Origin of the sequence: Bifidobacterium subtile, assembly GCF_000741775.1 — a bacterium.
Classification (GTDB): Bacteria; Actinomycetota; Actinomycetes; order Actinomycetales; family Bifidobacteriaceae; genus Bifidobacterium; species Bifidobacterium subtile.
The window spans coordinates 171,503-229,173 of sequence record NZ_JGZR01000001.1; the positions used below are offsets into that span (position 1 = coordinate 171,503).

Annotated in this window: 46 protein-coding genes, 2 tRNA genes, 3 pseudogenes and 1 riboswitch (2 of these 52 running past the window's edge); of the genes and pseudogenes, 27 read left to right on the forward strand and 24 right to left on the reverse strand. The window is 61.5% G+C overall.

The genetic code is table 11. The features are described from left to right. From rimM to ffh, 5 genes are all read right to left on the reverse strand, one after another. A protein-coding gene (gene rimM / locus BISU_RS00795; RefSeq protein WP_033502750.1) for a ribosome maturation factor RimM crosses the window boundary here: on the reverse strand, positions 1 to 26 show its 5' portion. Its footprint begins 577 nt before the window's first position; the window shows 26 of its 603 coding nt (coding positions 1–26); its start codon is at positions 24 to 26; its stop codon lies beyond the left edge, outside the window. Positions 27 to 34: 8 nt separating this feature from the next. Then, positions 35 to 271 (reverse strand): RNA-binding protein, encoded by a 237-nt coding sequence (locus BISU_RS00800; RefSeq protein ID WP_024464363.1) that lies wholly within the window; start codon positions 269 to 271, stop codon positions 35 to 37. 2 nt (positions 272 to 273) lie between these two features. Further along, the gene (gene rpsP, locus BISU_RS00805; protein WP_024464364.1) at positions 274 to 741 is read right to left on the reverse strand and encodes a 30S ribosomal protein S16; all 468 of its coding nucleotides are present in this window, start codon (positions 739 to 741) and stop codon (positions 274 to 276) included. 364 nt (positions 742 to 1,105) lie between these two features. Beyond that, complete coding sequence (locus BISU_RS00810; RefSeq protein ID WP_024464365.1) at positions 1,106 to 2,293, reverse strand: endonuclease/exonuclease/phosphatase family protein; 1,188 nt, start codon at positions 2,291 to 2,293, stop codon at positions 1,106 to 1,108. After that, positions 2,290 to 3,945 (reverse strand): signal recognition particle protein, encoded by a 1,656-nt coding sequence (ffh, locus tag BISU_RS00815; RefSeq protein WP_033502743.1) that lies wholly within the window; start codon positions 3,943 to 3,945, stop codon positions 2,290 to 2,292. The genes BISU_RS00810 and ffh overlap by 4 nt, the downstream gene beginning before the upstream one ends. Positions 3,946 to 4,565: 620 nt before the next feature. Between ffh and BISU_RS00820 the strand changes: the two genes are divergently transcribed. The 3 genes from BISU_RS00820 (at position 4,566) to spxB (ending at position 7,880) form a co-directional block, all read left to right on the forward strand. Beyond that, positions 4,566 to 5,408, forward strand: a complete 843-nt coding sequence (locus tag BISU_RS00820) for a hypothetical protein (protein WP_024464367.1) — start codon at positions 4,566 to 4,568, stop codon at positions 5,406 to 5,408. Between the two features lie 4 nt (positions 5,409 to 5,412). Then, positions 5,413 to 5,718 carry a winged helix-turn-helix domain-containing protein gene (locus BISU_RS00825; RefSeq protein ID WP_024464368.1) on the forward strand — a complete coding sequence of 102 codons (306 nt, stop codon included), beginning with the start codon at positions 5,413 to 5,415 and terminating at the stop codon, positions 5,716 to 5,718. A 314-nt stretch (positions 5,719 to 6,032) separates the two neighbouring features. After that, entirely contained in the window at positions 6,033 to 7,880 is a 1,848-nt protein-coding gene (gene spxB / locus BISU_RS00830) for a pyruvate oxidase (protein ID WP_024464369.1), read from the forward strand. 84 nt (positions 7,881 to 7,964) lie between these two features. Here the strand turns inward: spxB and cysS are convergent. Further along, positions 7,965 to 9,770 (reverse strand): annotated as a pseudogene (gene cysS / locus BISU_RS00835) (cysteine--tRNA ligase); the annotation flags it as partial. Positions 9,771 to 9,914: 144 nt separating this feature from the next. On the opposite strand from cysS, the gene BISU_RS00840 reads away from it, so the two are divergent. Both BISU_RS00840 and BISU_RS13630 read left to right on the forward strand, forming a co-directional pair. Beyond that, complete coding sequence (locus BISU_RS00840) at positions 9,915 to 10,637, forward strand: type 1 glutamine amidotransferase (protein WP_024464371.1); 723 nt, start codon at positions 9,915 to 9,917, stop codon at positions 10,635 to 10,637. 238 nt (positions 10,638 to 10,875) lie between these two features. Beyond that, a complete protein-coding gene (locus tag BISU_RS13630) occupies positions 10,876 to 13,140 on the forward strand; it encodes an ABC-F family ATP-binding cassette domain-containing protein (RefSeq protein ID WP_024464372.1) in 2,265 nt (754 codons plus the stop codon). A 137-nt stretch (positions 13,141 to 13,277) separates the two neighbouring features. On the opposite strand, the gene BISU_RS11845 is transcribed toward BISU_RS13630, so the two are convergent. The 9 genes from BISU_RS11845 to coaD all read right to left on the reverse strand — a co-directional run bounded on the left by BISU_RS11845 (position 13,278) and on the right by coaD (position 20,181). Continuing rightward, on the reverse strand, positions 13,278 to 13,676 hold the full coding sequence (locus BISU_RS11845) for a type II toxin-antitoxin system VapC family toxin (protein ID WP_202805531.1): 399 nt from the start codon (positions 13,674 to 13,676) through the stop codon (positions 13,278 to 13,280). Between the two features lie 10 nt (positions 13,677 to 13,686). Continuing rightward, a complete protein-coding gene (locus BISU_RS00855) occupies positions 13,687 to 13,977 on the reverse strand; it encodes a FitA-like ribbon-helix-helix domain-containing protein (RefSeq protein ID WP_024464374.1) in 291 nt (96 codons plus the stop codon). Between the two features lie 199 nt (positions 13,978 to 14,176). After that, on the reverse strand, positions 14,177 to 14,731 hold the full coding sequence (gene ilvN, locus BISU_RS00860) for an acetolactate synthase small subunit (RefSeq protein ID WP_024464375.1): 555 nt from the start codon (positions 14,729 to 14,731) through the stop codon (positions 14,177 to 14,179). A 30-nt stretch (positions 14,732 to 14,761) separates the two neighbouring features. Then, a complete protein-coding gene (locus tag BISU_RS00865) occupies positions 14,762 to 16,720 on the reverse strand; it encodes an acetolactate synthase large subunit (RefSeq protein WP_024464376.1) in 1,959 nt (652 codons plus the stop codon). A 275-nt stretch (positions 16,721 to 16,995) separates the two neighbouring features. After that, complete coding sequence (gene rnc, locus BISU_RS00870; RefSeq protein WP_226839127.1) at positions 16,996 to 17,844, reverse strand: ribonuclease III; 849 nt, start codon at positions 17,842 to 17,844, stop codon at positions 16,996 to 16,998. An 88-nt stretch (positions 17,845 to 17,932) separates the two neighbouring features. Beyond that, positions 17,933 to 18,121 carry a 50S ribosomal protein L32 gene (rpmF, locus tag BISU_RS11850; RefSeq protein ID WP_233419495.1) on the reverse strand — a complete coding sequence of 63 codons (189 nt, stop codon included), beginning with the start codon at positions 18,119 to 18,121 and terminating at the stop codon, positions 17,933 to 17,935. A gap of 106 nt (positions 18,122 to 18,227) precedes the next feature. After that, positions 18,228 to 18,878, reverse strand: coding sequence for a YceD family protein (locus tag BISU_RS00875; RefSeq protein ID WP_024464378.1), 651 nt, complete (start codon positions 18,876 to 18,878; stop codon positions 18,228 to 18,230). A gap of 11 nt (positions 18,879 to 18,889) precedes the next feature. After that, positions 18,890 to 19,687, reverse strand: a complete 798-nt coding sequence (locus BISU_RS00880) for an ATP synthase F0 subunit B (RefSeq protein ID WP_024464379.1) — start codon at positions 19,685 to 19,687, stop codon at positions 18,890 to 18,892. After that, positions 19,687 to 20,181: a pantetheine-phosphate adenylyltransferase gene (gene coaD / locus BISU_RS00885; RefSeq protein ID WP_024464380.1), complete on the reverse strand. Its 495-nt coding sequence runs from the start codon at positions 20,179 to 20,181 to the stop codon at positions 19,687 to 19,689. Before coaD ends, BISU_RS00880 begins: the two co-directional genes overlap by 1 nt. 514 nt (positions 20,182 to 20,695) lie before the next feature. Here coaD and BISU_RS13470 point away from each other — a divergent pair. Next, the gene (locus tag BISU_RS13470; protein ID WP_404801780.1) at positions 20,696 to 20,923 is read left to right on the forward strand and encodes a DUF3039 domain-containing protein; all 228 of its coding nucleotides are present in this window, start codon (positions 20,696 to 20,698) and stop codon (positions 20,921 to 20,923) included. A 288-nt stretch (positions 20,924 to 21,211) separates the two neighbouring features. Here the strand turns inward: BISU_RS13470 and BISU_RS00895 are convergent, their stop codons facing one another. Next, positions 21,212 to 22,579, reverse strand: coding sequence for a nicotinate phosphoribosyltransferase (locus BISU_RS00895; protein ID WP_024464382.1), 1,368 nt, complete (start codon positions 22,577 to 22,579; stop codon positions 21,212 to 21,214). A gap of 123 nt (positions 22,580 to 22,702) precedes the next feature. Here BISU_RS00895 and BISU_RS00900 point away from each other — a divergent pair, with 123 nt between their 5' ends. From BISU_RS00900 to BISU_RS13045, 3 genes are all read left to right on the forward strand, one after another. Further along, on the forward strand, positions 22,703 to 23,329 hold the full coding sequence (locus tag BISU_RS00900; protein ID WP_024464383.1) for a Pr6Pr family membrane protein: 627 nt from the start codon (positions 22,703 to 22,705) through the stop codon (positions 23,327 to 23,329). Positions 23,330 to 23,605: 276 nt separating this feature from the next. Further along, positions 23,606 to 24,370, forward strand: a complete 765-nt coding sequence (rph, locus tag BISU_RS00905; RefSeq protein ID WP_024464384.1) for a ribonuclease PH — start codon at positions 23,606 to 23,608, stop codon at positions 24,368 to 24,370. 160 nt (positions 24,371 to 24,530) lie between these two features. Then, the gene (locus BISU_RS13045) at positions 24,531 to 25,436 is read left to right on the forward strand and encodes a non-canonical purine NTP pyrophosphatase (protein ID WP_024464385.1); all 906 of its coding nucleotides are present in this window, start codon (positions 24,531 to 24,533) and stop codon (positions 25,434 to 25,436) included. Positions 25,437 to 25,636: 200 nt separating this feature from the next. On the opposite strand, the gene BISU_RS00915 is transcribed toward BISU_RS13045, so the two are convergent. After that, positions 25,637 to 26,638, reverse strand: a complete 1,002-nt coding sequence (locus BISU_RS00915; RefSeq protein WP_024464386.1) for an AEC family transporter — start codon at positions 26,636 to 26,638, stop codon at positions 25,637 to 25,639. A gap of 157 nt (positions 26,639 to 26,795) precedes the next feature. Between BISU_RS00915 and BISU_RS00920 the strand changes: the two genes are divergently transcribed. The 7 genes from BISU_RS00920 to cydC all read left to right on the forward strand — a co-directional run bounded on the left by BISU_RS00920 (position 26,796) and on the right by cydC (position 35,493). Next, positions 26,796 to 26,879, forward strand: a tRNA-Leu gene (locus BISU_RS00920). Between the two features lie 95 nt (positions 26,880 to 26,974). Continuing rightward, positions 26,975 to 27,115: a hypothetical protein gene (locus tag BISU_RS12355; protein WP_155803845.1), complete on the forward strand. Its 141-nt coding sequence runs from the start codon at positions 26,975 to 26,977 to the stop codon at positions 27,113 to 27,115. A gap of 215 nt (positions 27,116 to 27,330) precedes the next feature. Further along, a complete protein-coding gene (locus BISU_RS00925) occupies positions 27,331 to 28,506 on the forward strand; it encodes an NAD(P)/FAD-dependent oxidoreductase (RefSeq protein ID WP_024464387.1) in 1,176 nt (391 codons plus the stop codon). A 264-nt stretch (positions 28,507 to 28,770) separates the two neighbouring features. Then, positions 28,771 to 30,276 (forward strand): cytochrome ubiquinol oxidase subunit I, encoded by a 1,506-nt coding sequence (locus BISU_RS00930; RefSeq protein ID WP_226839129.1) that lies wholly within the window; start codon positions 28,771 to 28,773, stop codon positions 30,274 to 30,276. Further along, positions 30,273 to 31,304: a cytochrome d ubiquinol oxidase subunit II gene (gene cydB / locus BISU_RS00935; RefSeq protein WP_024464389.1), complete on the forward strand. Its 1,032-nt coding sequence runs from the start codon at positions 30,273 to 30,275 to the stop codon at positions 31,302 to 31,304. Before BISU_RS00930 ends, cydB begins: the two co-directional genes overlap by 4 nt. Positions 31,305 to 31,730: 426 nt before the next feature. Then, a complete protein-coding gene (locus BISU_RS00940) occupies positions 31,731 to 33,698 on the forward strand; it encodes an ABC transporter ATP-binding protein/permease (RefSeq protein WP_024464390.1) in 1,968 nt (655 codons plus the stop codon). After that, complete coding sequence (gene cydC, locus BISU_RS00945; protein ID WP_081672805.1) at positions 33,679 to 35,493, forward strand: thiol reductant ABC exporter subunit CydC; 1,815 nt, start codon at positions 33,679 to 33,681, stop codon at positions 35,491 to 35,493. Before BISU_RS00940 ends, cydC begins: the two co-directional genes overlap by 20 nt. On the opposite strand, the gene BISU_RS00950 is transcribed toward cydC, so the two are convergent. Further along, positions 35,494 to 36,459, reverse strand: coding sequence for a polyprenyl synthetase family protein (locus tag BISU_RS00950; protein ID WP_033502742.1), 966 nt, complete (start codon positions 36,457 to 36,459; stop codon positions 35,494 to 35,496). 221 nt (positions 36,460 to 36,680) lie between these two features. On the opposite strand from BISU_RS00950, the gene BISU_RS00955 reads away from it, so the two are divergent. Continuing rightward, the gene (locus BISU_RS00955) at positions 36,681 to 37,715 is read left to right on the forward strand and encodes a YdcF family protein (protein ID WP_024464393.1); all 1,035 of its coding nucleotides are present in this window, start codon (positions 36,681 to 36,683) and stop codon (positions 37,713 to 37,715) included. Between the two features lie 147 nt (positions 37,716 to 37,862). Here BISU_RS00955 and BISU_RS00960 read toward each other — a convergent pair. After that, positions 37,863 to 37,938 (reverse strand) — tRNA-Thr (locus BISU_RS00960). Positions 37,939 to 38,116: 178 nt separating this feature from the next. Between BISU_RS00960 and BISU_RS00965 the strand changes: the two genes are divergently transcribed. Together BISU_RS00965 and pgi are read left to right on the forward strand one after the other, a co-directional pair. Beyond that, positions 38,117 to 39,265, forward strand: coding sequence for a mannose-1-phosphate guanylyltransferase (locus tag BISU_RS00965; protein ID WP_024464394.1), 1,149 nt, complete (start codon positions 38,117 to 38,119; stop codon positions 39,263 to 39,265). 155 nt (positions 39,266 to 39,420) lie between these two features. After that, positions 39,421 to 41,118, forward strand: a complete 1,698-nt coding sequence (gene pgi / locus BISU_RS00970) for a glucose-6-phosphate isomerase (RefSeq protein WP_034532885.1) — start codon at positions 39,421 to 39,423, stop codon at positions 41,116 to 41,118. 394 nt (positions 41,119 to 41,512) lie between these two features. Here pgi and BISU_RS12875 read toward each other — a convergent pair. Both BISU_RS12875 and BISU_RS00980 read right to left on the reverse strand, forming a co-directional pair. Beyond that, positions 41,513 to 43,198 (reverse strand): annotated as a pseudogene (locus tag BISU_RS12875) (ABC transporter ATP-binding protein). Positions 43,199 to 43,426: 228 nt separating this feature from the next. Next, positions 43,427 to 44,050: pseudogene (locus BISU_RS00980) on the reverse strand (ABC transporter permease subunit); the annotation flags it as partial. Next, a riboswitch (M-box (ykoK) riboswitch) is annotated at positions 44,046 to 44,203 on the reverse strand. Its footprint overlaps the pseudogene before it by 5 nt. A gap of 524 nt (positions 44,204 to 44,727) precedes the next feature. Here BISU_RS00980 and rplS point away from each other — a divergent pair. From rplS to BISU_RS01005, 5 genes are all read left to right on the forward strand, one after another. Continuing rightward, on the forward strand, positions 44,728 to 45,093 hold the full coding sequence (gene rplS, locus BISU_RS00985) for a 50S ribosomal protein L19 (RefSeq protein WP_024464656.1): 366 nt from the start codon (positions 44,728 to 44,730) through the stop codon (positions 45,091 to 45,093). Positions 45,094 to 45,527: 434 nt separating this feature from the next. Next, complete coding sequence (gene lepB, locus BISU_RS00990; protein ID WP_024464655.1) at positions 45,528 to 46,280, forward strand: signal peptidase I; 753 nt, start codon at positions 45,528 to 45,530, stop codon at positions 46,278 to 46,280. A gap of 217 nt (positions 46,281 to 46,497) precedes the next feature. After that, entirely contained in the window at positions 46,498 to 47,244 is a 747-nt protein-coding gene (locus BISU_RS00995; RefSeq protein WP_024464654.1) for a ribonuclease HII, read from the forward strand. A gap of 191 nt (positions 47,245 to 47,435) precedes the next feature. Beyond that, on the forward strand, positions 47,436 to 48,551 hold the full coding sequence (locus BISU_RS01000) for a LacI family DNA-binding transcriptional regulator (protein ID WP_024464653.1): 1,116 nt from the start codon (positions 47,436 to 47,438) through the stop codon (positions 48,549 to 48,551). Between the two features lie 415 nt (positions 48,552 to 48,966). After that, complete coding sequence (locus BISU_RS01005; RefSeq protein WP_081672851.1) at positions 48,967 to 49,776, forward strand: HNH endonuclease family protein; 810 nt, start codon at positions 48,967 to 48,969, stop codon at positions 49,774 to 49,776. Positions 49,777 to 49,854: 78 nt separating this feature from the next. Here the strand turns inward: BISU_RS01005 and BISU_RS01010 are convergent, their stop codons facing one another. Continuing rightward, positions 49,855 to 51,576, reverse strand: a complete 1,722-nt coding sequence (locus BISU_RS01010; protein WP_081672848.1) for an MDR family MFS transporter — start codon at positions 51,574 to 51,576, stop codon at positions 49,855 to 49,857. 420 nt (positions 51,577 to 51,996) lie between these two features. Then, positions 51,997 to 53,709 (reverse strand): sugar transferase, encoded by a 1,713-nt coding sequence (locus tag BISU_RS01015; protein WP_024464650.1) that lies wholly within the window; start codon positions 53,707 to 53,709, stop codon positions 51,997 to 51,999. 427 nt (positions 53,710 to 54,136) lie between these two features. Here BISU_RS01015 and BISU_RS01020 point away from each other — a divergent pair, with 427 nt between their 5' ends. From BISU_RS01020 to BISU_RS13050, 3 genes are all read left to right on the forward strand, one after another. After that, positions 54,137 to 55,972, forward strand: coding sequence for a DUF4012 domain-containing protein (locus tag BISU_RS01020; protein ID WP_081672847.1), 1,836 nt, complete (start codon positions 54,137 to 54,139; stop codon positions 55,970 to 55,972). 4 nt (positions 55,973 to 55,976) lie between these two features. Continuing rightward, positions 55,977 to 56,597 (forward strand): arsenate reductase/protein-tyrosine-phosphatase family protein, encoded by a 621-nt coding sequence (locus tag BISU_RS01025; RefSeq protein WP_024464647.1) that lies wholly within the window; start codon positions 55,977 to 55,979, stop codon positions 56,595 to 56,597. A 516-nt stretch (positions 56,598 to 57,113) separates the two neighbouring features. Next, a complete protein-coding gene (locus tag BISU_RS13050; protein ID WP_404801783.1) occupies positions 57,114 to 57,332 on the forward strand; it encodes an IS3 family transposase in 219 nt (72 codons plus the stop codon). 139 nt (positions 57,333 to 57,471) lie between these two features. On the opposite strand, the gene BISU_RS01040 is transcribed toward BISU_RS13050, so the two are convergent. Beyond that, a protein-coding gene (locus tag BISU_RS01040; RefSeq protein ID WP_156100184.1) for an IS3 family transposase crosses the window boundary here: on the reverse strand, positions 57,472 to 57,671 show its end. The gene runs 517 nt beyond the window's last position; the window shows 200 of its 717 coding nt (coding positions 518–717); the start codon falls outside the window, past its right edge — the gene reads right to left on this strand; its stop codon occupies positions 57,472 to 57,474.

A 57,671-nucleotide genomic window follows, 5' to 3' on the forward strand; every position in this document is an offset into this window, starting at 1 on the left:
CGCTGCTGAGGGTCATTGCCATGCACTGAACGCGTCACTTCTTGCGGACATCCATGATGTCGACGCGCACCTTGTGGTCGGACAAAGCCTGCGCCACGGTGCGGATCGCGTTGGCGGTGCGGCCGTTGCGGCCGATCACGCGGCCGATATCCTCCGGGTTCACACGCACGCGAAGCAATTCGCCGCGAGGGTTCTCATGGGATTTGACGGACACATCGTCGGGAAAATCCACGATGTTGGTGATCAGATGTTCAACGGCTTGCGCGAGCATGATTACTCAGCCTGCGCTTCCGAAGCCTCGGCCTCTGCCGGCTCGGACTCAGCTGCTTCGTCGGCCTTGGCGGCTTCCGCTTCAGCTGCAGCCTTGGCCGCCGCTGCGGACTTCGCAGCCTTGACCTTCTGCGCCTGGGCTTCGACGGCCTCGACGCGAGCTGCCGCGTCCGGTCCGTCCTCGGCGACCTTCAGCGTGCCTTCGGCACCTTCGAGTCCCTTGAACTTCTGCCAGTCGCCAGTGATGTTCAGCAGCTTGAAGACTGCTTCGGACGGCTGTGCGCCCACGCCCAGCCAATACTGCGCACGCTCGGAATCAATCTGGATGAGCGACGGCTGCTTGTTCGGGTCGTAGATGCCGATCTCCTCGATGGACTGGCCGTCGCGCTTGTTGCGCGAATCGGTGATGACCACACGGTAGAAGGCATAGAACTTCTTGCCCAGTCGCTTCAGACGAATCTTGGTTGCCAAAATGGCTCTCCTTGTTACTTAGGTTGCCGGTTGCCGGTTTTCTGTGGGGGCACAAAAACCTGCGGCCAGCGTGTTCCTCGCGGCGTACGGGAATGAGAGGGCCCCGCATCCGTGAATAACTGGGACATTATACAACACAGGCATGGATAGCGCGACGCGTTGCCGAGTCGGACCGTGTTGGCTGTGCTGACTTAAGAGCGCGATGCCGGGCGCCGCCCGTTTCTTCGCCGCGGTTCGTTTCCCCGGAATTGCGTTGAAAACAGGATTCTGCGAAGTCTGAGTTCAACGCAATCCCGGGAAAACGTTGAAGGGATCCCGAAGGGCCTATTTTGCCTATGGCCCCGTGGAAGTATGGTTTGCATCGTCATGCAACGGTCAGCGTCGCCGCAAGCGCCAGATGATCGCTGCCGGGAATCACGAAGGATTCCGTGCCGGACGACTCGAGGCCGGCGCTGAAAAGAATATGGTCGAGTTCCAAGCGCGGCCAGCGCAGCTGCGTGGGGAAAGTCGTGATGCGGCGTCCTGATCCTTGACGCAGACTGGCATCGTGCATGCCGGAGCGCAGCAGCGCACGGAAGCTGGGATGATGCAGATTCGAGTTGAGATCGCCCATGACAACGGTGCTGCCGGGGCGAGCGGCGCCGTTGTCATGGGCGACGGCATCGTTTACGCCTGCGAGGCCGATAATCCCTTGCGACCATTGCGCGCTTCCGCGCATGGGCGACTTCGGATGGGCGGATGCGAACAGGATCGTGCGGGCCTGAGAAGCCTCGGATGTGGTTGGGCTGGTTAGGGCAGTTGGGTTGGGGGCGCTTGAATCGGCCGGGGCGGAGCCGGTTGAGTCAAGGGAGCCGACTACATCGTGGTCACGCTCGCTGACTGTCTGCTGCGGAACTGCCACTATCAGGCTGGGCACTGCGGCAGCTGGGATGTCGATCGTGTCGGCAGTGGCGTCGATGACACGCAGATTGGTCCAGATCCCATTGAATCCGCCATTGTCGGTGTCGCGTATCGTGCCGATCTGGTGGTGGGGAAGCAGCCGTCCAAGTCCTGCTTCGCCGAGATGCTGTAGCAAATCTCGGCTCATCTCCTGCAGCGCGAGCACAGCGATGTCTTTGCTGCGCACAGCCTCGACGATTGCCTGGGCATCCGCCCTGCCATAGCGGCAATTCAGAGTCATGACCTGTAGCTTGGTGCCTTGACCGGCCTCCGCCGTGGTCGCTGGAGTCGCTGGGGTGCCATCACTTGCTGCGGTGACGCCAGTGCCAGCGGCGGCGGCATTATTTTCGGTTGCGGTTGCGGGCGTGCACCGATAAGCATGCCGCTCAATAGCGATGACCAGCATCGCGATCGCCGCCCCCGCAACCGCAACCCACCATTGCCGCGCGAGCAGCGCATACGCGGCAATGGTGGCGGCGGGAATCCACGCGAAGGGCACGAGCGCAATAAGGTATGGCAGCACGCCATGCGCTTCGCCTCCTGAAGGAAGGAAGCACAACGATACCCATACTGCGACGATGAGAAGCGCGGCCGACAGCAGCCAGGAAATCATCCGAACAGGCCGGACAGTCCGCCACCCAGATTCGGCGGCAGCGTTGGTTCGCCGTTCTCTCCTGCGCCGCTTAGTGCCTCCTGCAGTCCGGCGGGAAGGGCTGGGTTCTGCGGCTTCTTGGCGAAGGCCGAGCCACCGGATTTGGTGCCGCCCTTGCCGGCAAGCCGCTCGCGCAACGCCTTCTCCTCGGCTTCGCGTTTCATCGGATTGCCGGATTTGGAGCTCTTCTTCTTGCCCTTCTTGCCGCCCTTTTTGCCGGAGCCAGTGGCAGGCCCGCCGAAGCCGGGGATGCCGCCCATGCCAGACTTGTTCGACATGCGACGCATCATCTTTGCGGCCTGTTCGAAGCGCTGCAAGAGTCCGTTTACTGCGGAGACGGTGTTGCCGGAGCCGTACGCGATGCGCGCGCGGCGTGAACCGTCGATGATCGAGGGGTCGCGCCGCTCGGCCGGCGTCATGGAGTGAATGATGGCCTCCGTGCGGTCGATCTCGTGCTCGTCGAACTGCTCGAGCTCCTTGCGGTGCTGCGCCATACCGGGAATCATGCCCAGCAGGCTCTTCATCGAACCGAGCTTGCGCACTTGCTGCAGTTGCTCAAGGAAGTCGTCAAGGCCGAAGGTGCCTTTCGACATCTTCTCCGCGGCCTTCTTGGCCTCTTCCTCGTCGAACTGCTTCTGCGCCTGCTCGATGAGGGTGAGGATGTCGCCCATGTCGAGGATGCGCGAGGCCATGCGGTCGGGGTGGAACACCTCGAAGTCCTTGAGACCCTCGCCATTCGAAGCGAAGAGAATTGGCTTGCCGGTCACGCTGGCGACCGAAAGCGCCGCGCCGCCGCGGGCGTCGCCATCGAGCTTGGAGAGCACGACGCCGGTGAAGTCCACGCCCGCGTCGAAGGCCTTGGCGGTCTGCACCGCATCCTGGCCGATCATCGCGTCGATGACAAAGAGGATCTCGTTGGGGTGCACGGCGTCGCGGATGTCACGCGCCTGCTTCATCAGTGCCTCGTCAACGCCGAGACGGCCTGCCGTATCGATGATCAACGTGTCGTAGAGCTTGGTCTTCGCCAGTTCGACCGAGTCGCGGGCCACCTTGACCGGGTCGCCGCTCGTCGCCCCGGGAGCGGAAACCGCGTCGCCGCCGGCTGATTGGACGCCCTTCTCCGGCGCATAGACCGGCACGCCGGCGCGTTCGCCGACCACTTGCAGCTGCGTCACCGCGTTCGGGCGCTGCAAATCAGCCGCCACCAGCAGCGGCGTATGCCCGGCGTCCTTAAGCCAGTAGCCAAGTTTTCCAGCCAGCGTGGTCTTGCCCGCGCCCTGCAGGCCGGCAAGCATGATGATCGTCGGCGGGTTCTTGGCGAAGTTCAGCGGCCGGTCGACGCCCGCACCCAGAATCGCCGTCAGCTCCTCGTTGACGATCTGCACCACCTGCTGCGCGGGGTTGAGCGCCTGCGAGACCTCCACGCCGAGCGCGCGCTCGCGAATCTTCGCTGTGAAGGAGCGCACGACTTCCAGCGACACATCGGCGTCGAGAAGCGCACGGCGTATCTCGCGGATGGTCCCGTCGATATCCGCCTCGGAAAGCTTGCCTTTGCCCCGCAAATGCTTGAAGGCATTCGAGAGCCGGTCTGTCAAAGAACTAAATGCTGCCATAATGCCATTTAGTCTAACCGTTCGTAGGGAGAAGCGGGGGCGCAGGTCGGGGCAGGCGGTATGCCATGAGGAGAACGGGGGCGACGGTGGATAGCCGCACTGTTGTTGCGCACCCGCACACACAAACCTGTCGCATAATCTCCTACAATCATCGTTGATACGGGCTATCTGCGTTGTGTGAGGCGTTATTGATGGTCTGCGGAGGTCTATCTGCGTTGTGTGAGGCGTTGCTTCATAGCGAGTCGAGTATCAGTCGGCGAAAAGCCGCCATTTTCAGCCAGCGATACTCAAGGTGCCACGGGATTAACGCCTCACACAACGCAGATAGACCTGGGCAAGGTCGAATTAACGCCTCACACAACGCAGATACGGTTGAACTGGTGCCTCATCGAAGCTGAAAGGGGTGTCCAGGATGCCGACGTGGGAGCGGTTGGGCGAGTGTGGGGTAAGCGCAGGTGTTTCCAATTGTTTTCGTACTTAAGTTCTTTGACATGGTGTTCTTAGACACAGTTTTTTTTGACATAGTGTACTTTGTAGTGTAAAGTTACATAGTAACGCAAAGTAAACTGCATTCGTAAAACGTAAGGATGTAGACAGGCAATAAGAAAGAGGTGGTGACCATGGAACAGCGAACTTATAATCATCTTGGTGAGCCGATCGCGCGGGATTCCTCGCGGGCGAGCGAGCGGGACGATTCGCAGGCGCTCGACCGCAGGTCGGCTGCGGATGCAAACGAATCGAGCAATCCGTCGAATGCGCAGGCAGGCGGGCCAATAGACTCGCAGGCAGCGGCCTTCGACGGCGAATCGCTGTCCGACCCGCGCGAGGCGCTCAGACTCATCGAGCATCAAAGCCGGCGCGTGGGTCGTATGTTCAATGTGTTTCATTGGAAATTCTGCTTGGTGTGGGGCTTGTCATGGCTTATCGGGTACGGCGTGCTCGGGTTCTCGACCAGGGCTGCGGGCGGAGTGACGCCCGGCTGGGCATGGGGCGTTGGCGCGGCTCTGCTGGTTGGCGCGGTTGCTATTTCCGTGATCGTAGGCTTGAGGGGCGTGTCGGGCTACAAATCATCGGCGCGGGCAGCTCGAGACGATTCCAGACGCGGCGCGATTTACGGCTGGACATGGTCCCTCGGCTTCTTCTTCGGCATGGGCGGGCTCGGCTCGTTCGTGAATCGCTTTGCGCTTCCCGACGACGCATCTTCGATCCTCTTCAATATGGTCGCGATTCTGCTCGTCGGCGTGCTGTACATGGCAGGCGGCGCACTGTGGGGCGACTTGTCGCAGCTGATAGTCGGCGTGTGGATGATTGTGATCGTCTTCGTGCTGCCTATGCTCGATGTCGTCACGGGTTTCTTCATCATGGCCTTCCTCGGCGGCGGGGCCATGCTGCTGATGGCGCTCTGGGCGGTAACGCTGGGCAATCGCAATGCGGCCTTCGCCGCATTGATGGGCGGGCGGTGAGCGTATGGAGGACGAACTCGACCCGGTCATCCATGCCGCGTCCCGGTTGCGCATCATGACGGCATTGGCTGCGATCGGCAAGGATTCCTCGCTGTCGTTCGCGAAGCTCTCCGAGCTGCTCGGCATGACCCCGGGCAATCTCTCGGTGCATCTGACCAAACTGGAAAAGGCCGGATATGTGGCGATCGAGAAAACCTTTGAAGGACGCAAGCCCGCTACATTCGTCGCCATGACAGTGCAGGGCCAAGAGGCCTTCGACCGTTATCTCGCCGCGCTCAGGAAGCTGCTTGGCCCGGTCGGCAAAGGCTGAGACCGCGGCTGCGAACAGCCCGATGGGAGAAGCATTCCATCGGGCTTGCCGTTGCGTGAAGCCAAGGAATATAAGCTATGTCACAGTGCAATGAAGCCAGTGTGATGAAGGTCATAGGAAACCTCGGAGCATGCCTTGGCTGAAATGGTAATCTGGCAGTAAACGTGTCGCACGACCTCTGCCGCAGCGAACGCAAAGGCGAGTCGGCGGTCTTAGGACAATGAAGTAGGCCAATTTGGCGGCCGCGCACACGGGCAAAAGATACTGCTAACCGGCTATCCGCAGCCTGCAGGGTTGCAACGCAAAGGAGACTCATGGCAAAGAACGTCATTCAGTTCGGTTTCGACGCCAAAACCGCGAACCAGCACGAAGAGGGGACCATCAAGGCCGGCGTCGCCACAGTCAAGGTCCTCGAATCCTGGGGAGTCAAGCACATCTTCGGCATTCCCGGCGGCTCGATCAACTCGCTGATGGATGCGCTCTACGTCGAGCGCGACAACATCTACTACGTCCAGGTGCGCCACGAGGAAGTCGGTGCGCTGGCCGCCTCCATGCATGCCAAGTACACCGGCCACATCGGCGTGTGCTTCGGCTCGGCGGGTCCTGGCGGCACGCATACCCTGCAGGGGCTGTATGATGCGCGTGAAGAGCATGTGCCGCTGCTCGCGCTCATCGGCCAGTTTGGCACTGCCGGGCTCAACTGGGACACCTTCCAGGAGATGAACGAGAACCCGATCTACGCTGATGTCGCCATATACAACCGGCAGGTCTCCACCGCCGAGCAGATGCCGCACGTCATCGACGAGGCGATTCGCCAGGCCTACGCCAAGAACGGCGTCGCCGTCGTGCAGATCCCGGTCGATCTCGGCTGGGTAGACATCCCGCAGGACGGCTGGTATTCCGCAGCTCATGCATATCGCCGCTACCCGAACCCGCAGCTCAACGCCGAAGACATCGACGCCGCCGTCGAGCTGCTGAACCAGGCCGAGCGCCCGGTCATCTTCGCCGGCATCGGCACGCGCGGCAATGGGCAGGCGGTGATCGATCTGAGCCGCAAGATCAAAGCTCCGCTGGCCAACACCGGCATCAGCTTCGACAACTTCCCTTCGGACTATGAGGCGCTGCTCGGCAGCCCGAACCGCGTCTCCACCAAGCCGTCGGTCGAATGCTTCCCCGAGGCCGATACGGTGCTGTTCGTCGGCAGCAACTACCCCTTCGCCGAGGTGTCCAAGGTCTTCAAGAACGTCAAGAAGTTCATCCAGATCGATATCGATCCTTCCAAGCTGGGCAAGCGCCACAATGCCGATGTCGCCATATTGGGAGACGCGGGCGACGCGCTGCGTGCGATCTGCGAGAAGGTCGATGAGAAGGAAAGCACCGGCTGGTGGCGCGCGAATCTTGCGAATGTCGCCAATTGGCGCGAGTACGTCACCAAGCTGGAGAAGAAGACCGAAGGCGACTTGCAGCTCTATCAGGTCTACGACGCCATCAACCAGGTGGCCGACGAGGACGCGATCTTCTCGATCGACGTCGGCGACGTTACGCAGACCTCCATCCGCCATCTGCACATGAATCCCAAGCAGATGTGGCGCACCTCCTCGCTTTTCGCCACGATGGGCATCGGCATCCCCGGCGCGATCTCCGCCAAGCTCGACTTCCCCGACCGCCAGGTGTGGAACCTCGCGGGCGACGGCGGCTTCAACATGACCATGCAGGATCTCGCGACCGCCGTGCAGTACGAGCTGCCGACGCTTCATGTGGTCTTCAGCAACCAGCAGTTCGGCTTCATCAAGGACGAGCAGGAGGACACCAACCTCGGCTACCTCGGCGTGCATTTCATGGACATCGACTATGCCAAGCTCGCCGAGGCGATGGGTGCCGTAGGCCACACGGTCACCGAGATCAGCCAGGTGCATGACGTGTTCGCCCAGGCCGTGCAAGAGGTACGCGAAGGCAAGGTCGTCGTCATCGATGCCAAGATCAGCAACGAGCGCCCGCTGCCGGCCGAAATGCTCGAGCTTGAGCCGCGCCTGTACTCGGCTGAGCAGATCGACGCGTTCAAGAAGCGCTACGAGGCTCACGACCTGAAGCCGCTGAGCTACTTCCTTGAGCAGGAAGGTCTCGAAGCCCGCATCGAAACCGTCGAACAGGGCGGGTTCTGATCTTGAGCAGACTCGGTGCATGACGAGGTGCCTGCGGTCCGCATGACCGCAGGCACCTTTTGCGTTTCCGCGGACATACCGCCGTTACGCCAGACTCCATGTGGAACCTTGCGGCCCGTCTTCGATGGCGATGCCGGCGGCGTTCAGGGCGTCTCGTATCGCATCGGCCTTGGCGAAATCCTTGGCCTTGCGGGCTTGGGCGCGGGCGTCGAGCCGTTCGGCGATCAAGGCGTCCAGAACATTGTGCTCGGATGCCCCGGTACCGGTGGAGGCTGAACCGCTGCCTGCACCACCGGCCCACGGCTCGGCCAGCGGGTCGAGGCCGAGTGTGTCGAGCATAGCGCGTACCGAAAGCAGCGTGTCCCGCAGCAGGTCTTCGGTTGCGGGACCAGTCGCAGGCTCCGTGCCCGCAATGATTGGAGTGCCCGCAGCAGTCTCGATGTGGCGGCCATGTGCTTCGCCCTTCCCCGCGAACTGTGCGCCTCCGGTCGTATCGGCCACTGCATTACCGGTGGCGGCAGTATGGGCAGCCTGACCGGCGTCACTGTTGACGGAATGCGCCGCAGAATCCTTCGCAGCGCCACCCTTCGCAGCGCCGGCCGCCAACTTCGCCAGCAGCGTGTTGCCGCTGCGGATCGCGGTGAAGATCGCGGCGGTCGCGCCGGAGACGTTGACGTCGTCATTCATGGCTTCCACGAACTCGAATGGCAGCCAGTCAGCCGAAACGGCCGTGACCTCTTCTCGCGAGGGCTGCCCGCCGAAGTCAGCCAGAGCGGCGCCGGCCCGTTCGATGAAGTTGCTGATGCGTTCGTAAGCGGAGCGAGCTTCGGCAAGCGTCTGATCCGACCACTCGAGCATCGAGCGGTACTGCACGGAGCCCAACGCGTACCGCACGACCCAGGGCGAATCCTGCACCAGCACGGCCGGCACCGACAGACCGTTGCCGAGGGACTTCGACATCTTCTCGCCCTTGGCGGTCACCCACGCCGAATGCATCCAGCGATTCGCCGAGCGCCATCCGGCTGCCTTGGTCTGCGCCATTTCGTTCTCGTGATGGGGGAAGCGCAGGTCCAGCCCGCCGCCGTGGATGTCGAACATGTCGCCCAGGTACCGATGGCTCATCGCGGAGCATTCGATATGCCAGCCGGGCCGGCCGGTGCCGAACGGCGTCGACCAGCGTGCGGTCTGCGGGTCGCTGGGTTTCGGCGCCTTCCACAGCGCGAAATCGCGCACGTCATGCTTGTCGGGGGAGGCGTCGGCCGGGTCGACGGGATTGTATTTGTCGTCGCCCGCCGAGTCCACGCTCGGCCCCATGCGGTCGGCGACCGCAGCGGCTTCGTCAACCTCGGCGGCAGCGCTCGCTCCCGCACTGCCGGACTGCTTTTGATGCGTCAGCTCGCCGTACTGCGGCCAGCTGACCACGTCGAAGTACACGTTGCCGGTCGGTTTGCCCTGCTCGTCACGCACGATGTAGCCGTGCCCGTTGTCGATGATGCGCCCGATCAGTTCGACCATATCGCTGACATGCCCGGTGGCCCGCGGCTCGACCGTAGGCGGCAGCACGCCGAGCTCGTCATAGGCCTGCGTGAACTCGCGCTCGTAGAAATACGCCCGCTCCCACCACTGCTGGCCGGCGGCGGCAGCCTTGTCAAGGATCTTGTCGTCGATATCGGTCACATTGCGCACGAACGTGACCTGGTAGCCCAGCCGCAGCAGCCAGCGGCGCACGATGTCGAAGGCGACCGCCGCGCGGATATGACCGATATGCGGCGAGCTCTGCACGGTCGCCCCGCACACGTAGATGCCGACCTTGCCGGGCACGATGGGCGTGAAACGCGAAACCGCGTGCGAAGCGGTGTCGTAGAGCCGCAGCTTGGCGGCCGCATGGGCCTGCAAACTGTTGGAATCGAGCGGTTTTTCGGCATCTGTCATACCTATGAGGGTATTAGCGTTCCGCGACAACATGCGGGCGATAACGCGGGCAGACAACGCCGTGTGTGCGTTCTTTACAGGGGCAATGCCACAATAGAGGGTATGACTTCACCGAAAGTGCTTATCGTGCAGCATGTCCCGTGGGAGAAACCAGGCCGTATTCTCGATAATCTTGAGGATCTGAATCTGCCGACGCTGACCATGAACATCGCCAAGCACAAGAAGGCAGAGCTGCCCGACTTCGGCGATCTTGCGGGGCTGGTGATCATGGGAGGGCCCATGGGCGCTACGGATTACGACCGATACCCAGGGCTGAAGAACGAGGCGAAGCTTGTGCGCGCGGCGATTGGCGTAGGCAAGCCGGTGCTCGGCATATGCCTGGGCCATCAGATCATCGCCACCGCGCTGGGCGCGAAGCTGAGCACGAACGACAAGTCGGAGATCGGATTCGCGCCGATCAAAAGCGTCGCCAAGCACGACTACTTCTCGATGTGGAGCAAGCAGCTCGACGTGCTGCACTGGCATCAGGACGTGGTGGAGGTGCCGGAAGGAGGCCAGCTGCTGGCGAAGTCGCCGGGCACGCCCAATCAGGCCTTCCGATTCGGCTCGGCGCTAGGGCTGCAATTCCATCTCGAAGTCAGCCGCCCGCTGCTGGAGGAATGGCTGAGCGAACCCACTATGACGAAGGGCTTGAAAAAGACGCATATCGCAAAGTTGCGCGATGATTTCGATGCATACAATTCTCAGCTGCAGCCGCTCGCCGATCAGGTTTTCGCCAGTTTTGCCGCCCGCTGCAACACATACGCCCGCACGCTGACAGCGTAAGTCATAAGAAGGCAACGATGAACGATGCCGGCGTCCGGCATGATGTGATATTCGCGCAGCACCTGCGGCTGTCGCATGGTGCGAACCTCTGATATGCCGCCATTCCCGGCGTTTCTGAAATTTCGCATTGCGATATTGGCGTCGCGTATGTGCCCATGCCGGTGCGCTCGTCAGTGGCGCAGGCGGGGATCGTGCATCGGCCGCGGTGCCTAGGGCTGGCGGTATAGTAAAAACTCTTATGCCTACGTATGACTTGGGATTAGAGCACGTTTCGCTCAGCTTCGCCACCAAAACCGTATTCACCGACGTGACGCAGGGCGTATTCGAAGGGGATCGCATCGGCATCGTCGGCCGCAACGGCGACGGCAAATCCACGCTGCTGCGCCTGCTGGACGGCGATCAGGAGCCGGATTCCGGGCGCGTCACCCGGCGCAACGGACTGACCTTCGGCATGCTTGACCAGCGCGACCCGCTCGATGACAACGCCACGCTGCGCCAGGCCGCGCTTGAGGGACGAGAAGACTACGAATGGGCGGCCGACTCGCGCTCGCGCGAGATCGTTGAGGCGCTGCTGGGGGGCCTAAGCCTCGAAACGACGATCGGCTCGTTGTCAGGCGGCCAACGGCGCCGCGCCGACTTGGCCCGGCTGCTGCTGCGCGACTGGGATATCCTGGCGCTTGACGAGCCGACGAATCATTTGGATGTGGTGACGATCCACTGGCTCGCCGAGCATCTGCGCCAGCGCTGGTCCGCAGGGCAGGGCGCACTGCTGCTGGTGACGCATGACCGCTGGTTCCTCGATGAGGTGTGCGAATCCATGTGGGAGGTGCATGACGGCGTCATCGATCCGTTCGAGGGAGGCTACAGCGCCTACATGCTGCAGCGCGTCGAGCGCGACAGGCAGGCCGGGGTGCGCGAGGAGCGCCGGCGCAATCTGGCGCGCAAGGAGCTCGCGTGGCTCTCCCGCGGCGCCCGCGCCCGCGCCACGAAGCAGAAGTTCCATGTGAAGCAGGCGAATGCGCTGATCTCCGACGTGCCGCCGCTGCGCAACACGTTGCAGCTCAGGCAGATGGCAACGTCTCGGCTGGGCAAACAGGTGGTGGATCTGCTCGATGTGACGCAGGTATTCCAGGATCGTGCGCAGGGAGGTGCGCTGCCCGGCGGCGACAGCGCCGCTCAGGCATTGGAAGTGGCGTCGGATGCGGCATCGGACGTGCTTTCAGGCGATTCTCCCGCGCAGATGGACATCGTGCCGGCTTTGTACGCGGAACCGGTGCTCAAGGGTTCTCTCGATCTGGATGTCGACGATGCCGACGATCCGCGTCTGGCGGATGCCGGGGTTGCGCTGGATGCCGTCGGCGCAGTGGCCGTCAATGGCGACGACAGCGCTCACCTCGACGTCAATGATGTCGTCGCGCGTAATGCTTCCGGCAGTGATGCCTCCGACAATGGTGATATCGCTTCCGCCGACTCGGATGCGACTTCGGCCGCGCACCGAGTGCATGTCAGCGGGCGCATGATTCTTGACGACGTGACCTGGCTGATCGGCCCGGGCGACCGCTTCGGCATCGTGGGGGCGAATGGCGCGGGCAAATCGACGCTGCTGCGCATCATCGACGGCACACTGACCCCGACCGCCGGGCGGGTGAACATCGGCAAGACCGTGAAGTTCGCGGTGCTCTCGCAGCGTCTGGACGAGTTGGAGAAGCTCAACGCCTACAAGGTCAAGGAAGTGCTCAGCCGTTACAAGCCCAGCTACATCGTCGATGGCAAGGAAGTCACGCCGGCGCAGCTCATGGAGCGCCTCGGCTTCGAATCGGCGCAGCTCATGACCCCGATCGGCGATCTGTCGGGCGGCCAGAAGCGGCGCATGCAGCTGCTGCTGGTCCTGCTTGACGAGCCGAATGTGCTCATCATGGATGAGCCGGGCAACGACTTGGACACCGACATGCTCGCCGTGATGGAGGACCTGCTCGACACCTGGCCGGGCACGCTCATCGTGGTTTCGCACGATCGCTACCTGCTCGAGCGCGTCACCGACCAGCAGTTCGCGCTTATCGGCGGCAAGGTGCGCCATCTGCCCGGCGGCGTGGACGATTATCTTGCGATGATCGAGGCGGCGCAGTCGGGCGGTGGCGCGATCTCTCCAAAGCCTTCAAAGCAGTCGGATTCCGCAGGTTCCGGCACGGCTGGCTCTGACGGTGGTGCTGTCAGCGGTGGTGTCATGGCTGGCAACAGCGAAAAAGCGGAGTCTGATGGCACGGAGAACGATGACAAGCTCACCGGCAAGGCCTTCCATGACGCGACCAAACGCATCTCGGCCATCGAGCGGCGGCTGGCCAAGCTCGAAGAGGGTAAAGCCGACATCGAAAGCCTTATGGCCGCGCATGACCCCAACGATTTCCAAGGACTCAATGCGCTCAATCAGGAATTGAACGGCGTGCAGGACGAGACCGAGGCATTGGAAGCCGAATGGATGGAGCTTTCCGAGCAGGTCGAGTAGCGGGAGAAACCGCAACGTTCAGAAGGCCTCGGCAGGTTTTTGCCGGGGTCTTTACTCTGGTGCGGTTGAAATAGGGCTGCTGTGCTCAAGATTCAGCTGTTGATACGCCCGGGTGAGTTGGGCCCATACGCATTCAGCTATTCACATTCCCAAGGATTGATCAATGCCACGCCGGTGCCTTCGAAGTCCTTGACATTGCGTGTGGCAACAGCTGCGCCATGAGCGCGAGCGATAGCGGCAATCATCGCGTCCTGTGCGCCGATGGGTCGGCCGACCTGCCGTCGTTCAGCGACGATGGCCGCATAATGTGGCGCGGTTTCCCGGCTGAACGGCAGGATTCGTTGTTCGTAAACTCGAAGAAAAGACTGTACGGCGGCAGACAGCGCGTTTCGTTTTCGTCCGGCGGGCTGAAGGGCGAGTCCGTACAGTAGTTCTGCTGCATTGATTGCGGTGGTATGACAATTGTGGGGTGGCAGCGTGATGAACCAGTCAATGACATGTGAATTGCCTTTGCCTTCTTTGAGGATTTCGCTCACTACGGTAGTGTCAAGGACGATCATCATCGTCTCCGAAATCGATGGGGCGAGGCTCGACGTCGTATGTGTTACGAGGAGGAACTAATTCCTCGTCCTCGTCAAGGCCATCGCCATCAAGCAAGCGCCACATCTCTTGAACGAGATCGGCATTCGATACGACATGATGTGTGATGTACTGGGCCGTGTATTCTTCCAAAACTGATCGCACTTCAGATTCCATGGATCGATTGTTGTCTTGGGCCGCCTGCTTGAGCACGGCTACGCATTCATCGGGTACTTTTCTCAGAGTCAGTGTTGCCATAATGTACCTTCTTGTTGCTGTCATAATGCTAGCATACAGTGCTGTCATTATGCAGGCATGCAGTGCTATTATCATGCAAGCATGCAGTGAGGCAGTCTCTGCTGACCGATTGAGGTAATTCCATTGGAATGATATTGCCAAGAAAATGAAGAGGGAATGCACACGGAGTGCATTCCCTCTTCATCGTTATGCGGATCAGTCAGCGCCCGGTGATCTCCGAGCCGATGACCTTCTCGCTCAGGGCGTGCGGGCCACGCGTCATCGCGACCGCACCGGAGCGGACGAGTTCGATGACTCCATACTGGCCCAGCAGGCCGAGCAGCGCATCGATCTTGCCTTCGGCGCCGGTTGCCTCGATGGTGAGCGATTCGGTATGCACATCGACCACGCGTACGCGGAAAAGCCGCACGATCTCCAGCACGTCGGAGCGGCTCGACTCGTCGGCGGCGACCTTGATGAGCACGAGTTCGCGTTCGACGGTGGTATCCGAGTCCAGGTCGACGATCTTGAGCACGTGCAGCAGCTTGTTGAGCTGCTTGATGATCTGCTCAAGCGGCACATCCTCCACGTCGGCGGTGACCGTGAGCCGGGAGATGTCCGGGCGCTCGGTGGGGGAGACCGACAGCGAGTTGATGTTGAACGCGCGGCGTGCGAACAGGCCGGCGATGCGGGCGAGCACGCCCGGGCGGTTCTCTACCAGCACCGAAAGGGTGTGGCGCTTGGAACCGGGCTGTGAAGCAGGATAATTGGCCATGATGAAGCTCCTTGTCTCCTTGAACTAGCCCTAGTCGTTCGTGCTCTGCGCTGCGGCGGTGGAACGCGGTGCGGCTGCAGAACGTGCTGCTGCGGGACAAGCAGCGGAAGAGCCGGCAGCGCCAGCCTCGCCGGCTGCGCCATTCGTCTTCAACGGCGTGACGCCAGGCTTGTAGACCACCTCGTCGTTCGAAGTGCCGGCGGCGATCATCGGCCAGACCATCGCATCCTTCCACACGCGGAAGTCGATGAGCACCGGGCGGTCGTTGATGGCATTGGCCTTCTCGATCGCGGCAATCGCCTCGTCCTTGGTGCGCACGCGCAGCCCCACGCATCCGTAGGCGTCGGCGAGCTTGACGAAGTCGGGGATGTCAGTCTCCTCGGGCACGTCATCGCCGTCGAAGAGATCCGTCTGCGAATAGTGCTGCTTGTAGAACAACGTCTGCCACTGGCGCACCATGCCGAGCGTGGAGTTGTTGAGTATCGCGATTTTCAGCGGCATATGCTCCTGGAACGCGGTGGCCAGCTCCTGCGGGTTCATCTGGAAGCTGCCGTCGCCGTCGATAAGCCAGACAGGCTTGGCGCCCTTGAAGTCGCGCTCCGAACCGACGCATGCGCCGAGCGCCGCAGGCAGGCCGTAGCCCATCGTTCCCAGCCCGCCGGAGGAGATCCAGGAATGAGGGCTCTGGAAGTCGATGAACTGCGAGGCCCACATCTGATGCTGGCCGACGCCGGAGACCCAGATCGTCAGCGGATTGGCCACATCCGAAAGCTGCTCGACAACCCACTGCGGGGCCAGCGAACCGTCGTCAGATTCGGCGTAGGCGTTGGGATACTCTTTGCGCCATTCGTCGATCTGCTGCCACCAAGCCGCATGCTCCGGCTTGCCCTGAATGGATTGCGTGCGCCTGATCTCCACGATCAGATCGTCGAGCACGGTGGCCACATCGCCGACGATCGGCACGTCGGCCCGCCGGTTCTTGCCGATTTCAGCCGGGTCGATATCGATATGAATCACGCGTGCCGTCGGCGCGAAGGCGTTGAGATCGCCGGTGACGCGGTCGTCGAAGCGCGCGCCGATGGCGACCAGCAGATCGGAGCGCTGAATGGCCCCGGTCGCGGCGATGGTGCCGTGCATGCCGGGCATGCCGAGCACCTTCGCATCGCGGTCGGAGACGAGCCCGCGTGCGGGCAGCGTCGTGACGATGGGGGCGTTGACGAGTTCAGCAAGCGTCTTGACCTGCGCTCCGGCGTCGGAACGCACCGCGCCGCCGCCCACATAGAGCACCGGCCGGTAGGACTGCTCGAAGAGTTTCGCGGCTTCGCTCAGCACATGGCCGTGGGCCTTGGTGACCGGATTGTAGCCGGGCAGAATCATGCGCTGCGGCCAGGAGTAGTACATCAGCTCCTTCTGCGCCGTCTTGGTTACATCCACGACGACCGGCCCGGGCCTGCCCGAGTTGGCGATGTAATGCGCCTCGGTGAGAACGCGCGGGATGTCCTGCGCGCGGGTCACGAGGAAGGAATGCTTGGCCACCGGGTAGGTGATGCCGACGATATCGGCCTCCTGGAAGGCGTCCGTGCCGATGGCGCTCACGCCGACCTGGCCGGTGATGACCAGCAGCGGCACCGAATCCATATTCGCGTCGGCGATGGCCGTCACGACGTTGGTGGCGCCGGGGCCGGAGGTGACGATGCACACGCCGACCCGCCCGGTCGCGATGGCATAGCCTTCGGCGGCATGCCCGGCCGCCTGCTCATGGCGCGTCAGCACGAAGCGGAATGAAGTGTCGTCGTTGATCGCATCGTAGACCGGCAGAATAGCGCCGCCGGGAATGCCGAATACGTCCTTCACCCCCAGATCTTCCAGGGATCGGACCAGCGCCTGAGCGCCGGTCATCTTCTCGCCGTCGACTATCGCCTGCTTGCGCTCCGGCGCGGAAGGCCGGGGAACGCCGCTGAATGCCTGGAGAGGCGTTGGTGACACCATAATTCCTCTTACTTGTTCTCTTTGCTGTAGGGTGCCGCACCGAGACGCGTCAGATGTTCTCGGCGCGGCGGATGAATAAGCGCTCCTGCCATATGTCCGCTTGTGGCGGTGCAAACGACAGGGCGCAGTTGCCATCATGGTAATAGCAGCGGGCGGGGAAAACGCCCGGATGCCCATATTTTGGCGGCTGCATGTGTTTTTCGGCTCTTGTTTCCGGGCTATTGCGACTGCGCCTGCTATCGCGGGTCTTGGCTGGCGGGAACTCGGCTCGCCTTTCATGAACGTTTGGAACGCCTAGGGCCTCTGGCATCCAAAGTCTTCCAAGCGTCCTGCGCGGCTGCGAGCTGCGCCTTGCGCTTGCTGGTTCCGGAGCCGGTGCCCAGCACCTCGTCATTATCGGGCAGCACGGCGCGGGCCGTGAAGGTCTGCCCGTATTCTGGTCCCGCCACCGCCATGCGGTATTGCGGATCCTCAAGACCCATCTGATGGGCCTTGACGGTCAACGAAGTCTTCCAATCGAGGGCCGGGCCTTCATGAGAGACCTCTTCAAGCGTGTCGTCGATCAGTCGGTGGATCATCGCTCGCGCCTCATCGATGCCGTGTTGCACGAAAGTCGCGCCGATCAGCGACTCCACGATATCGCACAGAATCGAGCTTTTATCCGCGCCGCCGTCCTCGGCCTCGCCATTGCCCAGCAGAATATATGGTCCGACTTGCAGTTTTTCGCGGGCGATTTTGGAAAGCGCCTCTTCGGAGACCGCCTTCGCCCGCATTTTCGCCAGCTGGCCCTCGTTCATGTCCGGGTGCAGGCGATACAGCGTTTCGGTCGAGACGAGTTCGAGCACCGCGTCGCCGAGGAATTCGAGGCGCTCGTAATTCGCGGCTCCTGGATGCTCATGCGAGAACGAGCGGTGCGTGAGCGCCTGGACCAGCAATTCCGGTTCGATGGTGGTGCCCAGCACGGCGAGCAGTTCGTCGGCGGGCGTGCCCGCTGGCGTGATAACTGGTGCGCTATGCCCGGCTAAATTCGTCTTGACGGCATCTGGCGTCGGCTCGCTGCCGGATTCGGACTCATGATTGCTCGTGGATGTTGGTGCGGTATGCATCGTGGATTCTTCCTTCACGAATTTCCTTCATGCTACGCAAAAACCCCGCCACCCGTCGATGGCAGGGTTTCATAGCTGGACTACTCTACTGTCCGGTTGACTGCGCTCACTTGGTGTGGGCGGACTGGATGGCCTCGCGGTAGACGCGGCCGCGGAACGATCCGCAGCTCGGGCAGGCCATGTGCGACAGCGTCGGGGCGCCGCAGTTCGGGCAGGTGGTGGTCGGCGCCGCAGACGCCTTCCAGTTTGCGCGACGCGAATGCGTGTTGGCGCGCGAAGTCTTGTACTTAGCAATGCCATGGTAATTCCTCTGTTTCGTTCGAACGATTGAGCTTAAGCGTCCAATATCGTAACGCGACCGCCGTACATTGTCCATTGCGCTCATCGATGGCCTGTCGATGCTACGCCTTGTTCGACGGATCCTGCGTGCTTTGGTTCTGCTCCAGCTGCGCCTTGAGGCCGGCTAGGGAAGCGAAGCGAATATCGGTGACATCATGGCGATGATCGGGATGCTCATTGAGATTCACGCCGCATTGCGGGCATAGGCCGCGGCAGTTCGGCTTGCACAGCAGTTGCAAAGGCAGATTCTCGACCAGCGTGTCGCGCAGCAACGCTTGGATATCGGCGTATACGCCATCGGCGCTCAACGGGTAGGTGTCCTCGGCCTCGTCCTCGCCGGCGATGATTTCCACCTCATCCCTGGCGGCCCTGTCCTCGGCCGCGCGTGCATTGTAATGCATGGCGCCGGTAGGCTGCGGCGCATAGGGGAAGAAGGCGGTCGCATCCAGCCCCCAGTCGCGGTTGATTGGCACGAGGCAGCGCGTGCACTCCGCGTGCAGCGGCGCGATGACATGCGCCTGGAACACCAGCCCGTCCACAATCGAATCGAAGGCGCCATCCACGCGTATGTCGCTGCCCTCCTGCACGCCTACGATCTGGTCGCCGATGCCATCGGGAGCAGGGTATGCGGCATCGACCTCCTGACGCTGCCCCGGGCGCGAGGAGACCTGCGCCACGGGTATGGCCCATGCGGAATCTTCAGGACGAATCATGTGTGACAACTTTAGCCTTCCGGATAGTCGGTGCGATCGAGATGCGGCAGCTGCTCGGCGGCGGTTTGCTGGCGCTCGCTCAACACGTCGAGACCGGCCTGCACGTCGTGCCCGAGCTTGCCCAGCTGCTCCTGCAAGCCGCTCATGACCGTGGCGCAATACTGGTTCGCGCCCCGTGTGAGCTGCTCGGCCTTGGCCTGCGCCTGATCGAGGATAGCACGCGCCTTCTGGCGGGCAAGCTCGGTGACATTCTCCTGACCGGCGAGGAACTGCGCCTGATCCTGCGCCTCCTGGACCATTTGCGCGGCTCGGCTCTGCGCCGATGCGATGATCGCGTTTGATTGGCTCTGCGCGTTCTCCAAGCGCCGCTCCGATTCGCGCATCAGGGAAGATGCGCGCTCGAGCTGCACGGGGAGCTTGTTCTTCAGCTCGTCGATCCGGTCTTCGAACTCGATGCGGTCGACCTTCACCGTGCCGGGCGAGAAAAGACTGCCCTTGGCTTCGTGCAGCGCCTCCTCAAGATGATCGAGGATGTCGTAGACCGTGGTGAACTCGGCCCGGCTTCGGCTCTGGGCCGAATCAGGCATGTCCGTGTCGGCCGTCTCGCGCAGATCGGGCAGCGACGACATCGGGAAGAGATCATGGACCCGGCCGCGGCCCTGCGCTTGCGCAGAGCCGCCCGCGTCCGGCGATTCGCCGACGTTGCGAATAGGCTGGTTGCCCAGATTGGAGCGCATCGAACCCGTGGTGTCGTCAGCCGGTTCGCCTGCGGAGTAATCGCTGTCGTTCACGGCATTCGTGTCGGCCATTATCGGCTCCCTTCTTGTTTGAGCGCGTCGGCAAGCAGCGGCACGACGCAATCGGGCACCATGCCGGTCACGTCTCCGCCGTGGCGCGCCACATCCTTGACGATCGAACTGGAAATATGCTCCAGCACGGGGTCGGCCGGCAGAAACAGCGTCTCGATGTGCGCGAGCTTGCGGTTCACCAACGCCATGCCCAGTTCGGCCTCGTAGTCGCCGTTCTGCCGCAGGCCCTTGACGATCACCGTCGCGCCGACCTGCTGGCAGTAATCAGTGATAAGTCCTGAGGTGGAGGCCACTTTGACCTTGGTGTAGCCGTCCTCGTCCAAGGCGCGGCGGATGGCGTGGACTCGGTTGGCGTCCGTGAACATCGGCGTCTTTGCGGCGTTGACGGCCACCACGACGTGCACTTCGTCGAAGAAGCATGCGCTGCGCTCGATTACGTCGAGATGTCCGGCGGTTACGGGGTCATACGAGCCGGGGCATACTGCGATAGTCATAGCTCTAGGGTAACGCTGCCTTGCGAGTAACGCCGCGGGCCATCAAGTGGGCGTGTTCGCCGCTGGGCGCGGCATCGTATGCGGATGCGGCGTCCGTTGGCACGGAGTTCCGCTCTGCGCGGGTGCTGTGTTTTCGAACAAGGTCTCTTGCGGTTTCTCATGGACGCGATATTTTACGGATACGTCATGGTTATGAACACCGTGTCTTCTATGATGGAATGCAAACGGCATCGCGGCATCGCAGACCTGCTGCGGCGCGACGATAAGCTCGCGCGGAGAACTGCGTTGCGGCCATGCAATGGCTAGGACGATGGTTGATGTGCGTTGATGGTTCAACGGTAAGGACGGATGTATGTTTGGCAAGGTAATGAATAGTGAGGGCGGCGTCCCTATCGCCGCACGCCGCGCGACTGCGGGCCAGCCAGAAGGCCCTGCGCTCGCAAATGCCGTCGCGCTTGACGACGCCGATCCTGTCTCCCCGCTTTCGAACCCCGATTCCGGCACCGGCACTGCGGTGCTGGAACGCCCGCAGACCGAGGAGCAGACGAGCAGGTCGGACGACGGCGACGCCGACCGCTTCGCCCATTACGTCTCCAAGGACCGCATCATGCAATCGCGCATCACCGGTCGGCCCGTGGTGGCGCTGTGCGGCAAGATCTGGGTGCCGAAGCACGACCCCTCCCAATACCCGGTATGCCCGGATTGCAAACGCATCTACGAAGAGATGACCGGCGGCAAGTGAGACGCGGGCGAGGGACTCACTACTGACTAGTGTGCTGGCCGGTTTCACGACTGGCGTGACGGCGCAATCATATGACGGCGCAATCACGCGATTGCGCCGTCAACTGAAATCGCCGTCAGCGTGCGTTTTACGTCACGAGGGCGGGCCATATCGGAGAACGTACGCTGAGTGCGCGTCAGCGTACGTTCTCCGGTACGAGGTAGCGAAACGTCACGGAAAACGTACGTTGGGCGAATGGTTTCCGGCGGGTGCGCGCAGTTAGGCGTTGATGATCCAGGGCACCGTGTTTTACAGCACCGTCACTTCGGTCGGGATCGCCGGATCGCCCTTCATCAGCGACTGCGCGGTGATCGGCAGCTCGGCCAAGGCCTGCGCCCGGTACGCCTGCGCGTTCATGATCGCATCATGACCTTGGTAGTGGGCGTCGATGCTGCCGTGATCGACGTAGCTCACCAGCAGATCCTTCCAGCTTTCCGGCATCTGATAATCGGCGAGGCTGGCCTCTGAACCGGAGATCACATGCTCGCAGTCGGCGAGGCTGTATTCGTACGAGCGGTAGGCCAGCTTGCGGCCGGGCACGCTCGCCTTGTCCTTGGATTTCTTGGCCACCGGCTGCATCACGCCCGCGCTGTTCTCGCGCTCCGCCAGCTTGTAGACCATCGCGCAGGTCGGCGCGCCGGAGCCGGTGACGAGCATCGTGCCCACGCCGTAGGAGTCCACGGGAGCGGACTGCAGCGCGGCCAGCGCGTATTCGTCCAGATCGTTGGTCACCGTGATCTTGGTGTTCTTCGCGCCGAGGGCATCGAGCTGGTTGCGCACGCGCTGCGCGAGCGACGCCAAATCGCCCGAGTCGATGCGCACGCCGCCTAATTCCGGCCCAGCCACCTCGACTGCGGTTTTCACGGCCTCCTCGATGTTGTAGGTGTCGACGAGCAGCGTGGTGTTCTTGCCGAGCGCATCGATCTGCGCTTGGAAGGCGTCACGCTCCGAATCGTGCACGAGCGTGAAGCAGTGGGCGGCGGTGCCTATCGCCTTGAGGTCGTAGCACTGTGCGGCAAGCAGGTTCGCGGTGCCTTGGAATCCGCCGATGATGGCGGCTCGTGAAGCGGCGACCGCGGCCCATTCGTTGGTGCGTCGGCCGCCCATATCCATGCAGGGGCGGTTCTTGGCCGAAGTCACCATGCGCGAGGCGGCCGAGGCGACGGCCGAATCATAGTTGAGAATCGACAGGATCAGCGTTTCCAGCAGCGTGCATTCGCCGAAGGTCCCCTCCACCTGCAGGATCGGGGAGTTGGGGAAGAACATCTCGCCTTCGCGATAGCCGATGATCGACCCGGAGAACCGGAAATGCTCCAGCCAATCGATGGTCTTGCGGCCTACAATGCCGCGATCGGAGAGGAATTTGAGTTCCCCGTCGCCTAAGCGGAAGCGCTCAAGCGCATCCAGGATGCGCCCGGTGCCGGCCACGACCCCGTAGCGGCGGCCTTCAGGCAAGTGCCTGGTGAACACCTCGAACACGCATTGGCGCTGTGCGGTGCCATCGCGCAGCGCTGCGTCCAGCATGGTGTATTCGTACATATCCGTCATCAGTGCTGTTGAACTTAGTGCGGTTGAATATTGCGCCGCCGAGTTCAGTGCCGTTGAGCTGTCAGCCATCGTTGCCCTTTCGTTGTGCCATTGACACGCATTGCCGCCGGAAAGCGGGCCTTTGCCGATTCATCCTAGTCGTCCAGTCAGATTCTGGCGATAAGGTGGTTCACTATGAAATCCAGAAGCGCGATGAGATTCGTTGCAGGGCTCTGGCGCTTGGCATGCGCGTTCCTGTGCTTCGCGGCCACGAGCGTGGCCTGGCACACGCCTAATTATTGGGTCTATTTCACCTATCAGACCGGTTTCGTGCTCGGCATCGTGATGCTGTGGGCGGGTGCCGCGAGCCTGCTCAATGGCATACAGCCGCCGGCTTGGCTCAAAGGCTGCCTTACCTTTTATATCGTCATCACCGGCATCGTGGCATTGACGCTCCTGCCACCGCCCGACCCGGCGACATCGAAGTATGTGTTCGGCATCCTGACCAACACGATGCTGCATCAGGCGGTGCCGATTATCGCGGCCATCGATTTTCTGCTGTTCGACGAGCATCGGCGTTTCGCATGGCATTACCCGCTTACCTGGCTCATCTACTTCCCCTTCTACCTCACCTTCGTGCTCGTGCGCGCCCAGCTGTGGCCGCGCTCCGGACCCCAGCCCGATGGCGGCGCCTATCCGTACGATTTCATCAACCTCGCGAAATTCGGCTGGGTGCAGGTGGGAAGCAACATATTCTTCATGCTCATCGGCTTCATATTGCTGGGCCTGCTGCTGTTCATCGTCGACCGCATACTGCCGAAGAGGCCGCTGCTGGGGTGAGCGGGCCGGGCAGTTGTGCCGGCCGTGGTTTCCGTTGCGCTGGCTGGGTGCCGGATTGGGCAATGTCATTGGTCGTGATATTCCGCTGTAGTATCGCGTGTCGGGCTGCTCGGGATGCTCGGGATGCCGTGGACGGACGCTACGCGAAACGGCAGATGGTGCTGCTGACTTGAGATAAGCCTGCGCATATGATTCGCGCGACATGCGTTTCCAGAGGGGCGTCGAGCGTGTGCCCGTTGCAGGCAGCCGCGCCATGCGTGGTGATAGGTTGAAAGCATGGTTGAAATCAAGGATATGATGGGCGACGCGACCGTGACTCGCGCCGATGGCCGCACAATCGACGAACTGCGGCCGGTGAGGATAACCCGCCACTTCACCGATGCGCCGGAGGGTTCGGTGCTGATCGAATGCGGCAACACGCGTGTGATGTGCACGGCGACGTTCACCGACAGCGTGCCCCGCTGGCGACGCGATTCCGGCCTTGGCTGGGTCACCGCCGAATATGCGATGCTGCCCCGTGCCACCTCCCAGCGCACCGACCGCGAATCGGTGCGCGGCAAGATAGGCGGCCGCACGCATGAGATCAGCCGACTTGTCGGTCGCTGTCTGCGCGGCGTCATCGACATGAAGGCTTTGGGCGAGAATCAGATACAGCTCGACTGCGATGTGCTGCAGGCCGATGGCGGCACCCGCACCGCCTCTGTCACTGGGGCGTACGTGGCTCTGGTGGATGCGCTGCGCTGGGCCGAGGAGCAGCATCACATCAAGTCGGCTGACAAGGTCATCACCGATGCCGTTTCCGCGGTTTCGGTCGGCGTGATCAACGGCGTGCCGATGCTGGACCTGCCCTACGCCGAGGACAGCCGGGCCATGACAGACATGAACGTGGCCATGACCGGCGCCGGCGCCTTCATCGAGATTCAAGGCACCGCCGAGCATCGCCCCTTTAACCGCGAGGAGCTCGGCACGCTGCTGGATCTGGCCGAAAAGGGCAACCGCGAATTGCAGCAGGCCCAGAGCGAGGCCCTCGCACAAGGCTGATGCGCTGGCGATTGCGGAGCGGCCGTGCCGGGCAATCACGGGCGGCCGTTCAGCGTTTCGACGCGCTATATTGTGACGTGCTATGTGCCGCGTGCTGCGTGCCATTGTCATTCCACACATTGATTGCAAGCATCAGTAATCGCACATTGGAGGAGCATGTATGAGAATCATCGTCGCCACGCATAACGAAGGCAAGCTGGTCGAGATTCGCCGTATCCTGCAGCAAGACCTCGGCGCACAAGCCGACGAGGTGGAGCTGGTCTCCGCAGGTTCGTTGGGCTTGCCTGATCCGGTGGAAACCGGAACGACGTTCGAGGAGAACGCCTTGCTCAAGGCCCGCGATGTCGCCAGCCGCACTGGGCTGCCCGCCATCGCCGACGACAGCGGACTGATCGTCGACGTGCTGGGCGCTGCGCCGGGCATTCTGTCGGCGCGCTGGTCCGGCGTCCACGGCGACGACGAGGCGAACAACGCTTTGCTGCTGGCCCAGATCGCGGATATTCCAGATGCGCACCGCACCGCACGCTTCCGCTGCGCCGCCGCATTGGCGGTGCCGGAAGGCTTTGCGGCGGATGCCTCCGTCTCCGATGCCGCTGAAGCTGGCGCCATGGCTGTTGATGACGCTGCCGACAGCGACCATGCCAACGCTGACGTGGCTGCGGACGCTGACGACCGCGGCACGAACGGTGTCGGCTTCGGGACTGACACCGACTTTAGTGCCGCCGGTATCGCCGAACATGACAGGGGCGGCGAGCGCGGCGCGGTCGAGGACGGTGACCGTAACGCCGATAATGACGGCGCAACCCCAACCCCGTATGCCATCGCCGCGCAATACGTGCAAACCGGCGATATGCCGGGCTGCATCATCCGCACTCCGCGTGGCAAGCAGGGCTTCGGCTACGATCCGCTTTTCGTGCCCGACGACCAGCCCGGTCGCACGAACGAGCACGGCGAGCCGCTGACCAGCGCCGAGATGACGCCGGCCGAAAAGAACACTATCTCCCACCGTGGCACGGCCATCGCCGCGCTGATGCCCAGCATCGAGCGACTGCTTTCGAACCGTTAGATTCAGGGATCTCAGGACGCAGAATCCGTCCTGCCCGAGACTGTTTTGTCGCGTTATCTTGCCCTTACCGCTACAATTCGGTCGCTAAGGCTTCGTTATCGTCCGTTTTGTAGCGCCAGCAACAAAGTATCGCTACATAACGGTCGCTAAGGGTGCAACACGTGCGCGGCTTGGGTGGAATTGGTGCCCAAACCCCGCGTTCATGCGCCGACCAAAAAGTGGAAGCCCATCATCATCACGATGGCGATCACGGCGGTCAGCGACAGCGTGAAGCCGGCGAGTCTGGCGTTGCCGAGCACTTTGTCGGTGAACATCGTGGAGAAAATCGCCGTGGGGGCTAAGCAGCATAGCGCTACGGCCTCGCGCACGAGCGGGTCGAAGGGGAGTAGGAACCATGCCGCCGTGGCAAAAATCAATGAGCACGGCAGCCGCCAGCCGATTACCGTGAGCACGGCCTTGATATCATGCGAATCCCGTGGCAATTCGGTGAGCATGCCGACCATAAGCATCGAGCAGAAGGCGTTGGCCGAGGCGAAGGGCTGCGAAACCGTCGCGATCCACGTCGGTATTGTGATGTTGACCAGCATGAGCAGCACCATAAGAATATACGTGTCGAACGAGGGCGAAGTGAGGAATCCGCGCGCCACATTGCGCCGCAGGGCACGCCGTCGCAGCCGACGCGCGTCGCGATCCGCCGGGCGAACGTATGGCAAGGTCGGTGCGGCCCCGGCGTGCTGTTGCGCGAGGGTTTTGCCCGGCTCGATGTGCAGCAGGGTCTGCATGATGACGTTGGTGCCGGCCGCGACCATAACGCTGTTGCCGATGTCGAACATCGCCGCGGGAATGAGCGCCGATGGGCCGAGCAGGGACTGCAGCACGGGGAAGCAGAAGCAGCCGATGTTGAACCCGGAGCCGTTGAGCATGAGGAATGCGCGGTCGCTCACCGGGCGATGCCGCGAACTCAGGAAGATCGCCAGCGCGGGCAGCAGAGCCGCCGTCAGCGAGAACGCCGAGATGGCGAGCAGACTGATGTGATGCGGGTTGGTGGCGAAGGAGTAGATGATGGCGCCAGGCAGCACCAGATTGAACTCGGCGGTCTGCAGCACGCGGTAATCGAGCGGGCCGAACAGGCGGGCGCGTTTGAACAGATATCCGGCCAAGATGATGAGCAACAGCGTCGTCGGCTGGATGATCGCAGACATGGCTTCTTCTTCCCTGGGCTGGCGGCGGCGTTCGCATTTGGTATGTCACCAGCCATGATAGGCCTCGGCTGTTATCGGGCATGGCGCATGGTGCTTCGCTCCCGGAGGCATGCTAGATTAATGGGGGCCATGCGACCATCACCGTTGCCGTGGCATCGCGCACATGGCGGAATTGGTATACGCGCAGGATTTAGGTTCCTGTGGCCTTGCGGCCGTGAGGGTTCGAGCCCCTTTGTGCGCACACCGAGAACAGAGCCGAAAAGCACTGGAAACACTGGGCAAAGAAAAACTTACGCGTCCTCCGGAACCTGTTCTGAGCGCGTTTGTTTTGAGTGCATGCCCGAGAAGAATATCATTCATGGCCTCACCGACGGCATCAAGATCAACGTCGAACAGATCCGCGTACGCGTCCGACGTCATCGCGGCGCTCATGTGCCCCAATTGCGTCGCATTTTCCTGGAGGCGCTGTGCCTTTGAAGCGCATACTGCATTTTCGCAACACAGTGTCCGCAAAATGTGATATTTCCCTCATAATCGGGCGAATCGGCTGCGCGTCGCCCGCTCCTGACCGTTTCGAAAGCGGGCCGTATATATACTTGCAAAGGTAATATAGGCAGTGGTTCGACGCGGCGCGATGCGGCGTCGTGCGGTGCTGCCGCAGAGAAACAGTCCCATCGTACGAAGGTGACATTATGACGACAATTGCTGTTCTAGGCGCAGGTTATGCGGGCATGCGCGCGGTCAAGCGGCTGGTCCACGAAAAGGTGGATGCGCGCATCGTTCTGGTCAATAATAACCCCTACCATTACGAATCCACCCAGCTGCATGAGATCGCGGCAGGGACCAAGGAGCCGTCCGATATCACTTTCGACATCCGCGATGCCGTTTCAGACAAGGTCGAAGTCGTCATCGACACAGTGGAACGCATCGATCGGGAAAGCAAGCAGGTGGTTCTCAAGGAGAGCCAGCCGCTCGCCTATGACTATCTGGTCAACGCGCTGGGTTTCGAATCGGAGACCTTCGGCATTCCCGGCGCCGAAGAGAACAGCCTGTCGTTCAGCAACATCGACTCCGCGCTCGCGGTGCGCGAGCATATGGAGAAGACGCTGGCGAACTATGCGACCAGTCATGACGAGAACGACCTGCACATCGTGGTGTGCGGAGCCGGATTCACCGGCATCGAGCTGCTCGGCGAACTCGCCTGGCGCGTGCCGCAGCTGGCCAAGCAATATTCGCTGCCCGAAGACCTCATCCGCATCACCTGCGTCGAAGCCTCGCCGAAGATACTGGCGATGCTGCCCGACAATCTGTCGAAGTGGGCGGTGGACTACCTTACTTCCAAAGGCGTCGAGATCCACAACGGCATTATGATCACCGAGGTCAGGCCCGGCGTCGTGGTGACGGCTGATCAGGAGTTCCACGCCAACACGATCATCTGGACCACCGGCGTGCGCGGCAGCCATGTGATCTGCGATTCCGGTTACGAGCAGAAACGCAACCGCGTGATCGTCGAAGACGATCTCTCCGTCAAGGGCCATCCCGACGAGTATCTTGTCGGCGACGTCAGCGCCGTGCCGGACGCGCAGTCGGGCCGGCTCTACCCTACGACCGCGCAGATTTCCATCGCGCAGGCCGATGTGGTCGCAGCCAACATCGCGGCTCGTCTGGCCGGCCGCGAACCGCACAAGTTCACTTTCAAGAGCCTGGGCACGGTCTGCTCGCTCGGGCCGCACGCCGGCGTGGCCGAGCTGAACATGATGGGCCATTGGAAACTCAAAGGCCACAAGGTCAGCATGGTCAAACGCCTGGTCAACGACCGCTCGGTGCTTGAGCTGGCGCATGTCAAGGAAATGCTGGAAAGCAACTAGACGCTCGGCACGCTGGCACTCAGTGAACCGCTACTCAGTAGACTGGTACTGAATAAACACAGTGCTTGAATAAACACAGTATTTGAATAAACACAGTATTTGAATAAACACAGTACTGACGAACAGGCACCGAGCACCACATACTGAGTACAAGACGCTGGGTAGCAAGTACTGGGCAACTGGGCAGGGCCGCCCGCCAAGCATGGCGCGTGACCCAGCACAGACAGACATCGTGCGAAACATCGTTCGAAAAGAGGCATAATCGTGGGACTATCCATTCTGGGGCTGTCGCGATTCCAGTTCGCGATGACGACCATCTATCACTTCTTCTTCATCCCGGTTTCGATCGGGCTGGCGCTCGCCGTGGCCATCATGGAGACGATGTACGCGGTGAACAAGAAGCTAGTCTATCTGAAAATGGCGAAATTCTGGGGCAAGATCTTCCTGCTGAGCTTCGCCGTGGGCGTGGTCACCGGCATCATCCAGGAGTTCCAGTTCGGCATGAACTGGTCGAATTATTCGCGCTTCATGGGTGATATCTTCGGTGCGCCCTTGGCCATCGAGGCGCTGCTCGCCTTCTTCATGGAGTCGACCTTCATCGGCGTGTGGATGTTCACCTGGGACCGCTTCAAGCCCGGCGTGCATGCGATCTTCATCTGGCTGACCTGGCTGGGCTCGACGCTCTCGGCCATCTGGATTCTGGCGGCCAACAGCTTCATGCAGCATCCGACCGGCTTTGAGATCAACAAGGCGACCGGGCATGTGCGGCTGCGCAGCTTCATGGACGTGGTCGCCAATCCGCAGCTGTGGCGCGCCTTCCCGCACGTCATCTTCGCGGCGGTGATGACCGGCGGCATGATCATCCTGGGCATGAGCGCCTTCGCTATGCTGCACAAGCGCACGCAGCAGCATGACGGCGACAAGGTCTTCTTCACCAAGTCGATTCGCTTCGGTGCGGTGGTCGCGCTCGTGGGCGCGGTGTTCGCGACGGGTGCCGGCGACTTGCAGACCCAGTTCATCATCGAGGATCAGCCGATGAAATTCGCGGCGACCGAGGCCATATACAACGACACCAGCGACCCGGCCCCGTGGGCCGTCGTCTCGCTGATCAACGAGGAGGACAAGACCGCCAACAGCATCGAGATCCCCTATATGCTCTCGTTGCTCTCATATCACAGCACATCAGGCTCGGTCAAGGGCATGAACACGGTCAACAAGGAGCTGCATGAGCAGTACGACGCGAAGTTCGGCAAGGACATGAACTACTATGTGCCGGTCACCACGCTGTTCTGGAGCTTCAGATTCATGGCGCTGTCCGCGGCAATAGCAGGGCTGGCGTCGATCCTGGCGCTATGGTTCACGCGCAAAGGCAAGGACACGCTGATGAACTACCGCTGGCTGCTGTGGATCATGGGCGCGTGCACGTTCGTGCCGTTCATCGGCACCACCGGCGGCTGGCTCATCACCGAGCTCGGACGCTACCCGTGGATCGTCTACGGGCTGCTGACCATCGCCGACGGCGTCTCGCCGACCGCCACCGTGCCGAGCCTGCTATTCACCAACATCGTCTACTTCCTGCTGTTCCTGCTGCTGGGAGCGGTGATGATCTTCTACTCGCGCCGGGTGCTCTACCAAGGCCCCGACGGCGAGGGCGAGCTGCCGGCCGGCAAAGCCAGGGCGGCTGAACGCACATCGCCTGTGTCTGCTCAATCAACTGGTTCGGTTTCTGGCAACGCAGGTGGTACTGAAAGGAGCGTGGCACTCTCATGAATTTCCTGGAAGGCTTATGGTTCATCGTCATCGCGCTGTTGTTCGCGCTGTTCCTTGCGTTTGACGGCCTCGACTTCGGCGTCGGCATGGCCACGCGCTTTATTGCGGAGAATGGCCGCGAGCGCAGCCTGTTCATGCGTGCCATCGGCCCGCATTGGGATGGCAACGAAGTGTGGCTCATCACCGCCGGGGGCGCCATGTTCGCGGCGTTCCCGCTGTGGTATGCCAGCCTGTTCTCCGGCTATTACATTCTGCTGTTTCTGGTGCTCGTCGGGCTCATTCTGCGCGGCGTATCGTTCGAATTCTCCGCGCATGCGCTCACCGACCGCGAGCGTTCGATATGGCAGTGGGCGAATTTCGTCGGCAGCCTCGCCGCGCCGTTCTTCCTGGGGATGATGCTCACCAGCCTCATCCAGGGTGTGCCGATGGACAGCGATGGCAACGCATGGGCTGGCTTCTTCGACGTATTCAACTGGCTGTCTGTGGTCGGCGGCATCGCCGTCGTGTTCTTCTGCTTCGTGCATGGGCTGCATTTCCTGAGCCTCAAGCTCGACCGCGTCATGTCGCGCAAGATGCTCAATGTGACGCAGAAGGCCTATTGGATCGCCTATCCAGCGCTCGCAGCGTTCGTGGTGCTTGCGCTGATCTTCACCGATTTCTATGCGGTGCGCCCGGTTTCGAGCTGGCTGATCACCGTGGTGATACTCGCGGCGACTATCGCCGGGCATGCTTCCGCGCTCGCCCATCGCGGTGGCTGGGCCTTCATTTCGTCGGCCGTGACGCTGGCGGGGATCATCGCCTTCATCTTCAATGGTCTCTTCCCGCGCGTGATGATCGCGACCGATGCGGCCAATGATCTGCTCATCAAGGATGCCGCGGCTTCTCCGTACACCATGGCCATCATGACCGTCGTGCTGTGCGTGCTGCTGCCGGCCGTCGTGGCGTACTTCGCGTGGAGCTACGCCATCCAACGCAAGCGTCTGCCCGCTGTCGATGCGCCTGACGCCAATCTGAAATACGCGGAGTAACAGCGGCTGAGGGCGGGCTGGGCCGTCGAAGGCTGCGTCGGCATATGCCGACGCAGCCTTCGAACGAGCTGCAGCTAGCTGCGTCCAGGCGCCACGCAAATAGCTGGTTTTGAATGGCGGAATACTTCGAATAAACACCATGCGGCATGTATCTGCGCTGGTTGAGACGCTAATCTCATGACACCTCGAGCCTTGGTAGAAAAATGACGATTTCCGGCAGCCCGATACTTGATGCTCGCGAAATAACGCCCTACATAACGCAGACAGGTCGCTGTTGGCAGGGAATATCCGCGTGCGGCCAGATTACGATTGCAATGGCTGCAGCGATGCACGCATAGGCGTCGGCGATGTACGGCCTAAACGGCATACGGGTTTTCCATGTGCAGCAGTGTTGCGGTTCCCAGCAATGAGACAAGAAGGCGTGCGATGATCGACAAAAGCCTGTTCCGATTTCCCGGGTTCAGACGGACCATAGGTTTGCTGGCGGTGCTTTCGCTGGCGCAGGGCGCCAGCATCGTGGCGCAGGCCTATGGCCTGACACGCGCGTTGGTGGAGATCTGGCAGCGGCATGCCATGGCGTCGCTGCTGTTGCCCGTGGCGATATTCGGCACGGCCTTCGCCTGTCGGCAGCTGTGCGAAGTGGGCAAGCAGCGCGTCGCCACGTATTATGCCGGTGGCGTTGTCGATGAGCTGCGGCCGCAAGTGCAACGCAAGGTCTTCCGGCTCGGGCCGGCAGCATTGGCCAAGCGGGGAACGGGCGCATCGGTGACCATGCTGATCGAGGGACTCGACCAGACCAAGACCTACATCCGGACTGTGCTGCCGAAGATGATGGATATGTCGTTCATCCCGGCCATCGTGCTGATCGCCGTTTGGTCGCAAAGCTGGCTCAGCGGCCTCGTGCTGCTGCTCGTGCTGCCGCTGCTGTTCTTCTTCATGGCTATCCTGGGCATCGCGGCCCGCGACAAATCCGACAAGCAATACGCCGAATTCCGCGCGCTGAGCAACACGTTCGTCGACACGATTCTGGGCCTGCCGACCCTGCGGATGCTGGGCGTCGACAAGGAGTACGAGCGCACGGTTGCCAGCGCCAGCGATCGCTTCCGCAAGCGCACGAACAGCGTGCTCAGAGTAGCGATGACCTCCACCTTCGCGCTCGACTTCTTCACGACTTTGGCGATTGCGATCATGGCCGTAGCTCTGGGCAACGCGCTGATCAACGGCACGGTAGTGCTGTTTCCGGCGCTGTTTTCGCTGATTCTCGCGCCGGAATACTTCCTGCCCATCCGCCAGTTCGGCGACGACTATCACGCGACGCTCAACGGCAAGAACGCACTGCAAGACATCAACGGACTGCTCGGTACGCCCGAACCTGAACAAGACGGCGGCCTTGACTGGCCAGGCTGGGGGAACGGCAGCACGCTGAAGGTGCGCGGGCTTGCGTTTGTGTATGAACACAGCGTGTATGAACACAGTGTGCATGAACGCCGTGCGCATGATGCTAACGGTGGCGCAACCGGCGCAAAAGGCAGTGACGACGCCAACGACGCCGGCGGCAAGGTCAGCGATGAGAATAACGGCGCGGATGAGGCTGATACCGGTATTTCCAGCAACACGGCCAGCGTCGCAATCGCCACAGCGGGTGCCGTCGCAGCCAGTCAACCCGGTGATGCCCATCCCGCGTTGCACGACCTGTCCTTCACGCTGCACGGCTTCGAGAAAGTCGCCATCATCGGCCGATCGGGCGCCGGCAAGTCAACGCTGATCAATATGCTGGCCGGTTTCAACATTCCCCAGCAGGGGGACATTGAACTTGATGGTCAGCAGCGCGCGCACTTCAACGCGCCCGCATGGCAGCGGCATATCAGCTATATTCCGCAGACGCCGTATATTTTCAGCGGCTCCATCGCTGATAACATCCGCTTCTACAACCAGTCAGCGGGCGCCGACGATGTGCGCGACGCCGCCGAGCAGGCCGGACTGGGCGATTGGCTCGGCATGCTTCCCTATGGCTTGGACACGCTGATCGGCGAGGGCAATCGCGGCATCAGCGGAGGGCAGGCCCAGCGCATCGCCTTGGCCCGGGTCATCGCCGACGGATCACGCTCTATTCTGTTGTTTGACGAGCCGACCGCACACCTGGACATTGAGACCGAATACGAGCTCAAACAGACCCTGCTGCCGCTTATGCACGATCACCTGGTGATATTCGCCACGCACCGCCTGCACTGGCTGGCGAATGTCGATAAGGTGCTCGTGCTTGACGAAGGCCGCATCGTGGATGCGGGCGCGCCAACGCAATTGCTTAACCGGGAAGGCCCGCTGCGAGAGCTCATCGATGAGATGGGAGGCAACCAGATTGAAGGATGTTTCAATGGGCAACGCCGCGAATAATGGCATTGACGATGGCGCTCCACGCCCCAGCGGCTTCTCACGGTACCTGCGCATCTGGCGCAACGACCACTGGTTCTGGCCCTACTTGCGGCAGCACCGCCTGCTGCTGGCCGGGATTTTCCTCGTTGGCGCGTTTACTTTCGTATGCGCCGCCGGACTGATGTTCACCTCGGGCTTTCTCATCAGCAGATCGGCTCGCCACCCGTACAACATCTTCGCGGTCTACGTGCCCATCGTGCTCACGCGCGCCTTCGGCATCGGCCGGCCGTCGTTCAAGTACCTCGAACGCATCGCAAGCCACGACTGGGTGCTGCGCGTGGTCTCCAAGCTGCGCGTGCAGCTGTACCGCACCCTGTCGCGTGATGCCGCATTCCTGACCGAACACGAGCGGACCGGCACAGTGCTGGGCCTGTTGGCCGACGATCTGGACCATTTGGAGAACTTCTACCTGCGCACAATTTTCCCCACGATCGTGGCGTATATCATGTGGATCGTCGTCACGATAGCCGTCGGCGTCTTCTCGTGGCAGACCAGCCTGATTCTGTTCCTGCTCTTCGCGCTGGTGCTGATCGCCGTGCCGCTGATGTCGCTGGCGTTCTCCGATGCCCGCTACGCACGCGAAAAGGCGGCGCAGCAGCACGAATACACGGCCGTGACCGAAAGCTACCTAGGCTTAAGCGATTGGTTCATCACGCATCGTGGCGAGGAATTCAGCGCGAACGGGGCCGAACAGTTTGCGCAGATTGGCGCAAGTCAGGCCGAGCAGAAGCGGTTCGAGCGCTGGCGCAACTTCGCCATCCAGATGATCTTCGCTGTGATGGCGGTTGGTCTGCTGGCGGGCTCGGCGCTGTTCCTGACATCCAGTACGAGCCGAGCGGATTTCGCGGCCGCCGTGGTGCTGTCGTTGTTCCCGCTGATCGATTGCTTCATCGTCGTCGCGCAAGCCTTCGCCGAAGTGCCGCTGTACAACGATTCCCTGGGGCATCTCAATGCGCTGACCGAACGCGTCGAGGCGCACCAGCCGGACGAAGTAGTGCAGCAGCAGCTTGTCGGGCCGCTGCGCGCCATTGATTTCGACCACGTGACGTTCTCCTACGGTCCCGACCAACCCATGCTGCTCGACGATTTCAGTCTGCATATCGAGGCTGGCCGGAAAGTGGCGCTGCTCGGCCCCAGCGGCGAAGGGAAGACCACGATTCTGCAGCTGCTGCTCGGTGATCTCCTGCCTCAGCGCGGCGAGATCCGCGTCAACGGCATACCCGTGCGGGCATTGCAGGCCGAACGTGCGCGGCTGTTCGGCTACCTGAATCAGCAGGCCTTCGTATTCAATACGACCATCGGTGACAATGTGCGGCTTGGCCGGCCCGATGCGTCGGATGGCGACGTCTGGCAGGCGCTGGATGACGTGCAGCTCGGCGACTTCGTCCGCAGTTTGCCGAATCAGCTTGCCGAGCCGGTCGACGAATCGGGCCGGCGGCTCTCCGGCGGCCAGCGCCAGCGCCTTGCCTTGGCCAGGGTGCTGCTCAAGAACACGCCGGTGATCCTCTTGGACGAGCCGAGCATCGGCCTCGACCCGATCACTGAACGCACGCTAATGGACACGATTTTGCGTGTGAGCCGGCAGCGCACGCTGCTGTGGGTGACCCATCACTTGCAGGGTCTCGAGGACGCGGACCGCGTGGTATTCCTCGAATCCGGGCGCATCGCGATGCAAGGTGCGCCCCACGAGCTCTATCGCAGCAACGCGCGATTCCGCGAACTCTACCGGCTCGACGTCGGCGAACTCACGGCATAGCTACAGTTGCCCGCGGATGCGGCGCAGCACATCCCTGATCTGTCGGATCGTCGCCGATTGGAAGGCGTCCGCCGATCCGGCGAGGCATGCGTCGGCCTCGTCGAGATGCCGCATGGCTTCATCTTGGGAACGCCGGATCAGCTCAGGATGCAGCTGGAGATAGTCCTCCACAAGTTTTGGGTCGTTGCGGCTGAGCAGCCCGGCGACATCGGGATTATCGCGCAGCGCCAGCAGCACGGGAAGCGTATAAATGCCATCCGCCACGTCTTCGAGCTTGGGTTTGCCGGTATCGTGCGCGAGATCGAAATCGGCGATATCGTCCATGATCTGGAAAGCCATGCCGACGTGATCGCCGAAAGCCCGCGCGGTCTCCAGCAGCGCTGGGTCGAGGGCCTGCGAGCCCAGCCGCACTCCGGTGAGGCAGGCGAGTCGGAAAAGCGCGGCGGTCTTTCCGCCGATGGCCTTGCGATAGTAATCGAGCGTCGTTTCGGCGTTATGGCGCGCCGCTTCCTGCAGCAGCTCGCCGCCGACGATCTCGCAGACGGTCGAGGCCTGCTCGCGCAGGAAATCGGTGCTCGGGGCGATTTGTGCCATGATCTCCATGTAGCGCGACAGAATCAGATCGCCAAGATATATTGCCGCCTTGTTGCCGGCGGTGGTGTGCACAGTGGGCTGATTGCGCCGGATAGGAGCAGAGTCAAGCACATCGTCGTGCACGAGCGTGGCCAGATGCAGCATCTCGATCGCCGCCGCGCCAGTGATGACCTGGCCATCGAGCTTGCCGGCGTTGCCGCCGGCTGCCCGGCCGAACAGCACGACGAGCGTAGCGCGAATCATCTTGCCGTGATTGTCGAGCAATTGGCGGTACTCGCGGCGGTACGGGGCGACGCTGGTCTCCTCGCCGTGAAGCGTCTCGACGACGCGGCGCATATCCGACTGCAACGTTATTTCCTGCTGTACTGACATGCGCCCCGCTCTCGTTCTTCGGCTATAAACCATACCAATATATCAATGTTTGGCGCATCCGCGACCGCCCTGTTGATTTCAGGCGGCGCCGAACGCACGATAGCTGCGTGCAGCGTGCGCATGCCGCACGAGCCCTGTACAGGTGCCCAGCGGGCCAGCCCGCTAAGATGGATTGCAGTGTCTGCGCGCAATACCGACGCACAGCGAAAGAAGGGGAGGACATGGGTCTGAATCCTTGGGCGGTCGCAGCGCTGTTCGCGCCTGCGGCCGTATTCGCGGCGGTGTTCCTCGTATCATTTCTCAACGAGCCCAGGCAGTTCCGCAACGCCATCTGGTTCATGCTTTTGCAGATTTCGCTGATCGGCGCAGGGCTGATAATCTCCGAGCAGGAATGGCTTATCGTCTTGGCGATCGTAGCGGTTGGCTTTGCGCCGTTCCTGGTGGTTCTTTTTCTCATAGCAAATTCGGTGAGCGTCATCCGGCGAGAGGGGTTGTCGCTCGCCACCATGTTGCCAGGCGCCTTGGCCTTCGCCATCGTTCTTTTCCTCGCGCTGTTCATATGGGGCCTTGGCGCCGGCTTGCGCTGGCTGACGAACCTGATCGGTCTGGCGCTGCTCGAAGGGCTGTGGTTCTTCTTCTCGTTCGCCGCGTTGCTCGTATATTCCTGGGTGTACCGCACCCTGCCGCGCAAACGCCGCTATGACTACATCATCATCCATGGCGCGGGTCTCGATGGCGACAGGCCGAGCCCGCTGCTGCGCGGCCGGGTCGACAAGGCCGTGGAGCTGTGGCAGCGCCAGAAGCGCCATGGCGTGCTCGTCGCATCCGGAGGGCAAGGCGGCGACGAGGTTGTCAGCGAAGCTGCGGCCATGCGCAAGTATCTGATCGAGGAATGCCACGTCCCGGAGGGCAGCATCCTGATGGAAGACCGTTCCACGACGACGATGGAGAATCTCGCATTCTCGAAGAAGATCATGGGTGCGCGCAGCGGCTCTGGACCACGCGCCTATCGCGCCGCGCTCGTGACCAGCGACTACCACGTGTTCCGCGCCAGTGAATATGCGCATAAGCTCGGGCTGAATGCCGATGGCGTAGGCAGCAGCACCAAGGGATATTACTGGCCGGCCGCATTCATCCGCGAATTCATCGCCGTCAGCCGCTCCCACCTAGGGCCGTATATCGTCATCGCGATCCTGTGGCTCCTCCTTATCCTCGCCGACCATGTGCTCATCCCGTGGTTCGCGGGCGGGTTCTGACGTACTGCCTCGTGACTGGGGTTCCGGAGCAGTGTTCCGAACAGGGCCTCGGCGCATTTCCCGTGAAAGTGTTGGGCAACGGTCTGAAAAGGACGGAGAACAGACGGGAAACCTGAACTTCGCAGGAACATTCGATTGGGGAAACAGTGGAGCCGCTTGACAGAATCGAACTGTCGACCTTCTCATTACGAGTGAGACGCTCTACCAACTGAGCTAAAGCGGCATTGGCCCGAGCGGCGTTCGCCACCCGCGCACAAGATGATGAGTGTACTGGATGGCCTCGAATTTGTCCAATGCACCAGCTGCATCGACCGTGTCATTCGGCTGCGGCAGCTGTCGTCGGCTGTCGTCAGTGTGCTCGTGCCATGCGCTTGTTCGGCCGCTGCGCGACAATGGAGGGCATGGGCGAGACGAACGATTTGCACGATTTTCATGTGATTATTCCGGCGGGCGGCACCGGCACCCGGCTATGGCCGCTCAGCCGCGTCGCCCGGCCGAAATTCCTTTTCGATCCCCTTGGGCAGGGGAGTACGCTGCTGCAATCAACCTTCGACCGCTTGGCGGCGATCGCAGGCAAGGACCATGTCGTGGTGAGTACCGGCTGGCGCTATATCCAGCAAGTGCGCGAACAGCTGCCCGAACTGGGCGCCGAGAACATCTTCGCCGAACCGGTTCCACGGGATTCCACGGCTGCGATTGCCTTGGCCACTGCCGTGCTCGCGCGGCGCCACGGCGGGCAGACGATCGTCGGATCCTTCGCCGCCGATCATGTGATACGCGGCGCCGAAGCCTTCGCCGAATCGGTCCGGCAGGCGGTGGCGACCGCGCGCGCCGGCTACGTCACGACCATTGGCATCGCCGCATCGCGCCCATCCACCGCGTTCGGATACATCCACCAAGGGCCTTCGCTCGCCGCGCGCATTCCCCAGGCGCCCAGCGCGCGCGAGGTGGAGCGCTTCGTGGAGAAGCCCGATGCCTCGACTGCGCAGGCGTACCTGTCGACCGGCGAATACCGCTGGAACGCCGGCATGTTCGTCATGCGCGCGGACGTGCTGCTGGGACATCTGCAGGCGGGCAATCCTGCGATGTTCGAGGCGATTTCGCATATCGCCGACGCGTACATGGCGCCGCCGGAAACCAGGGATGAGGCCGTGGACGAGGCCATGGCCCGCTATTGGCCGAGCATCGAGAAGATCGCCTTCGACTACGCCGTGGCCGAGCCGCTGAGCATGAGCGGGGGAGTGGCGATGATCCCGGGAGACTTCGGCTGGGACGACATCGGGGATTTCAACTCGGTGGCCGCCTTGCTGCCAAGCGCGAACGAGCGCAATGTCAAGGTCATAGGAGACGCCGACCAAGTGGTGTGCCTCGACTCCGCCGGCGATGTGGTCGCCCCCGCATCCGGGCGCACGATCGTGCTGCTCGGGGTCAACGACATGGTCGTGGCCGACACCCCGGACGCGCTGCTCGTCGCACCGCGCGCCCGCAGTCAGGAGATCAAGTCCGTCGTATCGCAGCTCCAGGATGAGGGGCGTGACGCGATCCTGTAGCAACGGGTGGTGCTTTTGACTGAGGGCGCTGCGCAGCGCCCTGTCCAATTTTGTGAGTACCTTGTGAAATGAAGGAATCAGTGCAACCGCGCTGCACGGTTCGCAGCCGTCCGTATGCCGTGCGCTGATTCATAGCGATGATGAAAGGACCATACATGGCCATCAATCCTCCTATTGACGCGACGCAGACCCAAGAGTGGGCCGCGCTGCAGCAGCATTTCGACGAACTGCAGGCCGAGGGCGTCGACCTCAAGACTTGGTTCGCCAATGACTCGTCGCGCGTCGAGAAACTCAGCTTCGACGCGGGCGACTTGCATTTCGACCTCTCGAAAAACCTGATCAAGCCCGAGACGCTGTTGCTGTTCGCTGATCTTGCCAAGGCGGTCAAGCTCGACGAACGCACCAAGGCGATGTATACCGGTGTGCATATCAATAACACCGAGGACCGTGCCGTGCTGCACACCGCGCTGCGTCGCCCGGCGGAAGACGAAGGCAAGGTCATCGTCGACGGTCAGGACACCGTCAAGGATGTGCGCGAAACCCTTGACCGCATCTACGCCTTCGCGGACAAGGTTCGCTCCGGCGAGTGGACTGGCGTGACCGGCAAGAAGATCACCACGGTGGTCAATATCGGCATCGGCGGCTCGGACCTGGGCCCCGTCATGGTGTACGAGGCGCTCAAGGCCTATGCGGACGCGGGCATCAGCGCTCGCTACATCTCCAACATCGACCCCAACGATCTGGCCGAGAAAACCAAGGGCCTGGACCCGGAGACCACGATGTTCATCATCGTCTCCAAGACCTTCACCACGCTCGAGACGCTCACCAACGCCCGCGAGGCACGCACCTGGCTGCTCGGCGAGCTCCAGGCCTCCGGTGCCATTGACGGTTCCGACGAGCAGAAGGCCGACGCGATCCGCAGGCATTTCGTCGCCGTCTCCACCAATCTGGAGAAGGTCGCGGAGTTCGGCATCGACCCGGCCAACGCCTTCGGATTCTGGAACTGGGTCGGTGGACGCTACTCCGTCGACTCCGCCGTCGGCACCTCGCTCGCCGTGGTGTTCGGGCCGGAGCGCTTCGAGGAGTTCCTGCACGGCTTCCATGAGATCGACGAGTACTTCGCGGCCACCCCGTTCGAGAAGAACGTCGTCGTGCTGCTCGGTATCTTGAACGTCTGGTACCGCAACTTCTTCAAGGCCGCCTCGCACGCTGTGCTGCCCTACGACCAGTACCTGCACCGCTTCCCGGCCTATCTGCAGCAGCTGACCATGGAGTCCAACGGCAAGTCTGTGCGCTGGGACGGCACGCCCGTCACCTCCGAGACCGGCGAGATCTTCTGGGGTGAGCCCGGCACGAACGGCCAGCACGCTTTCTACCAGCTGATCCATCAGGGCACGCAGCTGATTCCGGCCGATTTCATCGCTTTCGCCAACACGCCGAACCCGACCAAGGACGGCGGCCAGGATGTGCATGAGCTGTTCCTGGGCAACTACCTCGCGCAGACCAAGGCGCTGGCCTTCGGCAAGACCGCTGACGAAGTGCGTGCGGAAGGCACGGCCGAGGAGATCGTGCCGGCGCGCGTCTTCGCGGGCAACCGCCCGACCACTTCGATCTTTGGCGACGCGCTGACTCCGTTCTCGCTGGGCGAGCTGATCGCGCTCTACGAGCACATCACCTTCGTCGAAGGCACCGTGTGGGGCCTGGATTCCTACGACCAGTGGGGCGTGGAGCTGGGCAAGCAGCTCGCCAAGCAGATCACCCCCGCGATCTCGCAGGATGATGACGCCCTCGCGCAGCAGGACGCCTCCACCCAGGGCCTGATCAAGTTCTACCGCGAGCACCGCAAGTTCTGACACATCAGTTCTGACAGCGATTCCTCGCCTCGAACGTCACGAATCCCGCATCATCTCAATGATGGTGCGGGATTCGTGACGTTCGAGGCGGTTATACGTCGCAACGCCCGCGGAGGCGTTAAGCTCACAGCGCTGTGCGCTGTGAGTAGCCGACGCTGAGGCCCCGCCAAGGGGCCGAGGAGACAACGGAGATCTCCTTTCGTACAGCTGCTGAAACGTCACAACGCACGCACTATCACAGAGATAGTGCGGGCGTTGTGACGCTGCCGTCGTGCCTCGGCGTCGCTTTTTGACCTCTAACGCGAGGCTGGCGTACATTTCGTAACGTTAATAGGCCGATTTGCGTCACTTTTTGTACGGCAGAGTTGAGTAAGCGGTCACAAGGCGACGTTTATCACCTGTTCTCTCCGTCGATGATGAGCAGATCGTCGTCGGCATCATAATCGAAGAGCTCGCCGTAGCGGCCCCATGTGACGGCGATGTGGAACTGCTGCCACGCCTTGGCATCCTCGTGGCGGTTGCGCAGCAGATTGAGCACCAGCTCACCGCGCAGACGACCGGTTTCCGACTGCTTGAGGGCGAGATCGATGGTGCGCACGAGGGGAGCGTGCCGCAAGGCCAGCTGTGCAAAGACCTGTTTCGAGCCCAGAATGTCCGCATCATGCCATGCCCAGCCCTGGTCGGTGAGCCGCACGCGCCCTTCGCGGACGGTCAGCACGCGGAGCATCGCTCCCGCATCAATCAGGGGGAAGAGATCGTCCACCTCGAAGGACAGCAGGCTGGCGAGATCGGCGAGATCTATGCCGGAGGGGTTCTCCGCTATCACATCAAGCAGGCCGGCCAAACCGCCCGGTGTGGCATTGGGCAGGAACGGCTGGTCGGCTGCTGTCGCCCTCGGCGTCGTATGCGCTCCGTTAGCGCCGGCTGGTGTTGTGCCGGCTGGTATTGCGCCTACGGATTGCGCAGTGTCCGCGGCCTTGCCGGCTGCCGATTGCATGCCTTACGCGTGCTCGGCGGCGCTGCTGTGCTGGTTTGACGGGGCTGTTGGGGCTGATGGGTCTGTTGAGTCTGATACTGCCGGCTGTGACAGTGCCGACGGCACTGCGGCAGCCGCTGGCGTCGCCTGCTCCTGCCGAGACGCTGCCGCTGCCGCAGTCGCATCATCGCCTTCAGCCTTGCCCGCAGCGGAGCGAGGCGTCTGGGGACGCTGCTGCGCACCGGTCAGCACCGAGTACAGGTAGTCGACTCGCGCTTCGAATTCGGCGCTGTGACGGTTGCGCGGCCGTGGCAGGTCGATCGATGTCTGAGCGATGAGCCGGCCCGGATGCGAGCCGAACACGATGACGCGGTCGGCCATCTCCACGGCCTCCTCGATATTGTGCGTAACCATGAGAATCGAACGGATGCCCTGATCCTTGCCGTTCCACAGGCTGAGAACATCCTGGCGCAGCTTCTCCGCGGTCAGCACGTCAAGCGCCGAGAAAGGCTCGTCCATGAACAGTGCATCCGGGCGCATCACCAGTGCGCGGGCGATGCCGACGCGCTGGCGCATGCCGCCGGACAATTCCTTGGGATATGCCGATTCGAAGCCGTCGAGGCCGATGGCATCGATGGCCGCGAGAGCCACGTCGCGCCGCTGGCTCCGGGGCATGCCCCGAGCTTCAAGTCCCAGCTCCACGTTGGCCTGGACAGTGAGCCACGGCATGAGCGCGAAGGTCTGGAAGACGAGGGAAACGCCGGGATTCGGCCCGTCCAACGGTGCCCCGCGGTATTCGACGCTGCCCTCGCTGGGCTGGACGAGTCCGGCGAGAACGCGCAGGAACGTCGATTTGCCGGCGCCGGAGCGGCCGAGGATGGCGACGATCTCATTGTCATAGAGCGTGAAGGAGATGTCGTCGAGCACGGTGAGATCTGTCTTCTTGTCCGTGGCGAAGCGCTGGGAGATGTGCTGCGCGCTGATGATATTGCCGTGGGTGGCGTCGAGGTGCGCGAATTCGGCGCGGGTCGTGGTCACCCGCTTGCTTGCTGCATTCCTGATTGTGGTGCCTGCGCTTGCTGTGTTCTTGAAGGTGAAGTTCATTATATTGCGTCCTTAATATTTGTCGTTTGTCTTTGGTCATGCATGTGACGGCGTCATCTGCTCCTGCGGCGATGGTGCGCCGGATGCAGGTGCTGTCTGCGTTGTCTTGTCCGTGCTGGTAATCGGCGGTTTTGCTTGGCTCGCGTCGACTGCTGGCTGGGGCGGCGAAGCGTTGCGTGCGAGGCCCGGACTGGCGAAGCAGCGTGGCCTGCCGCGCGGGCCGCGTATTCAGGCGGTGATTGCGAATCGTTTGGCGGTGTACCGTTCGAGCGGATTCCAGAACAGCCGGTTGACCGCGACGACGAACAGGCTCATCACGACTACGCCGACCAGCGTTTTCATCGTGTCGCCAACCGCCGTTGCCTCGGTGATATACGAGCCCAGGCCAGGCGTGGTGAGCGTGTGCCTGCCTGATTCGACGTATTCCGCGATAATGGAGGCGTTCCACGCGCCGCCTGCTGCGGTGATTCCGCCGGTGCACCAGGAGCCGAAGACGGCGGGCAGAATCAGCTTGGTCCAGCGCATGATGCGCGGCAGGCGCATATTCGCTGCCATTTCGCGCAAATCGTCGGGAATCTGGCTGGCACCCGCAATCATGTTGAACAGGATGTACCATTGCGTGCCCAGCGCCATGAGCAGGATGGAGCCCCAGCCGAGGTCGATGCGCCATGCAAGGAACCACAGGATGACGAAGGGGAAGAGGAAATTGGCCGGGAAGCTCGCCAGAACCTGCACGATGGGCTGCATGAAGCGCGACAGCCTCGGGTTCATGCCAATCTTCGCGCCGATCGGTACCCAGATGACTGAGCATACGATGGTCAGCAGCACCACGCGCAGGAAGGTCAGGCTTCCTCGTCATCGTCTGAGCTTCAGCTTCGCAGGGCGGTGGCATCGCATTAGTTCATGCCTTGATTCGACAAGAACTGCTGACCTGCGCGCAGTGTCTCCACTGGTTTGCGGCAGCGATCCATATCCCTGCGGTAGCCTTACCTACCGATTCAACCTTAAGTTAGAGCCCCCGGCTGGATTTGTCAATCGCGGTGCAACCGGAGTGTCGCCGCGCTGCTGTGCGGCGATTGTGTGGGACATATGGGCCACAGGGCTTGCCGCTGTGGCTGCGTTTTCGACTGCGTTCCCAACTCTGTTTTCCTAAGACTCGCGGCCTTAAGGTCGCTCACTTCACCTACAGAGCGACGGCGCACAACACGCCGTCCTTCGGCCCCTTGGTGGGGCCTCACTTCACCTACAGACAGCACACCGTGCTGTCTGCTTAACGGCTCAGCCGTGCTGTCTGGCGAATCGCTTATGATAGTGCTTTGCTATGTCGAGTGACGAGCCGCCGCATAGGTTCGTCGCTTCACCGGGGTTCAGCCGCGCTCCCGCAGGGGTTGCGAGGCGAATCGGCTGGCTTTCCAGGGCAACGCGCTGGAAATACAGATTGTTGGGCACACTGCCAGTATGTTGATAGCAACGTCGGCAGCGAGTCCAAAGGATGTGCGCTGATATGCGGCAGCGACAGGAGAAAAACTATGGTTAACGCCATTGAGGCATTTGATGCCGCTCATATGAAGTCCGTCGACAGCATTCCGGAGTTCCGCCCCGGCGACACCGTCGACGTCAACGTCAAGATTCAGGAAGGCAACAACTCCCGTATCCAGACGTTCACCGGCGTGGTGATCGCGCGTCAGGGCGCTGGCGTGCGCGAGACCTTCATCGTGCGCAAGGTCAGCTTCGGCAACGGCGTCGAGCGTCGTTTCCCGCTGCACTCCCCCGCGATCGATTCGATCAAGCTGGTGCGCAAGGGCCGCGTGCGTCGCGCGAAGCTGTACTACCTGCGCTCGCTGCGCGGCAAGGCCGCTCGCATCGTCGAGCGTCGCGACAACAGCGCGAAGTGATTGCGCTCATCTGACGCACATGTGCGTCAGCGGTGGCCCGGCAATCCTTGTGATTGGCCGGGCCACTGGCGTTCTGCGGGGTTGATGGCTAGTTGGTGCTCCTAGTACTAACGTCACGCAAACAGGGCGTTTTGCATGACGACGCTACTAGAGGTTGACGGTCCTAGTATTTTCGTCACGCAAAACCGGGGTATTGAGTGACGAAAATACCAGTGGGTGCCGTTTCTCATGGCATTGGCACGGCATTGTTCCGATACTGTCACGACACTGTCCGTTGCTGAGCAGGTCTGACGTCGTGTGGCTTCCCGGCTGTAGGCTTCGGTCGGTATGATGACGCACAGACACAAGTGATGGCGCAACCAATAACGGCGCAGACCAGGGGATTTCCCATGCAGACTAGAACCTCAGGCTCCCGCTACGATTCGGAGGAGCATATGCAGCGAGCCGATGCGGCGAGCGATGAGAGCGACCTTCAGGACTCCCATATCCTCGAAGTCGCCGATCATGGTGTTGACCCTGTTCCGGCTGCACGCCGACGCGAACCCGCGCATGCGACTCCCGCCGATGCCGACGACGGCAGGATGGGGTGGCGTGACACGCTGATCTGGTGCGGCATCCCGGTTCTGATCGTGCTGCTGATACGGATTTTCCTGATCGGCGCATACACGATTCCCTCCGGCTCGATGCTGGATACGATTCAGCTTGGCGACCGCGTCTTCACTTCCAAGCTCACGCCGAAATACTTCAATCTGCATCGCGGCGATGTCGTCGTCTTCAAGGATCCGGCGCACTGGCTGAACGATGAGGGCAACCGTGCCTCGGGCGACCATCTCATCAAGCGGCTTATCGGGCTGCCGGGCGATGTCGTGGAGTGCGCGGGCGCGGGCAAGCCGGTGACGATCAACGGCGTGGACATCAACGAGACCGCGTATATCCGGCCCGGCGTCGAGCCAAGCTCCTTCCCGTTCCGGATCCATGTGACCCCCGACCATGTCTTTGTCATGGGCGACAATCGTTCGAATTCCGCTGATTCGCGCTACCATCAGGACGACGGATCCAATGGCTTGGTGCCGGTCGGCGATGTTTCCGGCGTGGCTCTGGTGACGTACTGGCCGCTCGGGCGCATGGGTTTGCTGAGCGGGCATCATGACGTCTTCGACAAGGTTCCCGATGGCACTGCGCAGTAAGGCGGCACCGAGCGGCAAGCCGTCGGTCGGCGGGCAAACTCCGCACAGCGGCGCCGGCTCGCACCGCGACTCGGCACGCTGCGAATCAGCGCCAGGCGGCGAATCAGGCTCACGCGGCGAGACGACGCAACGCGGTAAAAGGGCACAGGGCGGCAAGTCGACCTTGCGCAGCGAGACAGCGCCGAACGGCGAAACGGCACTGCGCGGCAAACCGCTCTTGCGTCTGAAGCCGACGCTGCATCTTGAGAACGATCTGGCGGGTCGAGGCTTCGATCTGATTGTCGGCTTCGACGAAGTGGGGCGCGGCGCATTGGCCGGGCCGGTTATGGTCGGCGCCGCAGCGATCTGGGCGAGGCAGCTGGCCGGCTGCGCGGTGCCCGAGGGGCTGGCTGATTCCAAGCTCCTGACCGAGCATCGGCGCGAGGCGCTGTTCGAGCCGTTGCAGGCGTGGTGCGCGGCCGGAGCGGTCGGTCAGGCGAGCAACGCGGAAATCGACGACTGGGGCATCTCGTATGCCTTGGGAATAGCGGCATTGCGTGCGCTCAACAGCGTCGAGCATCAACTCGATCTGCAGACCGACGCCGTCTTGCCGCCTTCGGCTGCGCATCAGACGATCGAGCAACGCGGCACCTCGCCCCAGCTGCTGCGCATCGGCGCTATTCTCGATGGCCCGAACGACTACATCACCAAGGCGCTGAACACCTTCGACGCCCCCGAGGTGCCCATTCAGGCCCATGTGACCACCATGGTCAAGGCCGACCAGCAGTGCGTCACCGTGGCTGCGGCCTCCGTCTTGGCCAAGGTGACCCGTGATCGGCTCATGGTCAGCATCGCACGGGGCAATGCCCTGTACCAGCCCTACCAATGGGCGCATAACAAGGGCTACGGTTCTGCAGCGCACCGCGAGGCGATCGCGCGCTACGGCGCAACCGATCTCCACCGCCGCTCCTGGCATCTGGTGTGACAAGCATTGTCTCCGACTCGCGATTTTTCGAGCGCGTCCGGAAAATGCGAGCCGGGTTCGTCGTTACAACGTACGAGGTAAGCTCGATCTCATAAGCGCATGCAGCGCGGTCTCAAAGATGGCGACCAAAGGATGGTGCCAATAAGACGATCTTACGAGTATGACGGCATGCGCATTCGCAGGGAGGCACGATGAAGACGAGTCATGGCAGCGGCAAGCGCCCGTCGATGTTCGAGGTGGCGAAGCTGGCGGGGGTCAGCCATCAGACCGTGTCGAGGGTCATCAACGACTCGCCCGATGTCTCTGCCGCCACACGCGCCAAAGTGCAGGAGATCATCGCCAAGCTCGATTATCGCCCCAGCAATTCGGCGCGGGCGCTCGCTTCGAAACGTTCGCGCACGATAGGCCTGATCGCAGGCGGACTGCGGTTCTACAGCTCTATTTCGGCCATCGCCTCCATCGAATCGCTGGTGCGCTCGCATGGTCTGTTCATGTCGGTTTCGCTGGTGCAGGAGGCGCAGTGCACGCAGGAGGAGTTCGACGACCTATGCGAGACCTTCGATGAGCAGAACGTTGACGCCTTCCTATTTTTGACGCCTACCGACATGATGTTCCGCGCGGCGTGCCGAGTGCGGCTCGACCAGCCGCGTGTGCTGCTCACTTCCACGCACGGGGCGTTGAGCATGCGCGAGGCCGGCAGGCTGGAGCATCCCGATGATCGGCGCCATACCGCGCTCGTCGGCATCGATCAGTGGGGCGCGATGGTGGAGGTGGCGCAGCTGGTCGCGGGATACGGCCATCGTTTGGCATTGTATTTCGCCGGCCCGCCGCAATGGCGTGATGCGACGACGCGCATGCTGGCCTGGAGCAAGGCCGCGCAGGCGCTTTCCATATCGTCTCAGGTCGTGCAATGCGAGTCGTGGGATTCGTCGGAGGCCTACGGGCGCATGAACCACATTCTCGATCATTTCGGTTCGAGCGGCTCAAGCCGACCGACCGTCGTCGTCACGGCCAACGATGGCCAAGCCATCGGTGTCATCCGCGCTTTGCATGAGCACCGGCTTCGCATTCCCCGCGACATCAGCGTGGTCGGTTTCGACGACATGCCGGCGATGGGCGATCTCTATCCTCCGCTCACGACGGTCCGCCCCGATTTCGACCAGATGGGAGTCGCGGCGATGCGTGAAGTGCTGCGCCTACTCGGCGAGGGGGAGGAGACCGCTTTCTCTGCGGCAGCGCACGGAATGGGCCTTATTCCCGCGAAAGTGATCAAACGCGCGTCATTGGGTCCGATTCCGCGAACATGAGCGTCAAAATATCTCGTCCTTCAGCAGGAAGCCCGTTGTTTCGACCTCATGTGGCCCACATGCTACGTTCATTAGGTTGATTTTTCGTTCGTTAGGTACTTCGCAAAGTAGACATTGATATTGGCGCTCGCAAATACGTTGGAATGAAGCCGTTTTCAGAACGAGCCGCTGATGAATGCGATTCGAAAGACCGCAAAAACGCAGTCAAAATACCTAATGAAATTCGCAGAAGCTCTGTGAGGCCGTCGTCGGCCGTTATAAGGCTGTTAACAATTTTCGGACAGGTTTTGCGATACGTTTTCGGACGGCTTTCGGCTATCATGGCAAGGTTATGACGCAGCATCCACGAAAAACCAGCGACGCAGGCCAATCCGACGATTCGGGAAGCACGCACCCCGGTAGCATACGCAGCAGTATGCGCACCGGCAGCGCCGCCCATCCGGGCAGCACGCGCAATCGAAGGTCGGCCAACGCCATCAGCGGGCCGCGCGGCAATGCTCATTTCTCCAAACGTCGCTTCGATGCGAGCAGCCCTTTGGAGCGGCTGCTGATTCTGCTGGTCGTGGCCGTCGTCGTCGGCATCACCATCGGCGTCGTGCTGCCGAAGATCAGCCAGCCGGTCGGCCAGCTCACCGGCGAGTATTCGGCCAGCGGCCCTGCGGCAGATGCGCTGAATGCGCTGGCCGTGAATGACAGCCCCAAGGCGGGCGGCTATCAGCGTGATGCCTTCGGCTATCGCCAGACGGATGCGGACGGCAATGGCTGCGATGTGCGCGAGGATGTGCTGACCCGCGACATGACCGACGTGCAGTACACGTATGCGGGCGGCTGCAAAGTGAAGTCCGGTGTGCTGCATGACCCCTACACCGGCAAGACCATTCATTTCGTGCGCGGGGAGAAGACCAGCTCAGCCGTGCAGATCGATCACGTCGTCGCGCTCGAAAACGCATGGCAGTCGGGTGCTAGCGCATGGGATACGGCGAAGCGCTACCGATACGGCAATGATATGTACAATTTGCTGGCCGTTGACGGCCCGGCCAATCAGGAGAAGGGTTCGGCTTCGGCTGCATACTGGCTGCCGACCAACGGCGCGTACCGCTGCCAGTATGTCGCCCGGCAGATCGGCGTCAAAACGAAATACGGCCTGACCGTCACCAGCCAGGAAAAACGCTCGATGCAATCCGTCCTGCACGCCTGCCCAGCTCAGGAGCTGCCGCAACGCTAGGTTCGTTGCGTCCGGTGTGCTGCGGCATTGCAAATATACGTATAAAGCCTTGCCGCCACAGCCCCTCGTTATGCTCTATTACGCGATGCGAGTCGGCCATTCGCCGGAGCCGACGCGTTCGTCCACCTCGGTGTGCAGGCGGTGCAGAGCACGGTGGGTGAGATCGCGAGTGGAGCCGGCGCCGTCGCCTTTGACGCCGAAGAGCACAGTGAATACCATGACCAGCACGATGGCGGAGCTGATGTGCAGCGCGGTCTGCACGCCGAAGATATTCGCCGCAATCGCATGTTCGGCGCCGCCGCCGAGCGCGTTCTGCCGTATTTTGGTGAAGGTCTCCATGAGAATCACGAGCACGGGTGCGCCGATGGCCCCGCCGAGCTGCCGCGCCGTGTTGGTCACGGCCGAGCCGGCGGAGACCTCGCGCGGGGACAGGCAGTTGAGCGACCAGGTGGTGATGGGCATGAGCACGAATCCCATGCCGATCTGGCGGATGAACTGGCAGATGGACACCCACCAGATCCATGTATCGGGGCCGATTGCGCTCATCATGAGCGTGCCTGCAAACAGCAGGATCGCGCCGGTCAGCGCGACTGGCCGTGCGCCGAATCGATCGAGTGCGCGGCCTCCGGCGAACTGGGAGATGCACTGGCCCAAGGCGCCTGGCAGCATGATCAGGCCGCTCATTGTGGCCGAATAGCCGCGGTCGCTTTGGATATAGAGCGGCATGATCACCAGAATGGAGCTGAAAGCGAAGAAGCTGAGCGTAGCGGTGATGGTGCCGATGGCGAAGCTGCGGTTGCGTAGCACGGTCAGGTCGAGCAGCGGCGGCTGAACGTCCGCGTCCTTCAGTTTTTGCACGGTGCTTTCGTCCGCGCCCGCCTTGCGAGCCGCATAAACGCGATCGGAGAACTCCCTGAACCGCTTCGCGCCTTTCATCTGGCGCAGCACGAACCAGATAATGCCGACGAAGCCGATGAGCATCGGCGCCCAGACCACAGGTGCGCCGAATCCGTATGCCTCGCTGTTGGTGAAGCCGTACATTACTCCGCCGAAGCCGAAGATCGACAGCGCGACGGAGAAGAAATCGGCCTTGACGCTGGTGTCGTTCTCAACGAAGTTATGCAGGCCGAAAATCGCCATCAGCAGCGCGAGCAAACCGATGATCGTGAGCGTCATGAAAATCGAGCGCCAGCCGCTCGCGTCAGTTTGCCACCCGCCGATGGTTGGCCCGATGGCGGGCGAGATGCTCATCGCCATGCCGACGGTGCCCATGGCCACGCCGCGGCGGGACATGGGGAAAATCGAGAACACGGTGATCTGCAGCACCGGCCACATCACGCCGGAGCCGATCGCCTCCAGGGTGCGCCCCGCGAGCACGAGCAGGAACGTGGGGCCGAGCCAGGCGAGGACGGAACCCAGCGTGAAGACGACCATCGAGGCGATGACGATCTGACGGGTCGAGAAGCGGCGCGTCAGGAACGCGGTAAGCGGCACCATGACGCCCATGATGAGCGGCATGACCGAGTTGAGCCACTGGCCGGTGGTGACGCTGATGCCGAATTCTTTGACGATCGTCGGCAGCGCGGCGCTGAGCTGCAGCTGCGTGAAATTGCCGACGAAAGTGATGAAGGTGAGGATTGCGATTGATATGAACGCAGGGCGGCTCAAATGGCCGTTTGCATAGGATTCATCTTTGGAAAGCACTCTGGATAAGCTGCTGCGCTTCGTGGCGAGTCCGGCGCTCGTAGCGTCTCCTGTGCTAGCCGTGGCATGCCCGATTCCGCGTCCGCGCCCACTCATGCGCCACCAACTTCTTCCGCTTTATTCGAATTTTGTTCGTCTGTTATCTTCTTTTGTCATGTTCGTCGTGATCACCACTACCCGCAAAGACCTCAAAAGTCTATACCGTTGCACGGCCAAGCGTCACTGATGTTCGCTATCTGGATGAATATGCGGCTGCGTGCGCCGGCGCGTGCTGCGAGACGGCGGGGGAGCATGGTGCGCCGTGGGCATCGTAGGCATGTCGTGCCGCCCGTTCTTGCGCGGGGCATGCTGATATTCGCTACGCTCACCTGCGACACGCCCGATAACGCAGAGGCAGGGCGCACCCGGATCATCCGAATGCGCCCTGCCTCTGTGCGGCCTGTGCTTTGTGGTTTGCGGTCCGCGGTCCGCGCGAGTGAAATCCGCTAAACCGCCACAGCCAGACTCCTGACAGCTCTAGTACGAGCCGGTGCCTCGAACCACTGCACTGATTGTCTTAAACAATATTGCGAGGTCTCCGGTCAGGGACCAGCTTTGGATATACGAAACATCGGCGAATTCAGACTGCTCCTGAGTCAAATCGCTGCGACCGGATATCTGCCAAGGTCCGGTGATGCCGGGCTTGACAAGCAGTCGGGTGGAATATAGCGTGCCATAGCGTGCGACTTCTTCAGGCAACGGCGGACGCGGTCCGACCATGCTCATATCGCCTTTGAGCACATTAATGAATTGCGGGAATTCGTCAAGGGACGTTTTGCGGATGAAACGTCCGATGTGAGTAACACGAGGATCGTTCTTCATCTTGAAGATGAACCTGTCTTCCAATCCGGCTTCCTTGGCCAGTTTCTCCTTAATTTCGTCGGCATCGGTGCGCATCGAACGGAATTTGTACATTGTGAATGGCTTGCCGTAGATGCCGATCCGCTGTTGAGAATAGAAGATCGGGCCGCCGTCCTCTCGTCTGATGAGTATGCCGACAACGAGAAGCAGAGGAGAGGTAACAATCAGCAAAGTAAGCGAGGCGACGATGTCAATGAGTCGCTTGATGATACGCGTCATGACGGAGTACTGCGGCAGTTTTGCAGTCAATATCGACATGGATGGGTCATTGCGCAGATGCAGTTTCGCGCCGCTGAGATCGGCCACAGTACTGGTCATGGCGAGTTCAATGCCCATCGATTCGACGGCGAGTGACAGCGTACGCATGGTTTCGGAATAGCTCATCATCACATCGGAGATAAGCACGGCCTGCGCCTTAAGGTTTTTGGCAGTTTGGGGCAGATGAGAGTTCATAGGCAGGACGCGCAACCGAGCTTCATATTCATCGTTGGGTTCGAATGGAACGGAGATGAGTCGTTGGGCGCTTTCTGGTTTTTCTCCATCGCTGATCGATGCGACTGGGCAGACAGCTATCGGTGCGTATCCTAGAGCCTTGTTGATTCGCGTCTGGCGGATCGTTCGGTGAATACCTTCGGGTGAGCCGATCACGATGGTGGGGTAGTTATACTCGCCTTTGCTGCGATTGCGATGCAGGGCCCTGCGCATAAGCCAGCGCTCAATGATTGTAAACAAAGCAGAGAGCGCTGGTACGAAGAAGGTCAGCGAGCGCGGAACATCGAGCTTGAAGAAGTAGCTGAACGTGGCCAAAATAATGAAGTCGACGAATAGCGCTCGCAGAATCTTGCTGTAGAGCGCATAGCCCTCACCCATCGTGTGTCGTTCGTAGATGTGGCTTAACGCGAGGCTGATAACCCACGTTACGCATATCAGTAGCAGGTACTCGATGAGTCCATCGCCCAACACGATGTGAGTCTGCAGATATCTATATGAGTCGGGATTGACGACAAATACGATTGCAGCAGAGATGAGGGTCATCACCATATCAAGTGCGATAAGAGTGGAATTGTAAATATAGCTCCACGTGGGCACGCTGTAATCGAAAAGCCGCCACCTACGACCCGTCTTGGCCTGAGTGGGTTTGCCTTGCGATCCACCGACGAAATACGAACCGTCGAAAAATGTGGCAGGAGCATCTTTCGGATTCGGGCAGGTCTCTTGGGGAGGCTCGGGAGGAGCGGAGTGCGCAGCGGACGCCCGCGGGCCGGATACGCGCATGCGCGTGGTCTCCTCAGAGACCGCCGAATCTACGTATGTATCCTCCAGAGCCATGCGCCCTCTCCTTCATGTTTCTCGGACTTTTAAGATATTACGCCGGGGGGGGGGGTGCTGTTTGCAAATGCATGCCGTCGTCAACATACCGTGCAACAGAGTCGTTCCCGTTATGCCGATTATGGCAGGGTACGCACAGATGTCCAAAAAACTTTTCATCATTTATGTGATGCTTTTGTGATGCTTTGCAGGCGCTGCCCTTGTGATCTACGATGAAAAGAGAATTTGGACGGCACAGCTTGGTGCGTTACATGGCATACAGCAGCATCCACACTCGAAAAACACCATGCAGCGAATGTGGTATCGAATGTGCAGAAAATGCGGGAAGCGTGGGCAAATTCTGACACTCAAGGAATATGAGGGATAATAGTACGGATATTTTGCCGCAGAAACCGGGAATGCAGGTGCGGCAGGAAGGGGAGACACCATGGCATCAAGCAGACACGCAGGCCACAGGCAGCAGGCAAGGAAGCGCCGCATTTGGCCTTGGGTGACGGCTGTGATTGTCGTGCTGCTCGCGCTCATCGCGACCGCCGGAGTGCTCGGTCTGAAGTTCTATTCGGAGGCGAAGCAGGTCAAGGCGCATGAGGAGAAAGCCCTGCAGATGGCAGGTGCCTTCGCGAATGTCGCGGATGCCGACGCCGCGCAGAAGCTGAGCAGCCAGCTGCCCGCCATCCAGAAGGAGACCGGGGCGGCGAAGAACATCACGCAAGGCAGACTGTGGAAGTTCGCATCCAAGCTCCCGGTAGTAGGCGGCGATGTCACTACCGTGCAGGGGATGACCGGCGTGGTGGATTCGATTATGAACGACCCTCTGCCGAAGTTGGTCAATGCGGTTTCTGGGTTGAAAAATGCCCAGCTCAGCGGCGAGGGCGGGCAGCTCAATCTGCAGCCCATCGTCGGCGCGCAGCAGTCGCTTGAGCAGGCGGACTCTTCGCTGCAGACGCAGGTCAGCCGCTACAAGAGCCTTCCACAGCCCCGTATCGGCATGGTCAAGGACGCCTACGAGGCGGGCGGCAAGAACCTGGAGCCCATCGCGCAGAAGGTGAATCAGATCTCCAGCCTCATGAAGTTTATCCCGTCCTTCCTCGGCGCGGACCATCCGCGCACGTACCTGCTGGCGGCGATGTCGCCTTCCGAGATGCGCTCGTCGGGAGGCCTGATCGGTTCGGTCGGCGTTGTGGCCACGGACCAGGGGAAGATAACCGTGGGCGATTTCCGCCCGAACGCAGAATACGAGCACTATGGTGCGATAGGTCCAACGGCTGACGAATGGCGCATTTTCAACCAGTGGGGACCACTGCACATGTCATTAGATATCCGCGATTCGGGGATATCTCCGGACACTTCTCGCGTTGCCGAGGCTTTACGGTCAGTTTGGCAGAACACACCGTGGGGGGCAGGTAAGGCCATAGACGGTGTGATGCTTGTGGACCCGGTGGTGCTGCAGCAGCTCAACGGCGTCAACGGCGGAGTGACCATGCCGGACGGGCAGGTGCTCGATGGCGGCAACACCGCCGAATTCCTGCTCAACACCATCTACAAGAACTATCCGGTGTCGGTGCAGGACGCCTATTTCCAAGCGGTGGCGGAGCAGAGCATCGGCGGCATGTTCTCGAATATGGACGTGCCGAAGCTTACCAAGATAGCTGCGGTGATGTCCGACATGGCCAAGCAGCGCCACTTCTCAATGGTCGATTTCGACCCGCAGATGCAGCAGACTCTCGATGGTTCCGGGCTCACCGCCCATGCGCCGAGTAGCGAGGAGCACCCGGCGGTGGGCGTATACGTGAACGAGCAGCACGTTTCGAAGCTGGGCTGGTATGTGCATCGCACGTCAACCATCACGCGCATGAGCTGCAATGCTGACGGGTCGCAGACCTATACCGTGCAGTACACGTTCGCCAACACGCTCACTGACAGCGACATGGCGAGCCTTCCCGCGTATATTCTCGGCGGCAAGCAGGACCAGCTGATGCCGGGTTCCGCGATGGAGAAAACGCTGCTGTACGCTCCTGCGGGAGGCAGCATAGCAAACCTCAACATCAGAGGCGATTCCTCGGATCTGCGCAAGGAAACCATGAACGGCAAGGCCGTGCAGGCATTCAATGTGCTGCTCAAGCCAGGGGAGAAGGCGATTGCGTCGTTTGACGTGACCACGTCGAAGAAGTCCATTAGCGATTTGACCCTCGACCAGACTCCTATGGGTTGGGTCGACCCTGGTGTTACCATCGACACAAGCGCCTGCAAGATAGGGAAGTGATCGTATGCACATCATGTTCGTCTGCACCGGCAACATATGCCGCTCCCCGATGGGCGAGCTGCTGCTGACCCGATACCTGCGCGGCACCAGCATACGAGTGTCGAGCGCAGGCACGAAAGGCCTGACGACGCACCAGATCGACCCGTCGGCTAGGCGCATCATGGACAGCATCGGCATCGATTCCAGCGGTTTTCGCTCCCGAAGGCTCACCAGGCCCATGGTGCAGTCCGCCGACCTGATCCTATGCTTCGAGCAAAGCCAGCGTAAAAGCATCGTTACCTTGGTGCCCACCGCCGTGCGCTACACCTTCCTGCTGAGCGATTTCGCCAACATGTGCGAGTATTGCGCCCAGCGCGGCCTCATCGGCGGCACGACCATTCAGGAGCGGCTGCAATCCGTCGTCGCCCAGTCGGCCATGATTCGCGCTATGGTTCCCGACTCGCAGGACATCGAAGACCCCCACAATCAGGAATTCGAGAAGTTCCACGATGCCGCCAACGCTACGAACGCCGCGATCCGCCGCATTCTGACCAGTATGCGCAAGCATTATCAGGTGCAGCGTGGAGTGGAACGGCGACAGTTGTTGAGTGTAAATCGTTCGCATGAAGTATCCTACCTACAGTAATAGCGGAAATACTATGCGATTACGATTGCTTGATATGGACTGGTTTTTGTTCCTAATTTTCTCGGATGATGAATGATGGAATCTTGGTCGAAAGATATGACAGGGGGTTCAGGGAGGGAGCGGTCAGGCTGTTGGCGGACTCGCGCGCCGATTACTCGTCGGAGACGAAGGCGTTGCAGGGTGTGGCGAAGGATCTCGGGATCGCAATGGAATCCCTGCGCCGCTGGCAGGAACGCTCCGATACGGCGAATACGGTGGATTTCGGTGAATCCGAGGAGTTGAGGAGGCTACATCGGGAGAATGCCGAGCTTCGCCGCGCGAATGAGATACTGAGTTCGGCGTCGGTTTTTCGCTGCCGGGCTCGACCCGACACGGCGCTGATGGTCGAGTACATCGATGTTCATCGCGTCGGGTTCGGGGTCGGGCCGATCTGCAGGCTGCTGAAGGCCTCGTTGGATTGCGTGTTTTTCACGTCGCGCGCTTACTGGCAGGCCAAGACGCGTGTCCCTCTCTTGGGTGCGGGCGCGGCACGAGGCCCTGGCGCGCGACGTCATGACGATTCATGCGCATCGGTTCATGGCCGTGTATGGCTACCGAAAGACGCTCATACAGCTGAGACGCCAGGGCTGGGTTGGCGTCGGCCGCGACCAAGTGCTGGGCGTGATGCGCTCCCTAGGCGTCCAGGGCGTTCGCCGCGGCCGGACCCCAGGTGACCACGCGGCCCGCGAGAAGTAGCAGCGGGCGTGGGGATCTGGTGCGGCGCCGCTTCACGGACGACGCCCCGGCCGGCTGCACGTCGCCGACATCACCTACGTGGGGCTTTCGAACGGGAGCTTCGCGTACGTGATATGGACTGGGTTTTGTTCCCTGTGTTTTATTGGGTGACTGGTGTCGCCTTGGTTTGATAATAGCGTGCTTCTACCTCGGCTGGTGTCCGGTAGTCGAGGCGTTCGTGGAGGCGTTGGTTGTTCCACCAGGAGACCCATTGGAAGGTCGCTGTTTCCAACGCCCGCACGGTCCCGAACGGCGCGGATCGTGTGATCAGTTCGTTCTTGTACGCGCCGTTGACGCTCT

Coding starts and splice junctions, on each gene's coding strand:
- BISU_RS00940 (WP_024464390.1), top strand. CDS start 31,731: ATGATCGACAAAAGCCTGTTCCGATTTCCCGGGTTCAGACGGACCATA.
- BISU_RS00810 (WP_024464365.1), bottom strand. CDS start 2,293: ATGATTTCCTGGCTGCTGTCGGCCGCGCTTCTCATCGTCGCAGTATGG.
- BISU_RS01025 (WP_024464647.1), top strand. CDS start 55,977: ATGCACATCATGTTCGTCTGCACCGGCAACATATGCCGCTCCCCGATG.
- rplS (WP_024464656.1), top strand. CDS start 44,728: ATGGTTAACGCCATTGAGGCATTTGATGCCGCTCATATGAAGTCCGTC.
- rph (WP_024464384.1), top strand. CDS start 23,606: ATGGTTGAAATCAAGGATATGATGGGCGACGCGACCGTGACTCGCGCC.
- BISU_RS00855 (WP_024464374.1), bottom strand. CDS start 13,977: ATGGCAACACTGACTCTGAGAAAAGTACCCGATGAATGCGTAGCCGTG.
- BISU_RS00950 (WP_033502742.1), bottom strand. CDS start 36,459: ATGTCAGTACAGCAGGAAATAACGTTGCAGTCGGATATGCGCCGCGTC.
- cydC (WP_081672805.1), top strand. CDS start 33,679: ATGGGCAACGCCGCGAATAATGGCATTGACGATGGCGCTCCACGCCCC.
- BISU_RS01005 (WP_081672851.1), top strand. CDS start 48,967: ATGCGCACCGGCAGCGCCGCCCATCCGGGCAGCACGCGCAATCGAAGG.
- BISU_RS00965 (WP_024464394.1), top strand. CDS start 38,117: ATGGGCGAGACGAACGATTTGCACGATTTTCATGTGATTATTCCGGCG.
- BISU_RS00895 (WP_024464382.1), bottom strand. CDS start 22,579: ATGGCTGACAGCTCAACGGCACTGAACTCGGCGGCGCAATATTCAACC.
- BISU_RS01010 (WP_081672848.1), bottom strand. CDS start 51,576: ATGAGTGGGCGCGGACGCGGAATCGGGCATGCCACGGCTAGCACAGGA.
- spxB (WP_024464369.1), top strand. CDS start 6,033: ATGGCAAAGAACGTCATTCAGTTCGGTTTCGACGCCAAAACCGCGAAC.
- BISU_RS13630 (WP_024464372.1), top strand. CDS start 10,876: ATGCCTACGTATGACTTGGGATTAGAGCACGTTTCGCTCAGCTTCGCC.
- BISU_RS00900 (WP_024464383.1), top strand. CDS start 22,703: ATGAGATTCGTTGCAGGGCTCTGGCGCTTGGCATGCGCGTTCCTGTGC.
- BISU_RS00880 (WP_024464379.1), bottom strand. CDS start 19,687: ATGGCCGACACGAATGCCGTGAACGACAGCGATTACTCCGCAGGCGAA.
- BISU_RS00875 (WP_024464378.1), bottom strand. CDS start 18,878: ATGATTCGTCCTGAAGATTCCGCATGGGCCATACCCGTGGCGCAGGTC.
- BISU_RS00865 (WP_024464376.1), bottom strand. CDS start 16,720: ATGGTGTCACCAACGCCTCTCCAGGCATTCAGCGGCGTTCCCCGGCCT.
- BISU_RS00955 (WP_024464393.1), top strand. CDS start 36,681: ATGGGTCTGAATCCTTGGGCGGTCGCAGCGCTGTTCGCGCCTGCGGCC.
- pgi (WP_034532885.1), top strand. CDS start 39,421: ATGGCCATCAATCCTCCTATTGACGCGACGCAGACCCAAGAGTGGGCC.
- lepB (WP_024464655.1), top strand. CDS start 45,528: ATGCAGCGAGCCGATGCGGCGAGCGATGAGAGCGACCTTCAGGACTCC.
- BISU_RS00915 (WP_024464386.1), bottom strand. CDS start 26,638: ATGTCTGCGATCATCCAGCCGACGACGCTGTTGCTCATCATCTTGGCC.
- BISU_RS00825 (WP_024464368.1), top strand. CDS start 5,413: ATGGAGGACGAACTCGACCCGGTCATCCATGCCGCGTCCCGGTTGCGC.
- BISU_RS01020 (WP_081672847.1), top strand. CDS start 54,137: ATGGCATCAAGCAGACACGCAGGCCACAGGCAGCAGGCAAGGAAGCGC.
- BISU_RS00800 (WP_024464363.1), bottom strand. CDS start 271: ATGCTCGCGCAAGCCGTTGAACATCTGATCACCAACATCGTGGATTTT.
- BISU_RS00925 (WP_024464387.1), top strand. CDS start 27,331: ATGACGACAATTGCTGTTCTAGGCGCAGGTTATGCGGGCATGCGCGCG.
- coaD (WP_024464380.1), bottom strand. CDS start 20,181: ATGACTATCGCAGTATGCCCCGGCTCGTATGACCCCGTAACCGCCGGA.
- BISU_RS13045 (WP_024464385.1), top strand. CDS start 24,531: ATGAGAATCATCGTCGCCACGCATAACGAAGGCAAGCTGGTCGAGATT.
- ffh (WP_033502743.1), bottom strand. CDS start 3,945: ATGGCAGCATTTAGTTCTTTGACAGACCGGCTCTCGAATGCCTTCAAG.
- BISU_RS01000 (WP_024464653.1), top strand. CDS start 47,436: ATGAAGACGAGTCATGGCAGCGGCAAGCGCCCGTCGATGTTCGAGGTG.
- BISU_RS01015 (WP_024464650.1), bottom strand. CDS start 53,709: ATGGCTCTGGAGGATACATACGTAGATTCGGCGGTCTCTGAGGAGACC.
- BISU_RS00840 (WP_024464371.1), top strand. CDS start 9,915: ATGACTTCACCGAAAGTGCTTATCGTGCAGCATGTCCCGTGGGAGAAA.
- BISU_RS12355 (WP_155803845.1), top strand. CDS start 26,975: ATGCCCGAGAAGAATATCATTCATGGCCTCACCGACGGCATCAAGATC.
- ilvN (WP_024464375.1), bottom strand. CDS start 14,731: ATGGCCAATTATCCTGCTTCACAGCCCGGTTCCAAGCGCCACACCCTT.
- BISU_RS00820 (WP_024464367.1), top strand. CDS start 4,566: ATGGAACAGCGAACTTATAATCATCTTGGTGAGCCGATCGCGCGGGAT.
- cydB (WP_024464389.1), top strand. CDS start 30,273: ATGAATTTCCTGGAAGGCTTATGGTTCATCGTCATCGCGCTGTTGTTC.